Origin of the sequence: Kocuria nitroreducens (assembly GCF_042879195.1) — a bacterium.
GTDB lineage: Bacteria > Actinomycetota > Actinomycetes > Actinomycetales > Micrococcaceae > Kocuria > Kocuria nitroreducens.
In genome coordinates, this window is sequence record NZ_JBHZTC010000002.1 from 115,344 (window position 1) to 171,658 (window position 56,315).

The following is a 56,315-nucleotide window of genomic DNA, read 5'->3' on the forward strand; positions in this document are numbered from 1 at the left end:
GACCAGGCGCTGCGCCGGATCCTGCCCGAGCAGACGATCACGGCCGACTTCCGCGAGGCCTCGGGACGGCTGCAGCTGGGCGAGCTGTCCCTGGACGACTCCTGGTCCGGTCTGCACCTGGACGCGATCCAGGAGGCCACGGGGGTGCGGATCGCGTTCGTGACGCGCTTCGGGGAGGGTGTGCTGCCGGGCCCCGACATGAGCTACCAGCAGGGGGACGTCGTGCACGCCATGATGCGCACCGACGACATCGAGGCCGTGTCCCGCGTCCTGTCCCGCCGGCCCGACCCGGACGTGCTCGACTTCGCCAACTCCCTGCGCCGGGAGTCCGACGACGCGCCCGGCTCCGACGGCACCTCACGGGGAGGATCCTGATGCGCGTGGTCATCGTCGGAGCGGGCGCCGTGGGCGCCTCGATCGCCCGGGAGCTGCTCGCCCACCAGCACGAGGTGGTGATCTTCGACGAGAAGCCCGAGGTCATCGGTCGTTCGGACCTGCGCGGCGCCCAGTGGATCATCGGGGACGCCTGCGAGCTCTCCACGCTGCGGGAGGGCGGTCTGGAGGAGACCGACGTCGTCGTCGCCGCCACGGGCGACGACAAGGCGAACCTCGTGGTCTCCCTCCTGGCGCGCAGCGAGTTCGGCGTGCCCCGCACGGTCGGCCGGGTCAACAACCCCAAGAACGAGTGGCTCTTCGACGACGCGTGGGGCGTGGACGTGGCCGTGTCCACGCCGCGGCTGATGACGGCGCTCGTGGAGGAGGCCGTCGAGGTGGGCGACGTGGTGCGGCTGCTGACCCTGCAGACGGGCGGTGCGACCCTGTCGGCCTACACGGTGCCGCACGAGCACCCGATCATCGCCACGATGGTCTCCCAGGTGCCGTGGCCGCCGGACGTGGCGCTCGTGGCCATCCTGCGCGACGGGGTGCCCATCACCCCGTCGGGCGACGACGTGGTCGAGGGGGCCGACCAGCTCTTCTTCGTCTCCACCACGGAGGGCGAGGCGCAACTGCGCGCGATGTTCACCACCGCCGGCCGGCACGAGCCGCACCGGGCCTGAGCCCGGCGGCGGGCCTCAGGGCGTGTCCTGCTCCTGGGCGGCGATCTGCTCGGAAGGCCGGGAGACGAGCCACGCGAGCCACAGGGTCAGCGCGTACAGGGGCACTCCCATGACCAGGCGCGCCACGCCCAGGCCGGTGAGGTTCTCCGCGAGGTACAGCGGCACCTGCACGACCAGGCGGGCCGCGAACATCGCCATGAGCATGACCGTGGCCACCTGGTAGGCACGGCGGCGCACCGGGACCTCGCGCCACTGCGCGCCCTCCCCGCGGATGTAGCCGTAGAAGACGCCGAGCAGCGGCCAGCGGGCGAGCAGGGACACGCCGAGTCCCGCGAACCAGGCCGCGTTGATCCAGAACCCGGGGACGTAGTAGTCCAGCGCCTCGCCGGTGGCCCGCGCGAACAGGGCGCAGACGCCCACGCCCACGAAGCCGGACACGGCCTGCACGAGGCTCTGGCGCTGGACGAGGCGCAGCAGGGTGAACAGGGCGGCCGTGCCCAGGGACGCGACGAGCGCCACTCCGAGGGGATTGCCGACGAGCAGCACGGCGAGGAACACGAAGCCCGGCAGGATCGTCTCGGCCAGGCCGCGCCAGCCGCCGACGGCGTGCAGGACGTCGAGCTGTCCGTTGTCCTTGCGGCGCATGCCCGAGCGCGCGGCGTAGGCGGCCATCGAGCGCTCCACGTCGCGGCCGCGCCCGGGCTCGCCCGCGGTGCTCCCGGGCTCCTGGGGGTCCGTCATCTGCTGACCTGCTTCGCGATGATCTCGTAGCGCGGGTTGAACATCGAGGGGCGCCCGTCCCGGAAGCTCACCACGCCCACGCAGCGCAGCCGCGTCCCCGCGGTCACGCCCGGCACGGTGCGCTGGCCGTGCCACACGAGGCGCAGCGGCCGGGGTGCGACCAGGTCCTCGTCCCCCGGCGCCTGCGGGGAGTCCGGCGCGAGCAGGGCCGTGAAGTTCTGCGCGCCGGTCACCGGGGGCACGGTCACCTCCACGACCAGACCCGTCGCCATCACCCGGCGTCGCCCCCGGGCGGCGGTCGAGGGGTCGAGGTCGCCGGCGCACACCGGCGCCTCGGCGACCACGTCGATGGCTCCCGTCGCCGGCGTCGGCCGGGCGTCCCCGTTGCCTGTTCTCGTCATGGCTCAGCCGATCTCCGTGATCTCGGGGCCGCGCCGCGGCGGCCGCACGGGCTCCATCTCCGGCTCCGGCTCCGCGGCGGGGCCGCGGACCGCGCCCTCGGGCACCACCAGCGTGAGCAGCTCCCGGGGGGGCATGGGCCGGTCGCCGCGCACCACGACGAGGTCTCGCACGACCTCGTCGAGGGCCGCGGCCGACTCCGCGGTCACCGCGGCGGTGCCCGTGAACACGGCCCGCACGAACCAGCGCGGGCCGTCGACGCCCACGAACCGGGCGAGGCGGAAGCCCCGGGTCCCGTCGGAGGCCGTGGCCGGGAAGCGGGTGACGACCTGGAGCCCGAAGGGCCCCTCCTCGACCGTCGGCTCGCCGTTGCTCGTGCGCAGCGACTGCACCAGCTCGCGGCGGACCTCGTCCCACAGCCCCTCGGAGCGGGGGGCGGCGAACGCCTGGACCTGGACCGAGCCGCCGTCGAGGTCCAGGGCGACGGCACGGGGGCGCTGCGTGCGCTCGTCCACCTCGAGCCGCACCCCCAGCCCCGGGCGGGGACGCACGAGCACGGCGCCGAGGTCGAGGTAGCCGTCGCGGTCGTCGACCTGGGAGATGTCGAGGGGGCCGTGCGGCTCCCGGCGCCGCGCCGCCGCGGCGTCCTCCGCGCTCGGCGCGGCCTCCGGCTGCTGCGGGGCGGCGTCCTGCGCGGCGGGCTTCTTCTTCTTGCGACCGAACATGGTGTCGTTCTCCTCCGCCGGCACGCGGTGCCGGCTCGTGGCGTGAACTCGTGGCGTGAGCTCTGGGGGGCGGCTCGTGGATTCAGGCGGTGCCGCTGGAGCCGAAGCCCGTGCCGCCGCGCGTCGAGCCGGGCAGCACGTCGACGACTTCGAAGACGGCCCGCTCGACGCGCTGGACGACGAGCTGGGCGATGCGGTCGCCGCGGCGGACCGTGAAGGACTCGGCTCCGTCCGTGTTGAGCAGGGTGACCTTGATCTCGCCCCGGTAGCCGGAGTCCACCGTGCCCGGGGCGTTGACCACCGTGATGCCGTGCCGGGCGGCCAGTCCCGACCGGGGGTGCACGAACCCGGCGAACCCTTCGGGCAGCGCGATCGCCACCCCCGTGGCCACCAGGGCCCGCTCCCCGGGGCCGAGGACCAGGTCCTCGCGCGAGCGCAGGTCCGCGCCAGCGTCTCCGGGCTTCGCGTACACGGGCAGGGGAAGGTCCGGGTCGAGGGCCTGCAGCGCGATGCTGAGCGGGCGCCCGTTGCCCGGTGGCGGCCGGTGGCCTGTCGACTGGTCGTTCACAGTGCCCCACTCTAACGCGCCGGACCCCGGGCGCAGTCGTGAGACGCTAGGGCCATGTCCCATCCTGCGTCCTCCAGTGCGTCCCCTGCCGACGGTCCCCGCGGGCCCCGCCGCTCCTCCTCCGCGCGGCCCGGCGCCGGGATCCTCTACGAGGAGAAGCTCACCGCCGCGTGGTGGATGTGGTTGCTCGTGCTCTTCGCGGGCCTCGTCGCCCTGGTGGCGCTGGCCCCCATCGATCCGTGGGTGGCCGCAGCGGCGGCGGTCGTGGTCGGCGGCGGCGCCGCCGTGGCGCTCGTGGTCTCCAGCACCACCATCGTCGTCACCGACGAGTTCCTGCGGGTCGGCCGGGCCCGCATCGAGCGGCGGTTCGTGGGCGAGGCCGAGGCCTTCCGCGGCGACGACGTCCGCCGGGTCCGCGGTCCCGAGCTGGACGGACGGGCCTTCATGAACTTCCGGGCGTCCGTGGGCCCCGTGGTGCGGATCCGGATCACCGACCCCGTCGACCCCACGCCCTACTGGCTCACCTCCACCCGACACCCGGAGCGGATCGTCGAGGTGCTGTCCGCGCGCCCGTGAGCGCAGCCGGTGCCCGCGTGCGGAAGAACCCCGTCGCGACGACCGTCGCGACGGGGTTCTTCCGGCTCCCGGACGAGCTCGACCCTGCGGGGCTCAGCCCACGCACTCGACGCAGTACTTGGCCCCGGCCCTCTCCTCGGCGATCTGGGAGCGGTGGCGCACCAGGAAGCACGAGCCGCAGGTGAACTCGTCCTCCTGGGCCGGCAGCACGACGACGGACAGCTCCTCGTTGGAGAGGTCCGCGCCCGGCAGCTCGAAGCTCTCGGCCGCGGCCGCCTCGTCCTCGTCGACGCTGCCGGACTGCGAATCGGTGCGGCGCGTCTGCAGCTCCTCGATCGAGTCCTCCTTGAGCTCGTCGTCCTGCTTGCGCGGCGCGTCGTAATCAGTGGCCATGTCCGGTATTCGCTCCAATATGGGTCCGAGGGCGGGCTCCGGCTCGGCTCTCCGCCGCCCTCCGGGCTCTGTGTCGCGTAGATTGTTCACCATCCGAGGGCAAAAATCCAACCGTGCCCGGGCCCGTGAACACGCGGCGGAGGCCGTCCGCGGACGGCCTCCGGCCGGGTCGTGCGACGGCCAGTAGGATTGGGGGCGGGTCCGGGCCGGCACCTCGGCCGCGACCGACGGACCCGCCCCGCAGCGCCCGCTCGACGACCCCGAGCGCACCCGAGAACCACCCCGGAGGAATGACAGCATGGAGCAGTTGCGCCTGGCAGGTGTGCACGACGACGGTGAGCACCTGGTCGTCGAGGACGAGGCAGGCACCCGCCACCTGTTGCGGATCGATCAGGAGCTGCGCCTGGCCGTCCAGCGCGCCCGGCGGCTGTCGGGCGCCCGTCAGCGGGGAACGGGCCAGTTCGGACCCCGCGAGATCCAGGCCCGGTTCCGCTCCGGGGCCACGGTCGAGGAGATCGTGGCCGAGAGCGGCTGGGAGTCCGCCCGGGTCCGCCGCTACGAGTGGCCGATCCTCGCCGAGCGCGCCCACATCGCCACCGAGGCGCAGAAGGTCGAGATCCAGGACCGCTCAGCGCACCGCGGCTACCACTCCGTCTTCGAGGGCGAGCCCCTCACCCTGGGCCGCGCCGTCGCCCACCGGGCCGCCGACCTCGGGGTGGACCCCTCCTCCCTGGAGTGGGACTCGTGGCAGCGGGAGGACCACCTGTGGGCGGTCGTCGCCCGGTTCTCCGTGGTCGACCGCTCCGCCGCCCCGGCCCACGACGAGCCGCTCGCCGAGTGGCTCTACAACCCGGCGAACCAGAGCGTCCGGCCGGCGAACTCGTGGGCGGAGGCCCTCACGGAGGCCGGCGCCCCCGACACGCCGCTCGGCACGGGCCTCGGCGTCCTGGACGGGGGCCTCGACCCCGAGCTCACGCAGCTGCGCCGGTCCGCCGTGGAGGCCGACGACCTGCTCGACGTCCTGCAGGCCCGCCGCGGGCAGCGCATCGGCGAGGACGCCGACGGGGACGACGCCCTGGCCGAGCTCCTGGGCCGCGGCATGGGGCACGTCGAACGGCGACCTCGTCCGCTCGCCGCCCCCGAGGACAGCTCCGTCTTCGATCGCCCCTTCCAGCCGGCCACGCAGTTCCCCGAGCCCGGCGCCGCCCCGGAGCCGGGACCGGTCGACGGACCCGCGCCCCGCACGGACGGGGAGGCCGCCGACCAGCCCACCGAGGATCCCTCGGGAGCGCTCAGCGGTGAGCCCGTCGAGGAGCCAGCCGGAGCGCTCAGCGGTGAGCCCGTCGAGGAGCCCTCCGCGCGCAACGAGGTCCCGCACCCCTCCCGGGGGCTCGCGCGAGAGCGGACCGACGGTGCCGCCGCCGATCGTTCCGAGGCACGACCGGACGCGGACGGCTCCGGTGATGCCGCTCCCGGAGCCGAGGACTCGGCGGGCGGGAACTCCCCGGGCGAGGACCGCACCGACGACTCCGCCGGGGACCTCGGGGTCCCGGCCGGCGTCTCCGGCGAGGATCCCGCGGACTCCGCCCCCGCGGAGGAGACCACGCCCGAACGGCCCCGCCCGCGCAACAAGACGGCCAAGGCGCGGCGCTCCGCGCGGTCCTCGGTGCCCAGTTGGGACGAGATCGTCTTCGGCAGCTCCTCCGACTGAGCCCCCGCTACCGGTGCGTGCCGTCCGACGCCGTCAGCCCGGCACGCGTTAGAGTGCACGCAGCAGGGACGGCTCCGCGCCGTTCCCCCGGGCTCGCGCGCTCCCCCATCCCGCGCACGGCCCGGACGGACGACACCACGTCAGGGGCGGCACGACATGGGCAATTCCATCCAGGACGACCTCTTCGGGGACGACGAGCGCGACGCCGCCGGCCCGGCCCCCGGCGATCCCGGCGGCCGCGGTGCCTCCGGCGCCCCGGAGGCGCCGGCCGAGCTCGTCCGGGGCTCCGGGCCGGGACGCTTCGTCGCCGGGCTGGTCCTCAGCGCGGTCGTGCTCGTGGTGCTGGCCGGCGTCGGGGCGCTCTACCTGGGCGGAGTGGGACGCGACCTCTTCGGTGCCGGCCGGGAGGCCGAGTTCATCCCTGCCCCCGCGGTGACCAGGTCGCCCACCGCCACGCCAACCGCCTCGCCCACACCGTCCCGGTCGCGCACTCCCTCCCCTGCGCCGAGCCCCTCGGCGGAGGAGCCCGCCCCGCCCCCACCGGCCCCGGAGCCGGTGGCGCCGCCGGCACCGTACGTCCCCCCGGCGCCCGTGGTCCCCGAACCGGTCGTGCCCCAACCCGTCGTGCCCGAACCCGTCGTGCCGGCCCCCGTCCCGGCCCCAGCCCCCGTCCCCGCCCCGTTCCCGCCGCAGCCCGTGCTTCCCCCGTCGTCACCGTCCTCGCCGGCCCCGGCGGAGCCCGAGCAGGGCGAGGGGCAGGGCACGGGCGAAGGGGGCACGGACGAAGAGGACGCGAACGGGGAGAGCCCTGGCGGAGAGGGCCCGGGCGAGGACGGCGATCGTGCCGCTCCGGCCGCCGCAGAGTCGGGGACCGAGGAGGACGCCGACCAAACAGCCGACGAGGACTCCCCGCCGGCTCCCTGAGCCCGGCCCCTCGGCCGCGGTTCCCTCAGCGCAGGCGTTCCGTCGCGGCTCCCGTCACTGCAGCTGCTCAGGGGCGGGTGCTCAGGCCAGGCGCAGCAGCGGGACCTCCCGCTCGGCGCGGGTGAGCGAGCCGTGCTGGCCGACCATGGACAGGACGCTCGGGCGGAGCCGGCCCAGGTCGAACAGCGCCAAAGGCTCCCTCGCCAGCACGAGCAGGTCGCCGATGCGCCCGCGCACGGCGTCTCGCACGAGCGCCGGCGGGCCGAAGTAGCCGGCGTCGAGGGCGGCCTCCCGGGAGAGGATCCACACCCGGGGACCGAACTGCTCCCGCCAGGCGGCCACGAGCGCCCGGACGTCCTGCGCCGTCACGTCCGGCTCCAGGTGCAGCTGCACCGTCCGGGGCTCTCCGGCCGTGTGCCGGACCCCGTCCAGCAGCCCCGGCAGCTCGGACAAGTCGACGCGCGCGTCCCGGGGGACGTCCACCATGCCGTGGTCACCGGTCACCAGCACCGTGGTGCCGGACGGCACTCGTGCGACCAGCCGGCGCAGGGACGCGTCGAGCTCCTCGAACTGGGCCGTCCACTCCCAGGACTCCCAGCCCCGGGCGTGACCGGTGCGGTCGAGCTCGTCCCAGTAGAAGTACATGAGGGCGTCGCGGCCCGCGGCGAGCTGGTCGAGCGCGGTGCTGACCCGCGCCGCCGGTCCCTCCGCGGCCACGAACCGGCCCCCGCGCAGGGCGGCCTCGGTGAGCCCGGAGCCGGCGAACTTGTGCCGGCTGACCGTGACCACGTCGAGGTGCTCGGCGGCGCACTCGAGCACCGTGGGCAGCGGCTGCCACGTCCGGGGGTCCACGGCGGCGTCCCAGCCGCCGAGCTGGTTCACGACCCGGTCCCGGTCCGGGTCCAGCACGTCGTAGCCCACGAGTCCGTGCACCCCGGGGGCGGCGCCCGTGCCGAGGGACGCCAGCGAGGCCGCCGTCGTCGTGGGGAACGCCGCGTCCAGGGTGGCGAGGCTTCGCGCGCCGGCCAGACCGGGGGCGTGCCCGGCGCGGGCCCGCAGCTGGGCCCGTCCCAGTCCGTCCACCATGACGACGACGACCCGCCGGGCGGAGGGCAGCCCCAGCGGGTTCCGGAAGCCGGGCACGCCCAGGGACGCCGCGGCCGAGGACATGACCTCGGCGACCGAACGGCTGCCGTAGCGTGGCGGCCCCGGCAGGTCGGCGGGCGGCGCGGGCAGGACCTCCTGGACCGCCCTCACCGGGCGGCGCCGCTGTCCCGGCCGGTGAACCGGTCGGTGAACCGGGTGCGCGGGGTGGCGAGGGTCGCCCGGCGCGGGGCCGGCGTGCGCCCGTGGGCCGGCTGCGCTATCTGCGCGCCGTCGGTCAGCGGGGACAGGTTGGCCCGGCGCAGCGTGCGCGCGAACTCCCGGGCGCCCTCCACGGCCGTCGGGCCGTCGGCCTCCGCGCTGATCCGCAGCACGATGTCCTCCCGGGCGGCCGTGCCGGTGTAGCCGTGGTCGGCCTGGCACTGGGGGTCCTCGCACAGCGCCGGTGCCAGGTCCACGTGCAGGGTGCCCGTCCACGCGATGGCGAGCGTCACCTCGGAGATCGGGCTGTCCGGACGGTAGTTGGCCGGCTGGTAGTACGAGTAGCTCAGCGTCACCGAGCGGATCTGGGAGATCCCGACCGTCTCCGTCGAGACCCGTGCCACCACGTCGCGGCCGCTCTCGTCGAACTCCTCGTCGTCCACGTGCGTCACGTGCAGCACGTCCTCGGCGAGCACCAGCACGGTGGTGTGGCGGTGCACCTCCGTGCGGTCGATGTGGGTCTCCAGCTGCACGAGGTGGGAGACCGGGGACCGGCCGTCCAGCGAGTCCTGAACCACGTCGATCACCAGCTGCGGGTAGAAGCCGGCCTTGTTGATGTCCTCGACCAGCCGCTGGCCGCGCTCACCTGAATACGTCATGGGGGTCATTTTCCCCCACAGCCGCGTCCGCGCCCAACACGGGCCTTCAGGGCACGCGGAAGTAGCAGCGCCTCTCCCCGCCGCCCACGTCCTCACAGACCCGTTCCAGCACCACGGGGCTCTCCTCCGGCGCCGGGCTCGGAGTGCCGTCCGCGCTGCGCGAGACGGTGGGCGAGGCCCCGGGGTCGGGCACCCGGTTCGCGGAGCCGAGGGGGTCGAGCAGCAGATAGCCGCTGAGCAGCGCTGTCATCCCCACCAGTACCACGAACACCCCCCTCACCACGGTGCCGCGGCGACGCCGCCCCGCCCGGGCCGGCCGCGAGTGTGCCTCCGTGGACTTTCCCGCGGCGAGCCGGCGGCGCGCCGGGTCCCGGCCGGGCTCCGTCCCGGGCCCTGCGGCGCCGGAGGACCCGGCCGCCCCCCTCCCGGGGTTCCCGTGCCCGGACGCCGTGCGGTCCGGCACCTCGTGGTCGGTCTCCCCGGTGCCGGTCCCCCCGGTGCCGGTCCCGGCCGCCCTGACACCGGAGCGTCCTGCTCCGGTGTCCAGCGTGTCGGGTCCGTCCGGGAAAGGACCGCCGGTCTCCGCGCCGACCGCTGCCACGGCACCGCCGCCCGGACCGGAGCCGGTGGCCCCGTCCGTGCCGTCCCATCCGGTCCGCACCCGGCTCGCCCACGGCTCCGGCAGCGGATCGAGGACGTCGAAGACCTCGAACGGCTCCCCGTCCCGCGTGCGAGCCGGGTCGAAGCGCCGCCGCGCCGCACCCGCGGTGAGCTCGTGGAGCACGGCCACGGCCGCGTCGCGGCGCTGGGCGGGGTCCGGGGTGAGCAGCGCCGCGAGGTGCTCCGCGAGGTCGCCCTGCTCCCCCACCACCGCGCGCGCGTCGTTGGGGCCCAGGCTCTCCTGCGGCTCCAGCGAGGGGTCGAGCATCCGCAGCGCCGTGATGCCTGCCGCGTAGAGATCCTGCGCGGAGTTCGGGTCGGTGAGCTCGTACGCCTCGGGGGGAAGGTAGCCGGGGGTGCCCACCACCGTCCCCGTCCGGGTCAGCCGGGCGTCCTGGACGCGCACGGCGATGCCGAAGTCGGAGAGGAGGGTGTGGGGCCGGCCCGTCCCGGTGCTGTCCAGCATGAGGTTGCCCGGCTTCACGTCCCGGTGCACCCAGCCCTGGGCGTGCACGAACTGCAGCGCCTGGAGCAGCTGGGCCAGGACCTCCTCGGTCAGCTCCACCGAGGCGGCACCGTTGTCGAGCAGCGCGGACTCCAGGGTGCCGCCGTGGACGAGGGGCATCGCGATGACCACGTGCGCGTCCTCCGCGGCCCACCCGTACGGGGCGAGCACGTGCGGGTGGTCCAGCTTCACCGACTGCTCGCGCGCGAAGCGCAGCAGGTCCGCGGAGTCGCGCTGGCGCAGCACCTTGGCCGCGCACAGCTGCTGGAGTCGGCCGTCCCAGGCCCGCCACACGGACCCGCTGCCGCCGCGCGCGATGGGGTCGATCAGGGTGTATCGACCGGCTATGGTGTCCGCCACGAAATCCGGGCCCGCCTAGCTGCGCATGGCCCGGCGCGCGCTGTCCGTCCGCTGCCGGGCGTTGCCGATGCCGACCGAGGCTCCGAGCACGGTCAGGGAGCCGCTGGCGACGAGCACGGGGTTCAGCTCCACGCGGGCGATCTCGGGGTGCCGGTCCTTGAGCAGCGCCACCCGGGAGACGAGGTCCTCGAGCCGGCCGACGTCCGAGGCCGGGATTCCCTGGTGGCCGAAGAGCTTGCGGGAGGCCTTGGGCTCGCGCACCATCCGCCGCACGTCCTGGTCGGTGAGCGGCGGGACCCGGTGCGCCCAGTCCTCGAGGAGGTTCACCGCGTCCCCGGCCATCCCGAACGAGACCACGGGTCCGATGAGGGGGTCCTCGATGGCCCGGACCAGCACGGACTGACCGGTCGGGGCCATGGTCTGCACCTCGAGGTCGAAGGTGCCGAAGGGGGCGAGCGCCCGGTGCATGTTCTCGATGGCCGCGCGCAGCTGTCCGTCGTCCTGGATGTTGAGCTGCACCCCGCCCAGGTCGAGGCGGTGCCGGAGGTTGGGGTCGGTGGTCTTCAGGGCCACGGGGTAGCCGAGCCGCGCGGCGGCGGCAGGGGCGTCCTCGGGGTCCGTGAACCGTTCGCTGGGCAGCAGGCCGATGCCGTAGGTCTCCAGCAGGGCCCGCGTCTGGTGCCCGTCCAGCTCGAGCAGCTCGTCGCCGGAGACCCGGGGCAGGATCGTCTCCACGAAGGTCTCGGCCGCCTCCGCGTCGATGCCCTTCGGCTCGGCCGGCCGGCCCTGGTCCTGGGCGCGCCACCGGGTGTAGTCCACCACCTTGGCGAGCGCGCGCAGGGCCGCCCCCGGCGAGTCGAAGCAGGGCACGTCCAGGCCGTCGTCGGCGTGGTGGAGGGCAGAGGCGGCCCCGGGCTCGGTGCTGCCCGTGAACACGACCACCACGGTCTTGCCGTGCTCCCGGCCCACGCGGCCCACGAACTCGGCCACGGCCGCCGGCTGAGTGCCCGGGATCGGCATCAGCGTGACCACGGCGGAGTCGACGGCCTCGGCGCCGAGGCAGCTGTCGACGGCCGCCCGCAGCGCTTCGAGGGCGTCCTGGCCGCCGTCCGCGGTCCTGACCCCCGCCTGGATCGCCGCGACGTCCAGGCCCAGCTGCATGCACCGGTCCTCCATGAGCTGGCCCAGGGCCAGCGCGTTGGACACGAGGGCCGTGCGGGCGCCAGCGGGCAGGGGCTGGCCGGCGAGGATCCCGGCCACGTCCATCAGGTGCTCGCTCGTGTCCGCGCGGATCACCCCGGCCTGCCGGAACATCGCGTCCAAGGCCCCCGGCGGCGCCTGGGTGGTGCGCCCGGTGTGGCCGGGAGGCAGCCGCAGCCCGGTGACCTCGCTCTTCGCCACGATCACGGGCTTGGTCAGCGACAGCCGGCGCGCGATGCGGGAGAACTTGCGCGGGTTGCCCACCGACTGCAGGTAGAGCCCGCACGCGCGGGTCGCGGCGTCGTCCTCCCAGTACTGCATCATGTCGTTGCCGGAGACGTCCGCCCGGTTGCCGGCGGAGAGGTACGTGGACACGCCCACGTCGTGGCGCAGCGCGGCGGCGTTGAGCATCATGCCGATGGCGCCGGACTGGCTGAACAGCCCCAGCGGGCCCTCCCGCGGCACGGCGGGCAGGATCGAGGCGTTGAAGCAGGACTCGGGGGCCGTGCTGTAGAGACCGAGGCTCGCCGGGCCGACCACGCGCATCCCGTGGGAACGCGCGCGGCGCACGAGCTCGGTCTGCATGGCCTGCCCGGCCGCGCCGGCCTCGGCGTATCCGCCCGTGACCACCACGACGGCGCGCACGCCGGCCGCGCCGCACTGGTCCACGACGTCGGCCACCTGGTCGACGGGGACGGCGACCACGGCGAGGTCGACGCGCTCCGGGACCTCCCCGATCGAGGTGGCGTGGGTCATGCCCTCCCGCTCGAACGGTGTGGGGCTCACGCCGCTGAGCCGGCCGGCGAACCCGGAGGCGACGAGGTGCTCGACCAACGCGTGCCCGGCGTGGCCGGGGTCCCGTGAGGCGCCGATCACGGCGATCGAGGACGGGGAGAGTAGGTCGGCCATGGAGAGGGCCTCGGCCCGGTGCTCCCGCGCGGCCATCACGGCCAGCGACTTCTCGGTCGGGTCGATGTCGAAGCCCACCACCACCACGCCGTCGTCGAACTTGCGGGTGAGCTCGTAGCCTGCCTCCGCGAACACGCGGAGCATCTTCCGGTTCTCGGGCAGGACCTCCGCGGAGAAGTGGTCGATCCCGTTCTCGCGCGCGGCCGCGGCGAGGTGCTCGAGCAGGATCGAGCCGATGCCCCGTCCCTGGTGGGCGTCCGAGATCATGAAGGCGACCTCGGCGTCGTCGGGCCGGTCCGTGCGGTCGTAGCGGCCCACGCCGATGATCCGGTCCCCCAGCAGCAGGACGAAGCAGACGCGGTCCCGGTGGTCCACGCGGGTGAACCGCTCCAGCTCCCGGGCGGACAGGGTGGGCTTGTAGGAGAAGAACCGCAGGTAGATGGAGTTCTCGGACTGCGACTGGTGGAAGGCCAGGAGCGCGTCCTTGTCCTCCGGGGAGATCGGGCGCAGCTGGGCAGTCGCGCCGTCGCGGAGGATCACGTCGGCCTCCCAGTACTCGGGGTACTCTCCGGCGTCGTCCGTGTCCGCGGTCTCTGGAACCATAGACTTCAGGCTAGTAGACAAACCTGCACCGTCAACGGTGCGTCCCGGTGCGTCCCCGGCCGATCTCGAACGCCGAGCCGCCGGGTCCGCCCCGGACCGACCCACGACCGAAGGACCCCCCGCTGTGATGGCACGCCGCCGTGCGCCCTCCCGCCCGTCCGCCGAGGACGAGCTGCCCGCCGACTTCCGGGAGAACATCGTCGACATCGACGTGACCTCCGAGATGGAGACGAGCTTCCTCGAGTACTCGTACTCCGTCATCTACTCCCGCGCCCTGCCAGATGCCCGGGACGGGCTCAAGCCCGTGCAGCGCCGCATCCTGTTCATGATGAACCAGATGGGTCTGCGCCCCGACCGCGGCCACGTCAAGAGCGCGCGCGTCGTGGGGGAGGTGATGGGCAAGCTGCACCCGCACGGCGACTCCGCCATCTACGACGCGATGGTCCGCCTCGCCCAGTCCTTCGCGATGCGTCTGCCCCTCGTGGACGGGCACGGCAACTTCGGCTCCCTCGACGACGGCCCCGCCGCCTCCCGCTACACCGAGGCCCGGATGGCCCCGGCCGCCCTGGCGCTGACGGCCGACCTCGACGAGGACGTCGTCGACTTCGTGCCCAACTACGACAACCAGTTCACCCAGCCGGGCGTGCTGCCCGCGGCGTTCCCCAATCTGCTGGTCAACGGCTCGTCCGGCATCGCGGTGGGCATGGCCACGAACATGGCCCCGCACAACCTGCGGGAGGTCGTCGCGGGAGCCCGCCACCTCGTGGAGCATCCCGAGGCGACGCTCGAGGAGCTCATGCGTTTCGTCCCGGGCCCGGACCTGCCCTCGGGCGGGCGGATCGTGGGCCTCGACGGGATCCGGGACGCCTACCGGACGGGGCGGGGCTCCTTCAAGACCCGCGCGAAGGTGTCGATCGAGCAGGTCTCCCCCCGCAAGCAGGGCATCGTCGTCACCCAGCTGCCCTACATGGTGGGGCCCGAGAAGGTCACCGAGAAGATCAAGGAGGCGGCGCAGGCCAAGAAGATCCAGGGCGTCTCCGACGTCGTGGACCTCACCGACCGCAAGAACGGCCTGCGGCTCGTCATCGAGATCAAGAACGGCTTCAATCCGCAGGCCGTCCTCCAGCAGCTCTACAAGTACACGCCCATGGAGGACTCCTTCGGGATCAACAACGTGGCGCTCGTGGACGGACGGCCCCGCACCATGGGCCTCCTCGAGCTGCTGCGGGTCTACGTGGAGCACCGGCTGTCGGTGGTCCGGCGGCGCACCGGCTTCCGGCTGGGCAAGCGGCGCGACCGCCTGCACCTGGTCGAGGGCCTGCTCGTGGCCATCGTCGACATCGACGAGATCATCCAGATCATCCGCTCCTCCGACGAGACCGCCGTGGCCCGGGAACGGCTCATGGCCGTGTACGACCTCAGCCGCGTGCAGGCCGACCACATCCTCGAGCTGCGCCTGCGGCAGCTGACCAAGTACTCGCGGATCGAGCTCGAGAAGGAGCAGGAGGAGCTGCGCCGGGAGATCACCGAGCTCGAGGAGACGCTCGCGTCCGACTCCCGGCTGCGGGCCCTGGTCTCCGCGGAGCTCGCGGAGACCGCGGAGGTCCACGGCGACGACCGGCGCACCGAGCTCCTCGAGTCGGAGGCCCTGCCGGCGCCCGCGGCCGCGGCGGCGGCCCCCGCCCCGGGGAGGACGTCGGCGGGCGGGCTCGCGCTCGAGATCGCCGACGACCCGTGCTGGGTCTTCCTGTCCACGTCGGGCCAGCTCGCCCGCACCCCCTCCCAGGTGCCGCTGGTGGACCCGCCGCGGCGGATCAAGCACGACGCCCTGGTCTCCTCGGTGCGGGCCACCGCCCGCGGGGAGATCGGGGCGGTCACGTCGACCGGGCGCATGCTGCGCGTCCAGGTGATGGACGTGCCCGTGCTGACCGCCTTCGAGGGCACCCCGAAGCTGGGCGACGGCGTCCCGGTCAAGGACTTCCTCACCCTCGGCCGCGGGGAGCGTCTCGTGGGGCTCGCGCCGCTCAACGCCGTGCTGGCCCTGGGCACCCGCAACGGCGTGGTCAAGCGGATCAGCCCCGAGCATCCCCTCAACCGCGACGACTGGGAGGTCATCACGCTCAAGGACGGTGACGAGGTGGTCGGCCTGGCCGAGTCGGCCGCCACGGAGGACGAGCTGGTGTTCGTGACCCGGGACGGCAAGCTGCTGCACTTCGACGCCGGTGCCGTGCGCGCCCAGGGCCGCACCGCCGGCGGCGTCGCCGGGGTCAAGCTGGTCCCGGGGGACGCCGTGGTGTTCTTCGGGGCCGTGCGCGCCGCGGACGAGACGCCCGTGGTCGTGACCCTCGCCCGCGCCGACGAGGTGCTGCCCGGCATGTCGCAGTACTCGGTGAAGGTCACCCCGTTCTCGGAGTACCCCCCGAAGGGCCGTGCCACCGGCGGGGTGCGCGCGCACCGGTTCCTGAAGGGGGAGACGGGACTGGCCCTGGCCTGGGTGGGGCACGGACCGGCCAAGGCGGTCTCGGCCTCGGGCGTGGCCCGGGCCCTGCCCACCGAGCACGGCCGCCGGGACGGATCGGGCGTGCCCACGGACCAGGTGATCGACGCGGTGGGCCCGGCCTACGGCTGAGGCTCAGCGGCGGGGGCCGAGCAGCCCCATCTGCTGCACCGCCGCGCGCTCCTCCTCGAGCTCCCGGACGGAGCGGTCGATGCGGGTGCGGGAGAACTCGTCCAGCTCGAGGTCCGTGACGACCTCGGCCCGGCCGTCCCGGCAGACGACCGGGAACGAGCTGATGAGCCCCTCCGGCACGCCGTAGGAGCCGTCGGAGGCGACCGCCATGGACGTCCACGCGCCGTCGGCGGTGCCCAGGACCCAGTCGTGGACGTGGCACAGGGTCGCGTGCGCCGCCGAGGCCACCGACGAGCCGCCGCGGACGTCGATGATCTCCGCCCCGCGGCGTGCCACCCGGGGGATGAAGGTGTCGTCCACCCAGGCGAGGTCGTGTCCTGCCCCGGCCAGCACCTCGAGCGCCGGCCGGCCCCCGACCGTGGCGTGGGTCAGGTCGGGGTACTGGCTCGCGGAGTGGTTGCCCCACACGACGACGCCCTCGATCTCGCCCACGCGGGCCCCGGTCGCCGCGGCGAGCTGGGCGAGCGCACGGTGGTGGTCGAGACGGGTCAGCGCGGTGAACCGCTCGCACGGGACGTCCGGGGCGTGCGAGGCGGCGATGTAGGCGTTGGTGTTGGCGGGGTTGCCGACCACCACGGCCCGGAAGTCCTCGGCCGCTCCGCGGTTGACGGCCCGCCCCTGGACCGAGAAGATCCCGGCGTTGGCCTCGAGCAGATCGGCGCGCTCCATGCCCTGGGACCGAGGGCGGGCCCCGATGAGCAGGCCCACGGAGGCGCCGTCGAACGCGGCGTCCGCGTCCTCGAAGACCTCCACGCCCTCGAGCAGCGGGAACGCCCCGTCCTGCAGCTCCAGGGCCGTGCCTTCCGCCGCCCGCCGCGCCTGCGGGAGCTCGAGCAGGTGCAGACGGACGGGAGTGCCGGACCCGAGGAGGTCGCCCGCCGCCGCCCGGAAGAGGGTGGCGTAGCCGATCTGTCCCGCGGCACCGGTCACGGTGACGGTGACCGGCCGGGACCGGCCGGGTGGGGGGGGCGGGGTGTGCGGGCCGGTGGCGGTCATGCGGGGTCCTTCCTCGGGGACGGTCGCTCGTCCCTGCCCAGCGTAGCGGCCGGACCGCGGCACCGGCACGGCAGTCCCCGATGCGCTCAGGCGTCGATGCGCTCCTGGTCCAGCTGCGTGGCGCCCTCGATGATGAAGTCCTTGCGCGGGGCCACCTCGGAGCCCATGAGCAGGGAGAAGGCGTGCTCGGCGGCTTCGGCGTCCTCGACCCGGATCCGGCGCAGCATCCGGTGCCGGACGTCCATGGTCGTCTCCGCGAGCTGGTCCGCGTCCATCTCGCCGAGGCCCTTGTAGCGCTGGATGGGCTCCTTGAACCGCCGCCCCTCCGCCTCGAGCCGCGCGAGCAGGTCCGCGAGCTCGCGCTCGGAGTACGTGTAGACCATCTCGTTGGCCGTACTGCCCCCATTGACGATCTCCACCCGGTGCAGCGGGGGCACCGCCGCGTAGACCCGGCCGGCCTCCACGAGGGGACGCATGTAGCGGTAGAACAGCGTAAGCAGCAGGGTGCGGATGTGCGCGCCGTCGACGTCGGCGTCGGTCATCATGATGACCTTGCCGTAGCGGGCGGCGGTGAGGTCGAAGGTGCGCCCCGAGCCGGCGCCGATGACCTGGATGAGCGCGGCGCACTCCGTGTTGGCGAGCATGTCCGTGATGGACGCCTTCTGCACGTTGAGGATCTTGCCGCGGATCGGCAGCAGCGCCTGGTAGTTGGAGGAACGGGCCAGCCGCGCCGTGCCGAGGGCGGAGTCGCCCTCCACGATGAACAGCTCGGAACGCTCCACGTCGTTCGAGCGGCACTCGACCAGCTTGGCCGGCATCGACGAGGTCTCCAGGGCGTTCTTGCGCCGCTGGGTCTCCTTGTGCACCCGCGCGGAAATGCGGGACTTCATCTCCGCCACGACCTTCTCGAGCAGCTGACCGGCCTGCTGCTTGTCGTGGCGGCCGGTGGACGTGAGCTTGGCGGTCAGCTCCTGCTCGATCACCCGGCTCACGATCTGGCGCACGGCGGGGGTGCCCAGGACCTCCTTGGTCTGGCCCTCGAACTGCGGCTCGGCCAGCCGCACCGTGAGCACGGCCGTGAGACCGGCGAGGACGTCGTCCTTCTCGATCTTGTCGCTGCCGGCCTTGAGCTTGCGGGCGTTGGACTCGATCTGCTTCCGGAACGTCTTCAGCAGGGCCGCCTCGAAACCGGCCTGGTGGGTGCCGCCCTTGGGGGTGGCGATGATGTTCACGAACGAGCGCAGGGACGTGTCGTAGCCGATGCCCCAGCGCAGGGCGACGTCGACCTCGCACGTGCGGTCCAGCTCCGTGAGCTTGGAGCGGCCGTTCTGGTCCAGGACCGGGACGTTCTCCTTGAACCGGCCCTCGCCCTGGAAGCGCCACACGTCGGTGACCGAGCTGTCAGCGGCGAGGTACTCCACGAACTCGGAGATCCCGCCGTCGTGCTGGAACACCTCCTCGTGGGTCCCGAACTCCCCCGGCGTGCCGGGCAGGCCCCGCTGGTCGCGCACGGTGATGCGCAGTCCCGGGATCAGGAACGAGGTCTGACGGGCACGCTTGGCGAGCTCCTCGTAGCTGAACCTGGCGTCCGTCGTGAAGATCTGCTCGTCCGCCCAGTACCGGATCCGCGTGCCGGTGACCCCGCGCTTGGCCTTGCCGACGACGTCGAGCACCGACCCCTCCACGAACGGCTCGAACCGGGCGTGCGGGGAGGGCCTGCCCTGGTCGACGAACCGCCCCGGTTCGCCGTGCCGGAAGGACATCTGGTAGGTCTTCCCGCCGCGGTCCACCTGCACGTCCAGGCGAGCGGAGAGCGCGTTGACCACGGAGGCGCCCACGCCGTGCAGGCCCCCGGAGGCGCTGTAGGAGCCGCCGCCGAACTTCCCGCCCGCGTGCAGCTTGGTGAAGACGACCTCCACGCCGGTGAGCCCGGTGCGCGGCTCGAGGTCGATGGGAATGCCGCGGCCGTCGTCGTGGACCTCCACGGCGCCGTCGGCGTGCAGGACCACCGTGATCTGGTGGCCGAAGCCGGCGAGGGCCTCGTCCACGGAGTTGTCGATGATCTCCCACAGGCAGTGCATCAGCCCGCGCGAGTCGGTGGAGCCGATGTACATGCCCGGCCGCTTCCGGACGGCTTCGAGGCCCTCGAGGACGGAGAGGTGGCGGGCGTTGTACTCGGAACGGGACGGTGTCACGGGGATACGACTCCTGGGGGACGGCGGGATTCCCCACCACTGTAGTCCGGGGGGCGGACACCGCAGGCCCGGGCGTGGGCCGCGGTGCCCGCCTGCGGACCGGCACCGTGGCCTACGCCCGGGGCGAAAAACGGCGCCGACCGGAATCGATTGTCCGACGGCCGTGGTTGTATATAGCAGTACCCCGATGCGTCCAGGAGACCCCGGGTACCCGCATCCGCGGCCCCGTGCCGCGTGCACCGCGTACGACCCAGGAGGAGGATCCCGTGAACGCAACATTGGAGAGCCGAGAGCTCAATGCGACCGACCGCTGCGACGCGTGCGGCGCCCAGGCCTACGTCCGAGTGGTCCTCGAGTCGACGGGCGGTGAGCTGCTGTTCTGCGCTCACCACGCGCGCAAGAACGAGCAGAAACTGCGGCCGCTGGCCGCCACCTGGCAGGACGAGACCGAGCGCATCGGTTCCTGACCCGGTTACGCCCGCGACGGGCGATCGTCGTGAGGAAGGCCCCGACACCAGGTGTCGGGGCCTTCCTGCATGTCCCGTCCGTGAACCGGTCACCGGAACGGGGCACGCCACCGGAACCGATGACCCCACCGGAGCGGTGCACGGACCCGGTCGCGGACGTCCCGCGCCCGGACGGCGTCCGGACGCGGGACCGGCCGTCCGCTCAGTCGAGGTAGTCGCGCAGCACCTGCGACCGGGAGGGGTGGCGCAGCTTGGACATGGTCTTGGACTCTATCTGCCGGATGCGCTCACGCGTCACGCCGTAGACCTTGCCGATCTCGTCGAGCGTCTTGGGCTGGCCGTCGGTCAGGCCGAAGCGCATCGCCACGACCCCCGCCTCCCGCTCGGAGAGGGTGTCCAGGACCGAGTGCAGCTGCTCCTGCAGGAGCGTGAAGCTCACGGCGTCCGCGGGAACCACGGCCTCCGAGTCCTCGATCAGGTCGCCGAACTCCGAGTCGCCGTCCTCACCCAGCGGGGTGTGCAGGGAGATCGGCTCACGGCCGTACTTCTGCACCTCGACGACCTTCTCGGGCGTCATGTCGAGCTCGTTGGCCAGCTCCTCGGGGGTGGGCTCCCGGCCGAGGTCCTGCAGCATCTGGCGCTGGACCCGGGCAAGCTTGTTGATGACCTCGACCATGTGCACCGGGATGCGGATGGTGCGGGCCTGATCGGCCATGGCCCGGGTGATGGCCTGGCGGATCCACCACGTCGCGTACGTCGAGAACTTGAAGCCCTTGGTGTAGTCGAACTTCTCGACGGCGCGGATGAGACCGAGGTTGCCCTCCTGGATGAGATCCAGGAACAGCATGCCGCGACCGGTGTAGCGCTTCGCGAGCGAGACGACCAGGCGCAGGTTGGCCTCGAGCAGGTGGTTCTTGGCGCGCTTGCCGTCGTGGATGACCCAGCGCAGCTCCTTGCGGGTCTGCGGGTCCAGGGAGTCCTTCCCGTCCGTGAGCTTGTGCTCCGCGTACAGGCCCGCCTCGATCCGCAGCGCCAGGTCCACCTCCTGCTCGGCGTTCAGCAGCGCCACCTTGCCGATCTGCTTGAGGTAGTCCTTGACCGGGTCGGCCGTGGCCCCGGCGGAGACGACCTGCTGGGCCGGGGCGTCATCGTCGTCGTTGTTGGTGATGACGAAGCCGGAGGTCTTCTCGTCCTTGGGCGCGGGTGCGGCGGGCGCATCCCCGGGAGCGGCCTCCTCCTCCGCCTCGGCGTCCTCGTCCGCCTCGGGGTCGATCACCACGGCCTCGTCGGTCAGGGCGGTCTCGATGTCGGCGTCGTCGGTGACGACGACGTCCTCCTCGGGCTCCCCGACGACGTCCTGGGCCTCCTGGTCCGTCGGGGCCGCCGCCTTCGTGCGGCCCGTGGACTTCGGCGCGGCCGGAGCCTTGCTCGCGGCGGTCCTGGTCGCGGTCGACCGGCCGGACGTGGACTTCGTGGAAGCGACAGCGGTGGCGCTCTTGGGTGCGGTCGACTTCGCGGCGGTGGACTTCGCGGCCGTGGTCTTCTTCGCGGCCACGGTCTTCTTGGCGGCGGTCGACTTCGCAGCGGCGGTCTTCGCCCGCGGCGACGTGCCCGTGGTCCCGGTACCGGACGGCGACCGAGCGTCCCCGGTGCCCGGGGTCTCGGCGGCGGTGTCCGTCGTCTTGTTGCTGGCGGCAGGTGACACTGAGAGCCTTTCGTTGAGCGGTCACGGCGTCCGCCCTCGGGGCAACACGCCTATGACCCTGTCAAGTCCGTGCGCCGGGCACTGTCCGGCGCGGCGGGCTTGAAGGGTCCTGACAGCCGGAACCACCCGTGGCCGGGTTTTGTTCCCGCTCGGCCGGACCGACTCGAAAAAGCTCGGGAACCGTGGCTCACGAGTGCCAGGCGGTGGCACGGTCCCGGGCCCAGAACGGCACGGGCCGGGCGTCGGCGAGGCGGAGCACGCGCAGCGCGGACGGGTGACCGGGGACCAGGGCCGTGGCCCGGCGCACGAAGTGCGCGGTGTGGGAACCGCGCGCACGGAACCGGTTGAGCTGCGCGAGTTCGACGAGCACTCCCGCGAGCACGACCCGCCCCCGCTCCTCGTCGTCCGCACCGGCCCGCCCTGAGTTTCCGGCCGCTCCCGCGCCAGGACCCGCACCGAGTCCCGCGGGCTCCAGGAGCCAGCTGAGCACCTGCAGCACCCGGTAGAGGGCGTCGAGCAGCGACCAGTGCGGGGTCTCCGCCCACTCGCCGGCGAGCACGCGGGAGAGCCGGACCAGCTCCCCCGCGTCGGGCACGGGCGCCGTGGCGGCAGCCGGGCCGGGCGTCGCGACGCCGTGGCAGGCCGGCGGTCGCCGGGGCACCGGCGGGACGCCCGCGGGGACCGGCGCGCAGGTGGGTCCGACCGGGACGCCGTCGGCACCCGGTCCGTCCGCCGGGTCGTCGACGTCGTCGCACAGCTCGGCCCACGTCGCGGCGGCCGCGAGGACGCCGTCGAGGTCGTCCGTGGCGCAGGCCACCAGGAGCAGGTCGGCGAGCACCGGGTCCGTCAGGCTCGCGGCCAGGAAGCCGAGCAGCTCGTCGTCGTGGCCCAGCACGGCGGGCACCGGGTCCCCGGGCGAGCCCGGGACCGTCGCGAGGACGTCGGCCCAGACGGACAGTGCCGGCCCGAGCCGGTCGAGGTGGTGCCACGCGACCTCCCCCGCCCGCGCCCAGCGGACCGCGGCCCGCCCGGTGCCACGGGTGGTGCCCGCGGGCAGAGCCCCGTACTCGTGGTCCATGGCGAGCCGTGGGGCGGCCGCGTAGGAGCTGCCCGAGGCCACGAGCGCGGCGTTGACGGCGCTGTCCTCGATGCCCGCGACGTCCTGGACGTCTGCCGGTTCCTCGGCGGGCCACCAGCGGTCGCCGGCCACGATCCAGCGTGCCGCCACGGCCCGCCCCGCGCGCCGGGCGGCCTCGTCCACGTCGGCGAGCACACCGTCCACCCCGGTGGGCGGAACCGGCACGCCGGGCGGGTCCCCGGGGGAGGACGACGTGTACACGATCACGAAGACCCGGTCGCTCAGGGCGTCGTGGCGCACGAGGTCGGCGAGTTCGGCCACGAAGGCCTCCTCGAGACGCTGGTGGGACGGGCCGTGCGGGAGGTCCACGCGCACGCACGCCCCTGCCGTCCCGCCACCGGCGGCGAACAGGACGAGGGAGTCGGCGGGCCAGTAGCCGAGCGTGTGCGGCACGACGGCGAGCAGGTCTGCCGCGCACCGGACGACGGGGACGAAGGGGTCTCGGAAGGGATGCTGTCTCATGTGGCCAGCCTGGGTGGTGCCGGTGCCGGGGGCCCCGCCCCGGGCCCGGGCTGTGGACGGCCGGCGGGGCGGGGACGCGGTGCCCGGCAGGGTGCAGTGCTGATGGGACCGCGCGGCCGGTCAGGCGGCGTCGTCCCCGTGACGCCGGCGCACCCGCCGGGCGGTGGCCAGCACGCCCGCGGCGCCCGCCGCCGCGACCAGGAACTGCGCGGCGATGGCGATCCGGAACGCGTCGGGGGCGTACAGCTCGTCGCGGAAGCCCGCTGCGTGCACCACGTCGAGGACGAAGCCGGTGACGAAGATGGCCAGCACCGAGGCGGTGAAGCCGCCCACGTTGACGATGCCCGTGGCGGTGCCCGAGCGGCGGGCCGGGTTGAAGCTGCGGGTGATGTCGAAGGCGATCATGGAGGCCGGCATGCTGATCGCGATGACGCACACTGCGGCCAGCACGACCGGGACGGGAGCCGTGCCCGGCCAGACCAGCAGGACGGTCCACGCCCCGAAGATCCCGGCGGTGACCCCCAGGGACAGCCGCACGCGGCGGTGCGGGTGGCGGGCGGACAGCCCGCCGAGGCCGAGGGCCACGGCCAGGTTGGTCAGCACGAAGGAGGTCATCACCAGGGAGATCATGGTGTCCGACAGGTCCTGGGCGTACTCGAGATAGGGGTAGCCCCACATGAGTACGAACGTGTTGCCGGCGAACTGGGTGGTGAAGTGCACCCAGAAGCCGAGCCGTGTCCCGGGCTCGGCCACGCTCTCCCGGAGCACCCGGCCGGTCCGCCGCAGGCCCAGCTCCCGGTTCAGGACCTCCACCCCGGGGGGCGCGTTGCGCAGCAGGGTCGCGGCGAGCACGGCGGCGAGCAGCGCGAGGGAGGCCAGCGCCGCGAAGGACGGGAACCACCCGGTCAGCTCGAGCAGCCAGGCGAACGGGATGACGGAGACGAGCTGGCCGAGATTGCCGACCACGCCCAGGAACTGGGTCAGCGGCGGCACGCGCAGCGCGGAGAACCAGGCGGGGATCAGGCGCATCACGCACACGAACGTGGTCGCGTCCCCCGCGCCCACGAGCACGCGGCCCGCCACGCCCTCGCCGACCGTGCCGGCCAGGGCGAGCTGGACCTGACCGACCGCCATGAGCAGCGCACCGCCGGCGACCATGACGCGGGAGCCGAAGCGGTCCACGAGCACGCCCACAGGGATCTGCAGCCCCGCGTAGACGAGGACCTGCATGAGCGAGAACATCGACAGCGCGGAGGCCGCGGTGCCGAAGCGCTCGGCCGCGTCGACCGACGCGACGCCGAAGCTGGTGCGCTGGGCCACCGCGCTGAAGTAGGCGAAGGTGCCGATCGCGAAGACCAGGTAGGCGCGGCGGGAGTCCTTGCCGGGCTCGTGGGCCTGGTACCGGTCGGACGGCATGCACTTCGCTCTCGGGGGGACGGAGCCGGGCCGGGACCCGGGACGGCGGGGCCGCCCGGGGCGACGGACGGACCGCCCCGGGCGCCGGCCGGGCTCAGTCCTGCTCGTCCTCCTGGGCGGCGAGGAAGGCCTCGGCCGCGGCGCCGATCTCGTCGGCGTCGGGGAGCTCGGACTCGTCCCCCACCAGCAGGGAGCGCGGGGCCGAGGCGTCGACGACGTCATCGTAGCGCTGTTCCAGTCCTGCCACGACCGCCTGCACCTCGGGCGAGGCGCCGACCTGCTGGTCGATCTGGCGCTCGATCTCGCGGGCCGCCTCGCGCAGCTCGTCCGTGGGCAGCGTCAGGGAGGTCACGGCGCTGATGTGCTCGAGGGCGGCCACGGCGGCGTGCGGCAGGTGCGCCTCGGCCAGGTACTGCGGGACGTGGACGGTGAAGCCGATGTTGTCGATCCCCGCCTCGCCCAGCCGGATCTCGAGGAGCTGCGCGGCCGACGAGCTCATCTCCACGACCGGCTTCCACGCGTGCTCGGCGGGCAGCAGGTCGGCCCGGTTGCCGTGCACCGAGACGATGAACGGGCGGGTGTGCGGGACGGGCATGGGAATGCCCGAGACGATGGCGACGAGCGACACGTCCATCCGCCGGGCCAGGCCCACGACCGCCTCCGTGAACCGGTTCCACTGCAGGTCCGGCTCGGGGCCCGTCAACAGCGCGAAGCTGCGCCCCAGGCCGTCGGTGACCAGCCGGAGGGACAGCTCGGGGGTCTGGAAGCCCTCGAAGTGGTCCTCCACGAAGCTCACGTGCGGGCGGCGGGCTCGATAGTCGTAGAGCTGGTCCAGGTCGAAACGGGCCACGACCTCGTGCGGGAGGGCCTCCGTGATGGTGTGCTCGATCTGCACGGCCACGTGCCCCGCCTCCGCGTAGCCGGACAGGGCGACGATCAGCGGCAGGCCGCGAACCCGGGCGTCCTCGAGCAGAGCGGGATTGCTCAGATACAGCGAGGTGGGGTCCAGCACAGCACTTCCTCCTGGGGTGGGTCGGTTCCGGGCGTCCGTGAGGCGACCGGTGCGAGCACACCGCCGACGGCGCGCCCGGACCATGTCAACCGTTCGCGGGCCCCCCGTTATTCCCCGTCGCCTGCCCCGCCGCACCGCCGGGGCCCGCCCGTGCGTCCGGGCCCCGGCGGCACGGCGGCCGAGGATAGGATCGACAGCACGCCTGCCGGCCGGGCCGGGCCGCCGGGAGCGGACCGGCCCGGCCCCGCCGGTCCAGACCTCAGCGAAAGGACGATCCATGCCCGACGTACAGGACCTGCTCGAGCCCCGGGGCATCGAGCTCACCGCCACGCACAAGGCCCTGGGCCGGACGCCGGCTCACGCGCTCGTGCTCGGTGTCGAGAAGGGACGGGAGGGCGACGGCTCGGGTCGTGTCCTGCTCCCCGCCGGGGAGCAGCGCAGGCTCGCCCCCGTGGTGGACGCCGCGGCGGCGCTGCGCGTGAAGGGCGCCGCCGAGGAGGTGACCGTGGTGCCGGCCCCGTCCGGGCTCCCCTTCACCGTGGTGGTCCTCACCGGGGTCGGCGTGCTGCCCGAGGGCACGCCCGAGCGCGCCGAGACGCTGCGCCGGGCCGCCGGCGCGGCCGTGCGGAGGCTCGCCGGGACCGGCTCCGCGGTGCTCGCCCTGCCCGCGGACTCCGAGCAGGACGCCGCGGCGGTCGCCGAGGGCGCCGCACTCGGCGCCTTCGCCTTCGCCCACCAGCGCGCGGCGACCGCCGGTTCCGTGCAGGCCCCACTGGCCTCCGCCGTCGTGCACGCCCCCGGCGTGGCGCGCGCCGCGCTGGGCCGGTGCCTCGACCGCGCCGCCGCCCTCGGCCGGGGCGTCCGCGCGGCCCGCACCCTCGTGGACCTCTCCCCCAACGTCATGTACCCGCAGGCCGTGGCGGACTACGCCCGCCAGGCCGCCAAGGGCACCAAGGTCTCCGTGACCGTGCTCGCCGAGAAGGAGCTCGCCCAGGGCGGCTACGGAGGGCTCCTGGGCGTGGGACAGGGCTCCGTGCACGGTCCGCGCCTCGTCAAGCTGGAATACGCCCCGGCCCGCGCCGCGAAGCACTACGCCTACGTGGGCAAGGGCATCACCTTCGACTCGGGCGGGCTCTCCCTCAAGCCCCCGGCCTCGATGATGACCATGAAGTCGGACATGGCCGGTGCCGCCGCCGTCCTCGCGACCGTCCTCACCGCCGCCGAGCTGGGCCTGCCCGTGAAGGTCACCGGGTGGCTGTGCCTGGCCGAGAACCTGCCCTCGTCCACGGCCACCCGCCCGGGCGACGTCATCACCATCCGCGGCGGCCGCACCGTCGAGGTGCTCAACACCGACGCCGAGGGGCGCCTCGTGCTGGCCGACGGTCTCGTGGCCGCGTGCGAGGAGAGCCCGGACGCCGTCGTCGACATCGCCACGCTGACCGGTGCGCAGATGGTGGCCCTGGGGGCGCGGACGTTCGGGATCATGGGCGACGAGGCGCTGCGGACCGCCGTGGCCGAGGCCGCCCGCGGCGCCGGCGAGGACGGCTGGCCCATGCCGCTGCCCGAGCACCTGCGCCCGTCCCTGGACTCGAAGGTCGCCGACCTCAAGAACATCGGGGACAAGAACGGCGGGATGCTGGTCGCCGCGATCTTCCTGCGCGAGTTCGTCGGCGGCGAGGACGGGGCACGGGTGCCGTGGGCGCACGTGGACATCGCCGGCCCCTCGTTCAACGAGGGACCGCCCCACGGCTACACCCCGGCGGAGGGCACGGGGGCGGGCGTGCGCACGCTCGTGCGGCTGCTCGAGGACGCTGTCGCCGACCGCGGCTGATGTCCCGCGACACCCCTGCGCCGGAGGGAGCGCCCGCCTGGTCGCTCCCTCCGGCGTAGGGCTAAGGTATGTACGAAACGAACCCGTCACGGGACGGGTGCAACGGACCCGGAACGACGTCAACGCGCAAGGGAGCCAAACACGTGGCCGACAACGAATTCGACATCCTCGTCCTCGGCGGAGGGAGTGCCGGCTACGCCGCGGCGCTGCGAGCCGTCCAGCTCGGCTTCTCCGTGGCCCTGGTGGAGAAGAACAAGCTCGGGGGCACGTGTCTCCACTGGGGCTGCATCCCGACCAAGGCCTACCTGCACTCCGCCGAACTGGCCGAGGACGCCCGTGAGAGCTCCAAGTACGGCATCCACACCACGCTCGACTCGATCGACATGGCGGCCGTGCGGGACTACAAGGACAAGATCGTCGCCGGCAAGTTCAAGGGCCTCAGCGGCCTGATGAAGATGCGCAAGATCACGGTCCTCGAGGGCGTGGGCAAGCTGACCGGCGAGAACACGGTCGAGGTCGACGGGACCAGCTACACCGGCAAGCACATCGTGCTGGCCTCCGGCTCGATCTCCAAGACCCTCGGCATCGAGATCGGCGGCCGGGTCATGACCTCGACCGAGGCCCTGGAGATCGACTTCGTGCCCAAGAGCGCGATCGTGCTCGGCGGCGGCGTGATCGGCTGCGAGTTCGCCTCCATGTGGAAATCCTTCGGCGTGGACGTCACCGTGATCGAAGGCCTGCCCAACCTCGTCGCCAACGAGGATCCGGCGCTCATCAAGATCCTCGAGCGGGAGTTCAAGAAGCGCGGCATCAAGTCCAACCTCGGCACCTTCTTCGAGAAGGTCGAGCAGGACGACAACGGCGCGAAAGTCACCCTGGCCGACGGCAAGGTCTTCGAGGCGGACATCGTGCTCGTCGCCGTGGGGCGCGGCCCGAACACCGCCGACATGGGCTACGAGGAGCAGGGCATCCCCATGGACCGGGGCTTCGTCACCCCGAACGAGCGCCTGCACACCGGCGTCGGCAACATCTACGCGATCGGTGACATCGTCCCCGGCGTCCAGCTCGCCCACCGCGGCTACCAGCAGGGGCGGTTCGTGGCCGAGGAGATCGCCGGCCAGAACCCGGCCGTCGTCGACGACGTGAATATCCCCAAGGTGACGTTCACCGAGCCGGAGATCGCGTCGGTCGGCTACACCGAGCCGAAGGCCAAGGAGAAGTTCGGCGAGGACAACGTCGAGGTCGCCGAGTACAACCTCGCCGGCAACGGCAAGAGCTCGATCCTGGGCACCGGCGGCATCATCAAGCTGGTGCGCGAGAAGGACGGGCCGATCATCGGCTTCCACGCCATCGGCAAGCGCATCAGTGAGCAGATCGGCGAAGGCCAGCTCATCGTCAACTGGGAGGCCTACCCCGAGGACGTCGCCGCTTTCGTGCACGCCCACCCCACCCAGAACGAGGCCATCGGCGAGGCTGCCATGGCCCTCGCGGGCGCGCCGCTGCACGGCTGACCGCGTCGAGGCCCCGCCCGTCCCGGGCGGGGCCTCCCCGCCACCCCGGAACCGGGCCCGGCGCCCGGACCGCACCATCGAAGGCACCACCGAAGGCACCGAAAGAGAGACGGTCGGACCATGTCAGAAACCGTAAACCTGCCCGCACTGGGCGAATCCGTGACCGAGGGCACCGTGACCCGGTGGCTCAAGCAGGTCGGTGACGAGGTCGCCGTCGACGAGCCCCTGCTGGAGGTCTCCACCGACAAGGTCGACACCGAGGTACCCTCCCCCGTGGCCGGGACCCTGCTGGAGATCCGGGTGCAGGAGGACGAGGACGCCGAGGTCGGCCAGGTCCTGGCGATCATCGGCTCCGGCTCCGCCCCCTCCGGGTCCGACGGCGGGTCCGGCCAGGACGAGGCCGCCGCGGACTCCTCCGCCGAGGAGGCCGTGGACGCCGCGACCGAGGCCGAGACCCCCGAGGCGACCGACGAGGCCGCCGAGCAGGAGTCCTCCGGTCAGGACTCCTCCGGCACGGAGCAGGCCCCGCAGGCCGAGGCCCAGGAGACGGGCGAGGGCAGCGAGATCACCCTGCCCGCACTGGGCGAGTCCGTGACCGAGGGCACCGTGACCCGGTGGCTCAAGCAGGTCGGTGACGAGGTCGCCGTCGACGAGCCCCTGCTGGAGGTCTCCACCGACAAGGTCGACACCGAGGTACCCTCCCCCGTGGCCGGGACCCTGCTGGAGATCCGGGTGCAGGAGGACGAGGACGCCGAGGTCGGCCAGGTCCTGGCGATCATCGGCTCCGGCTCCGCCCCCTCCGGGTCCGACGGCGGGTCCGGCCAGGACGAGGCCGCCGCGGACTCCTCCGCCGAGGAGAAGCCGGAGAAGCCGTCCGCCGCCGGCGGCGAGGGCTACGAGGGGTCCTCCTCCGGGAAGCAGGAGAAGGCGCCGTCCCGGGACGAGGCCATGGTCGAGACCGACGAGCCCGTGCTGGCCGACACGTCCGGGGACGAGCAGCAGGACGCCGCCGAGCGCGACGGCGCCCGTACCGAGAACGCGGAGGCCCCGACCGGTGACAACTCGTCCTACGTGACCCCTCTGGTGCGCAAGCTCGCCAAGAAGGAGGGCGTGGACCTCTCCACGCTCACCGGCACCGGAGTGGGCGGTCGCATCCGCAAGCAGGACGTGCTGGCCGCCGCCGAGCAGCAGAAGAGCTCGGCGGCACCGGCCGCCGAGGCCCCCGCCGAGTCCGCCGCTGCAGCCCCGGCGCAGGAGGCCGCCCCGGCCGCGCCGAAGGCGGACGCCAAGCGTGGGACCACCGAGAAGGCCCCGCGGATCCGGATGACGATCGCCCAGCGCATGCGCGAGTCGCTGCAGGAGGCGGCCCAGCTGACCCAGGTCACCGAGGTCGACATGACCCGTGTGGCCGTGCTGCGCGGCCGGGCCAAGGCGAAGTTCCAGGAGCGGGAGGGCGCCAAGCTCACCTACCTGCCGTTCTTCGCCAAGGCGGTGGCCGAGGCCCTGCAGGCCCACCCCAAGCTCAACGCCACCTTCAAGGAGGCCGAGAAGGAGATCGTCTACAACGGCTCGGAGAACATCGCCATCGCGGTCGACACCCCGAAGGGTCTGCTGGTGCCGGTCATCAAGAACGCCGGCGACCTCAACCTCGGCGGCCTGGCCAAGCAGATCGTGGACCTCGGCTCGCGGGCCAAGGACGGCAACATCACGCCGGACGACCTCACCGGCGGCACGTTCACGATCACGAACCTCGGTTCGTTCGGGGCCCTGTTCGACACTCCGATCATCAACCAGCCGCAGGTCGCGATCCTCGGCACGGGGTCGATCGTGAAGCGCCCGATGGTGGTCGCCGACGCCGACGGCAACGACACCATCGCCATCCGTCAGATGTGCTACCTGTCGCTGACCTACGACCACCGCCTGGTCGACGGCGCCGACGCCGGTCGCTTCCTCCAGGCACTCAAGGCGCGCCTGGAGGAGGGCCGCTTCGAGTCCGAGGTCGGCCTCTGACCGGCCCCGTGCCGGCCGCCGGACCCCGCTGAGCAGGTGCGGCGGGCCTGCGGCACCGAGAGGGCGTGCTCCTGGTCACAGGGGCACGCCCTCTCGGTGTCCGCGGGTACCCCTCCGATAGGCTCGAGAGCATGACCTTCCTGACCGGACTCCTTGTCTTCCTGCACCTCGTGGGCGCCGCGATCATCGTGGGCACCTGGATCTACACCATGAAGCGCCCGACGGTGTCCCCCGGACAGTTCCACGCCTCGCTGCTGAGCCTGGTGACCGGTCTCCTGCTCGTGGCGATCCACGAGATGGGCGACGGTGACGTCAACCACGCCAGGGTCGCCGTGAAGCTGCTCGTCGCCCTCGCCGTGGCGGTGGCCGCCTTCCTGGGTCAGCGGAAGACCAGGCGCGGGGAGACGGTCTCGACCGGTCTCGCCCACGCCGTGGGCGGGCTGGCGCTGATCAACATGGCGGTCGCCACCCTCTGGTGAGCCCCGCCGCCCACCACCGCACCCCCGACGACCGGACCCCCGGCGCTGCCCGTCAGCCCCGGGGGTCCTGCCGTGCCGGACCCTGCTCGCCCGGCCCCGGCGACGCAGTCGCACCCGCCGCGGGCTCCACCGCGGCCAGCCGCCAGCCCCGCTCCCCGTCGACCAGGACCACGAGGACCGTCTGCACCCATCCGTCCCCGGCCGGTACCACCGACGGGATCGTGCCAGGCCCGCCGCGGTAGCCGTCCACCCGCACCTCGGCCACCAGCACGGCGCTGTCCGGCTCCGCGGACCCCGTCGGCGCGTCGCGGACGCCTTCGACCGCGAGCACGAGTTCGGAAAAGTCCCCGCGTGCCCCCTCGATGGTGTCCCGGTCCGCCGCCGCGGCCTCGGCGCCGGGCGCGTACACCTCCTCCAGCAGCCCGGCGTCACCGGTGCGCAGGGCCTTGCCGCGCCGCGCCACGAGTTCCCGCAGCGCCCGCCGGGGATCCGCCTGGTCGGCGGTGTCGGCGGGGTGCTGCGGCGTTCCACCGACGGGCCCCGGCGCCGCGGGGGCCGACCGCCCCGGAGCGGGGGGCCGCACCGGGTGCGTCGTCGCGGAGGGGGTGGTCGCCGGGGGTGCCACGGGGTCCGGGGGCGGGGCGGGCCCTTCCCGCGGCAGCAGCACCGCGCCCCCGGCGGCGAGCACCAGCGCCGCCGCACCGACGAGCACGGCCTGGCGCCCGTGGCCCGTCCGCACCCGCTCCGGGAGGTCGGTGGTGGCCCTCGGTCCGTCGGGGACCGTGTCCCGGGCCCGCCCGAACCGGACGGCCAGGTCCTCCGCTGCGGGCCGGGCCGAGGGATCGGCGTCGAGCGCCGCCTCGACCGTCCGGACGAGTCCGGGCGGGGCCTCCGGGCACAACAGGGAGAGGGGCACCCGCTGCGCCTCCTGCGCCGGCGCCCGTCCGGTGAGCGCCGCCCATCCGACGGCCCCGAGGGCACGGACGTCCTCCTCCGGGCTCCCGGCCGCCGTGCCCGCGCGCACGGCGGCGGAGTGCCCGGCACCGTCCGCGGTCGCCGCCGGGGTCTGCGCGCCGCGGAGCAGGACCTGCCGGGCGGAGAACTCCCCGTGGCACCGGCCGAGGGCGTGCAGGGACGCCAGGCCGGTCGCGGCGTCCCGGAGCACCGAAGCCGCCTCGGAGGGCGCCAGCCGGCCGCGCTCGGCCAGCCGGTCGGCGAGGGAGCCGCCCGGCAGGAAGTCCTCCACCAGGCCCACGGGGGCCGCCGCCGGGCCCAGCAGTCCGCGCACGGCCACGAGACAGGGCTCGTCCCGGCCCGCCAGGGCCACGGCGAGCGACCGGAGCGCGGTCCGCTGCCGGTCGCGCTCCGGCCCGGGCGCCTCCGGGCAGGGCCGCAGGACGAAGTGCTCCCCGGAGCGGGCCTCCCGCACCAGCCACGAGCGCCCGCCCAGACGGCGCACCGGCTCCAGACCGTCCTCCGGCGGTAGTCGCGGGGACGGGTCCACCGTACGGGTGCCAGGGAGAGCACCCGATCGGTCGTCGCGCACGGCCGCCGCGAGCCGTGCCCGGGCGGAGACGGACGGGGTCCGGGAGGGCTCGTGGTGGCCGCCGTGCGCGGCGGGGCGCTGCTCCATGCCCCCAAGCATGCCCGGCCGCAGCCAGGGGCCGTGGGCGCCGTCCACAACCCACGTCCGGCGCGCGCCGGGCCGGCCGCGCGATAGGCTGGGCTCATGTCCCTCTGCTTCGAACGGCTCGGCTTCGACCCGCACCTCGTCGACTACCGCTCGGCGCTGGAGCTGCAGCAGAACGTGCACCGCGAGGTCGTCGCGGGCCAGCGGCCCAACACCGTGCTGCTGCTGGAGCACCCCCCGGTCTACACGGCCGGACGGCGCACCGAACCCCACGAATATCCCTCCGACGGGACCGAGGTCGTGGAGATCGGGCGCGGGGGCAAGCTCACCTACCACGGCCCCGGGATGCTCGTGGGCTATCCCGTCGTCCGGCTCACCACGCCCATCGACGTCGTGCGCTTCGTGCGCCTGCTCGAGGAGATCATCGTGGCCGTGGTCGCGGACTTCGGGGTGGAGGCCACCACCGTGGCGGGCCGGTCGGGGGCATGGGTGCTCGGGGACGAGCACGGGCCGGACCGCAAGATCGCCGCCATCGGCGTTCAGGTCTCCAGGCGGGCCACGATGCACGGCTTCGCCCTGAACTGTTCCAACGACCTGCAGCCGTTCGGCAAGATCATCCCCTGCGGCATCACCGACGCGTCCATCACGAGCCTCTCGCAGGAGACGGGCCGGCTCGTCACCCCGGAGACGGTGGTCGCCCGCATGGAGCAGGAAATATCCTCCCGCCGGTACGAGTTGTGCGAACAGTTCGTCCCGTCAGGGACCCCGGGTCCGCTGCCCTGGCCCACCGCCGTCAGCTGACCCGTGCCGCCCCCGGGACCACCGGGACCGTGAGCGCACCACCGTCGACATCTCGACAAGGAGACCGACCATGACCGTTGCCCCCGAGGGCCGCCGCCTGCTGCGCGTCGAGGCGCGCAACGCCGAGACGCCGATCGAGAAGAAGCCGTCTTGGCTGAAGAACACGGCGCGGATGGGCCCCGAGTTCCAGGAGCTGAAGTCCCTCGCCCGCGGCAAGGGCCTGCACACCGTGTGCGAGGAGGCCGGCTGTCCCAACATCTACGAGTGCTGGGAGGACCGGGAGGCCACGTTCCTGATCGGCGGTTCCAAGTGCACCCGCCGCTGCGACTTCTGCGACATCGCCACCGGCAAGCCCGACCTGCTGGACGTCACCGAGCCCCGCAAGGTGGCGGAGTCCGTCAAGGAGCTGGGTCTGCGCTACGCGACCGTGACGGGCGTGGCCCGTGACGACCTCGACGACGGCGGCGCCTGGCTGTACGCGGAGACTATCCGCGCGATCCACACGCTGAACCCGAACACCGGCGTGGAGATCCTGATCCCCGACTTCCAGGGCAAGCCCGACCGGCTGCAGCAGGTCATCGACGCCCAGCCGGAGGTCTTCGCCCACAACGTCGAGACGGTCCCGCGCATCTTCCGCCAGATCCGGCCCGCGTTCACCTACGAGCGCTCCCTGGACGTCATCACCCAAGGCAAGGACGCCGGGATGATCACCAAGTCCAACCTCATCCTCGGCATGGGCGAGACGAACCAGGAGATCCACGAGGCGCTGTGCGACCTCAACGACGCCGGGTGCGACATCATCACGCTCACCCAGTACCTGCGGCCCTCCCCGCTGTTCCACCCGATCGACCGTTGGGTCAAGCCCGAGGAGTTCGTGGAGCTCTCCGAGATGGCCGAGGAGATCGGCTTCCTCGGCGTCATGGCCGGTCCGATGGTCCGGTCCTCGTACCGCGCGGGCCGGCTGTGGGCCAGGGCCATGGAGAAGTCGGGCCGGGCGATCCCGGACCACCTGGCGCACATCGAGGACACCGGCAGCGCCTCCCAGGAGGCCTCCTCGCTCGTCCAGCGACTCCGCTGAGGCTCGGCGGGGCGCGGCCCCGCCCACCCGCTAAACTGGAGGACGGACCACGGCCGGGCACCCTGACGCCCTGACGCCGCAGGTCCCCCGGAACACCGCCACCGCACCACAGGACGAGGTCTCACCGTGTCACCCTCCCACGCCAAGTCGCGCCCCACGGCGCGATCCACCTCCCCCGGGAAGCCCACGGGGAAGCCCACGGGGAAGCCCACCGGGAAGCCCACACGGGCGCAGAAACGCGAGGCGAAGAAGCAGCGGAAGGCGACCAAGGGGCCCGGCTTCCTCGGCCAGATCAAGCAGGTCTTCAAGATGACCCGCGAGGTCGAGCCCAACATCGGCTGGTGGATGCTGCTGATCGGCCTCGGCGTCCTGCTCGTCTTCCTGCTCATCGGCGTCCTCCTCGGCAACTGGATCACCGGGCTGCTCATAGGCCTGCCGTTCGCCCTGCTCGCGGCCTCCTTCTACCTCTCCCGGCGGGCCGAGCGCGCCGCGTTCGCCCGGATCGAGGACCAGCCCGGGGCCGCCGGCGCCGCGCTGTCAGCGCTGCGCCGCGGCTGGATCGTCGAGGACCAGCCGGCCGCCATGGACCCCCGCACCCGCGACCTCATCTTCCGCGCCATCGGCCGGCCCGGAGTGGTCCTCGTGACCGAGGGCCCCGCCGGACGGGTCGACAAGCTCGTCGCCAAGGAGCGCCGTCGGATCGGCCCCGTGATCCAGAACGTGCCGATCCACGTCATCAAGACCGGCAAGGGCGAGGGGCAGGTGCCGCTGCGGGAGCTGTCCAAGCGGATGAAGAAGCTCGACAAGAAGCTCACCCAGCAGGAGGTGCAGACCGTGCACAAGCGGATCAGCACGCTGGGCAACCGCCTGCCGATCCCCAAGGGCGTGGACCCGATGCGCGCCCGCCCCGACCGCAGGGCCATGCGCGGCCGCTGAGCCGCCGGACCGCCGCCCACAGTGCGGACACGGAGCCCCTCGCCTTCCACGGAAGGCGAGGGGCTCCGTCGTCGTGCCGGGCGCCGTGCCCGGCGGCGCGCTCAGCGTGTCCGGACCAGGACCGTGTCCACCGCGCGGTCGTGCAGGCCGCGCTGGTCCGGGTCGAACACGGCAGCCGGGATCACGAGGCACAGCAGGAGGGAGCGGACCGAGGCACGGGCGAAGCCGGCCGGCCGCCCGGCCAGCGTCTGCACCTGCAGCCCCGTCACGAGGTGGCCGGGCGTGTGTCCGGTCGCGCCGACCGTCAGCACGTTGAGCACGAGCAGGAACGCCAGGGTCATCAGGCCCTGCTCGTTCCACTGGGGCACGAGCCACTCGGCGAGGGCCCAGCACAGGAACCAGTCCAGCACCAGGGCCACGATCCGCCGCCCCACGCGTCCCACGGAGCCCGGCCCCTGTTCCGGTCTCCCGAGGCGCTGTCCCGGGTACTGCTGCCGGCCGGTCCCCGGCCCCTCGAGCCACGAGCCCACGTCACGTCTGTCGATCATCCCCTCAGGGTATCGGGGAGGCACTCCCCTAGACTGGCGGGAGACCGTGGCTCCCCGGGCGTCACCTGCGTAACACCGAGGAAACACCCGGGACACGGAGCCTTAATGCCCGGTCCGTAGCGTTGTCCCCGGAAAAGGACGCCGGTCGAACGTTCCCGGCACGGCGGTCCAGCCCACCTAACAAGGAGAACAGCACATGTTCCAGACACCCGAGGAAGTCCTCACGTTCATCAAGGACGAGGAGATCGTCTTCGTCGACGTCCGGTTCACGGACATGCCCGGCGTGCAACAGCACTTCAACCTCCCCGCCAAGTCGGTGGACGACGACTTCTTCGTGCACGGGCAGCTGTTCGACGGCTCCTCCATCCGAGGCTTCCAGGGCATCGCCGAGTCCGACATGCAGCTCATCCCGGACCCGACGTCGGCGTTCGTGGACCCGTTCCGCGTCGAGAAGACGCTCGTGGTCACCTGCTCCATCGTGAACCCCCGCACCGGTGAGCCCTACCACCGCGACCCCCGCGGCGTCGCCGAGCGCGCCGAGGCCTACATGGCGTCGACCGGCATCGCCGACGTCGCCAACTTCGCCTCCGAGGCCGAGTTCTTCATCTTCGAGGACGTCCGCTACGACATTCAGCCGCAGGGCTCCTTCTACGCCATCGACTCCGACGAGGCGTCCTGGAACACCGGGCGCAAGGAGGAGGGCGGGAACCTGGGCAACAAGACCGCCACCAAGGGCGGCTACTTCCCCGTCTCCCCGGTCGACAAGCAGGCCGACCTGCGCGACGCCATGTGCGTGGCCCTGGACGACGTGGGCCTCGAGGTCGAGCGCTCCCACCACGAGGTGGGCGGTCCCGGTCAGGCCGAGATCAACTACAGGTTCAGCACGCTCACCCGGGCCGCCGACGACCTGCAGAAGTTCAAGTACGTCATCAAGAACACCGCGGACGCCTTCGGCAAGTCGGCCACGTTCATGCCCAAGCCCGTCTACAACGACAACGGCTCCGGCATGCACTGCCACCAGTCCCTGTGGAAGGGCGGCGAGCCGCTGTTCTACGACGAGAAGGGCTACGCGGGCCTGTCCGACCTCGCCCGCTGGTACATCGGCGGCCTCCTGGAGCACTCCTCGGCCGTGCTGGCGTTCACCAACCCGACGGTGAACTCCTACCGGCGCCTGGTCAAGGGCTTCGAGGCGCCGGTCAACATGGTGTACTCGCAGGGCAACCGCTCCGCCGGCATCCGCATCCCGATCACGGGCACCAACCCGAAGGCCAAGCGCCTCGAGTTCCGCGCCCCGGACCCCTCGTGCAACCCGTACCTGGCCTTCGCCGCCCAGCTGATGGCGGGCCTCGACGGCATCCGCAATCGCATCGAGCCTGCCGATCCGATCGACAAGGACCTCTACGAGCTGCCCGCCGAGGAGGCCAAGGACATCAAGAAGGCCCCGGCCTCGCTCGAGGAGGCGCTGCTGGCCCTCGAGCAGGACCACGAGTTCCTGCTCGCCGGTGACGTCTTCACCGAGGACACCGTCCAGTCCTGGATCGAGTACAAGCGGGAGTTCGAGCTCAAGCCGCTGTCCGTGGTCCCGCACCCGCTGGAGTTCTCGATGTACTACGGCGTCTGAGCCGCAGCACCACGACTCAGCACCACGGGGAGGGCCCCGGACCCGCAGGACGGGTCCGGGGCCCTCCCCGCACCACAGGAGGTCCGGGGCCGGCACCAGTGCCTTGCACCAGCGACCGCCGTCGGTGACCGCTGTCAGTGGCCGTAGAAGAGCCGCTCGAACACGGCCCGGGCCTTGCGGGTGGTGCGCAGGTAGTCCTCCTCGAGCCGCCCGGCGCACCCGTGCTCGTACCCGCACCAGCGGGCCACCGCCTCGAGGTCGGCCCGCTTCGAGGGCAGGGCGTCGGAGCGGCGCCCGGTCCGCAGGACGTTGCCGTTGCGCACCGCCGTGGCCAGCCGCCACGCGGCGGACAGGGCCACGGCGTCCTCGGCGCTGACGAGACCCGCCTCCTCCGCGGCGTGCAGGGCCCGCAGGGTGCTCGTGGTCCGCAGCCCCTGGACCCGGTGCCCGTGCTGGAGCTGTAGTGTCTGGACGAGCCACTCGACGTCCGAGAGCCCGCCCCGGCCGAGCTTCACGTGCCGGGACGGGTCCGCGCCCCGCGGCATCCGCTCGTTCTCCACGCGGGCCTTCATCCGCCGGATCTCCAGCAGCTGGCGCTCCGTGAACTCCACGGGGTAGCGGCGCGGGTCGACGACCCGCCGGAACGCGTCGGCCAGGTCGTCGCTGCCGGCCACGGGCAGCGCCCGGGTGAGCGCCTGGAACTCCCAGGTCTGCGCCCACCGGGCGTAGTACTCGGCGTAGGACTCGATGGAGCGCACCATCGGTCCCTGCTTCCCCTCGGGGCGTAGGTCGTTGTCGATCTCCAGCACCCGCTCCGCCACGATCGGCGGCGAGCAGGGCGCCTTGAGCAGCTGCACCATTCGCTGCAGCAGGGTCTCGGCCTGCTCCCGGGCCGCCGCAGGGTCCGCGTCCCCCACCGGTGCGTAGACGTACATGACGTCGGCGTCGGAGCCGTAGCCGATCTCCCGCCCGCCCTGCCGGCCCATCGCGACGACGAGGACGTCGGCGAGCCGGCCGCCCCGGTCGTAGACCTCCCGCTCGGCCACGTGCAGGGCGCCCAGGATGCAGACGCGGTCGATGTCGGACAGCGCCTCCACGACCTGCTCGACGTCGAGCAGACCGGAGGTGTCCGCGAGCGCCACGCGCAGCTCCTCGCGGCGGCGGATGAGCCGGATCATCCGCACGGCCTCCCCCGGGTCGGGGTGACGGGCCATCTGGGCGCGGATCTCGCTCCACAGCGTCTCGAAGGACACGGGGCAGAGCTCGTCGTCCTGGCCGAGCCAGACGGTCGCCTCCGGGGAGTTCTCCAGCAGGTCGGTGACGTACCGGGAACTGGAGAGGATCTGGCACAGCCGTTCGGCGGCGGCGTTCGAGTCGCGGAGCAGGCGCAGGAACCAGGGGGTGGTCCCGAGGGACTCGGAGAGCCGCCGGAAGCCCAGCAGCCCGGCGTCGGCGTCGACGCCGTCGGCCAGCCAGGACAGGAGCACGGGCAGCAGGGTGCGCAGGATCTCGGCCCGCCGGCTGACGCCGCGGGTGAGCGCCTCGATGTGGCGCACGGCGGCCTTCGGATCCCGGTAGCCGAGCGCGGCGAGCCGGTCCCGCACCGACTCGGCAGACAGCTGCGTGCCGGTCTCGGGCAGGTGCGCGAGCGCCGCCAGCAGCGGCCGGTAGAAGATCCGCTCGTGCATCCCCCGGACGCTGCGCTTGACCTTGCGCCACTCCTCGAGCAACGACTCCCCGGAGGGGCGGGCGGTGTCCGCGGCGCCGCCCAGCGACCGGGCGATGACCGTGAGCTCCCGCTCCCCCTGGGGCATGAGGTGGGTGCGGCGCAGCCGGAACAGCTGGATGCGGTGCTCGAGCAGGCGCAGCCAGCGGTAGTGGGCGGAGAACTGCTCGCTGTCCCGGCGGCCGATGTAGCCGCCCTCGGAGAGAGCGGCCAGGGACTCGGTCGTGGCCTGCGTGCGGACCCGCTCGTCCGTGCGCCCGTGCACCAGCTGGAGGAGCTGCACGGTGAACTCGACGTCGCGCAGCCCTCCGGGGCCCAGCTTGATCTGGCGCTCGCCCTCCGCGGACGGGATGTTGTCGGTGACCCGCCGGCGCATGGCCTGCACGGACTCGACGAAGCCCTCGCGTCCGGAGCTGCGCCACACGAACGGCTCGATCGCCGTCCGGTACGCCGCCCCGAGAGCCGGGTCCCCGGCGACGGGCCGGGCCTTGAGCAGGGCCTGGAACTCCCAGGACTCGGCCCACCGCTCGTAGTAGCGCACGTGCGAGTCCAGGGTGCGCACGAGCGGCCCGTCCTTGCCCTCGGGCCGGAGGTTGGCGTCCACCTCCCACAGCGGGGGTTCGGCGCCGCGGGCCATGAGCGCCCGTGCGGTGCCCGCGGCGAGGGCCGTGGCGATGACGGTGGCCTCGGCCGCGTCCAGGGGTTCCGCGCCGTCCGGGTCCTCGACGGCCATGACGTGGACGACGTCGACGTCGGAGATGTAGTTGAGCTCCCGCGCCCCGCACTTGCCCATGCCGATCACGGCGAGCCGCACCCGGTCGACGGTCTCGGGGGCCCAGGTGCCCGCCGCCTCCGCCCGGGCGACCGCGAGCGCCCCCTCGAGGGCCGCGGCGGCGAGGTCGGCCAGCTGGCGGCCCACCGCGGGCATGTGGTCGGCGGGGTAGAGCGCCCCGACGTCCTGGATCGCGATGCGCGTCAGCTCCCGCCGGTAGGCCGCGCGCAGGGCGCTGCAGGCGGCGTCCCCGGTTTCCGCCGCGACCGGGGTCCGTGCGGCGGGATCCGCGCCGACGGCCGTCAGCAGCGCGTCGCGGAACTGCTCCCCGGGGATCTCCCCGGGCTCGGCGGCGGCGGGCTCCGCGAGCAGGTCCAGGTGCTCGGGGCGCCGGAGCAGGAACTCCCCGAGCGCCTCGGAGGCGCCCAGGAGCCGGAACATGGTCTCGGAGGCCTCCGGCCCCGCGTTGATCCGCTCCGCGACTTCCGGGGAGCGCTCGAGGATCCGGACGGTGAGCTGCAGGGCGACGTCGGGCGACGCCGCCAGCGCCAGGCCCTCCAGCAGCCGGTCGAGGTCGACGTCGGCGAGCTCCGGGAAGGCGAGCCAGCGCTGGGCGTTGCCGGTGTTCGCGAAGCCGACCTTGATGAGACGGCCGGAGGCGACGGGGTCCGCGGCCGCCGCCGACTGGGGAGGATGTGTCATGGGGACGGTCCGTCCGGGGTCAGAGGATGCCGAGGTTGTTCTTGAGCTCGAAGTGCGTGACGACCCGGCGGTAGTCGTTCCAGTCGCGGCGCTTGTTGCGCAGGAAGTAGTCGTAGACCTGCTCCCCGAGCAGCTCGGCCATGAACTCCGACTCCTCGGTCTCCCGGATGGCGTCGTACAGGCTCGAGGGCAGCGGGTTGTGGCCGAGGGCGCGGCGCTCCGCGGAGCTCATCGCCGCGACGTCGTCCAGCTCCACGGGCGGGAGCTCGTACTCGTTCTCGATGCCCCGCAGCCCCGCGGCCAGCAGCGCGGCGTAGGACAGGTACGGGTTCGTGGCGGAGTCGATGCCGCGGTACTCGATGCGCGCGGCCTGCACCTTGTCCGGCTTGGACAGCGGGACCCGCACGAGCGCGGAGCGGTTGTTGTGCCCCCATGACTGGTAGGAGGGCGCCTCTCCCCCGCCCCAGAGCCGCTTGTAGGAGTTGACGAACTGGTTGGTCACCGCCGTGAACTCGGGGGCGTGCCGCAGGATGCCGGCGATGAAGTGCCCGGCCGTGCGGGACAGGCGGAACTCGGACCCCGCCTCGAAGAAGGCGTTGGTGTCCCCCTCGAAGAGCGAGAAGTGGGTGTGCATGCCGGAGCCGGGGTGCTCCGTGAACGGCTTGGGCATGAAGGTCGCGTACAGACCCTGCGAGAGCGCGACCTCCTTGATGACCGTGCGGAACGTCATGATGTTGTCGGCCGTCTGCAGGGCGTCGGCGTAGCGCAGGTCGATCTCGTTCTGTCCGGGGCCCGCCTCGTGGTGCGAGAACTCGACGGAGATGCCGACGGCCTCCAGCATGTTGACGGCCTTGCGCCGGAAGTCCTGCACCACGCCGCCCGGCACGTGGTCGAAGTACCCCTCGTGGTCCACGGGCGTCGGCTGGCCCTCGGCGTCGAGGTCCGCGGACTTCAGCAGGTAGAACTCGATCTCCGGCGCCGTGTAGCAGGTGAAGCCCATGTCCGAGGCCTTCTCCAGCACCCGCTTGAGCACCCCGCGCGGGTCCGAGGAGGAGGGCTCGCCGTCCGGGGTGAGGATGTTGCAGAACATCCGCGCGGTGGGCTCCGTCTCGCTGCGCCACGGCAGGATCTGGAACGTGGACGGGTCCGGCTGCAGGAGCATGTCCGCCTCGGAGACCCGCGACAGGCCCTCGATGGAGGAGCCGTCGAAGCCGAGCCCCTCCTCGAAGGCCGCCTCGACCTCGGCGGGGGCCAGGGCCACCGACTTGAGGCTCCCGACGACGTCCGTGAACCACATGCGCACGAAGCGGACGTCGCGCTCCTCGATGGTCCTGAGGACGAACTCCTGCTGACGGTCCATGGTTGTCTTCCTCGTCTTCCTGCCCGGGAGCGCTGTGCCGACCGGGCGCGCCTGCTGTCCCGCCCACTCTAACGCGCTGCCCCGTCGCGCCCCCGGGGACGGGGCGGCGCGGGCGGGCCCGCCCGATAGGGTGGGGCCATGACCCAGGAGACACCCCGCCCGGCACCGGGAGCGCTGGACGTGCGCCGGGTGCGCACGCACCACCTGCGCGAGGCCAAGCGCCGTGGTGAGAAGTTCACGATGCTCACGTGCTACGACGCCCTGACGGCGTCGATCTTCGACGCGGCCGGCGTCGACTCGCTGCTCGTGGGGGACTCCGCGGGCAACAACGTCCTGGGCCACTCCAGCACCCTGCCCGTCACCGTGGACGAGCTGCTGCCGATGTGCCGGGCCGTGTCCGCGTCCGTCGAGCGCGCCTTCGTGGTGGTGGACCTGCCCTTCGGCTCCTACGAGGCCTCCCCCGAGCAGGCCGTGGCCACCGCAGTGCGCTTCCTCAAGGAGGGCGGGGCGCACGCCGTGAAGCTCGAGGGCGGCGCGTGGTTCACCCCCCACGTCCGGGCCATGGTCCAGGCCGGGGTGCCCGTCGTCGCGCACATCGGCTTCACCCCGCAGAGCGAGCACGCCCTGGGCGGGTACCGGGTGCAGGGCCGCGGCGACGCCGCGCGGACGCTCCTCGAGGACGCCCGTGCCCTCGAGGCCGCCGGGGCGTTCTGCCTGGTGATGGAGATGGTCCCGGCGGAGGCCGCCGCGGCGGTGGACACCGCCCTCGACGTCCCGACCGTGGGCATCGGGGCCGGGCCCGCGACCACCGGCCAGGTGCTCGTGTGGCAGGACATGCTGGGAATGCGCCGGGGCCGGATGCCGCGCTTCGTCCGGCAGTACGCGGACCTCCACGGTGTGGTCTCCGACGCCGTGGGCCGCTACGTCGAGGACGTGCGCTCGGGGACGTTCCCGGGCCCCGAGCACGGCTTCTGAGCCACCCGCCCCGGGCGCACCGCTCCGGCCGCACCGGCACAGCCGCACCACCCCTGACCTGCGGTCCCGGACGCGCAGCCCCCCGGGGCGCCGCGCGCGGCCGCTCAGCCCTCCTCGTAGGCGCGGTCCTCCTCGTCCCACCGCCGGGTGCGCTCCGCCGCGAGCTTCAGCGCGTTCTGCGCCTCCTCGTGCGTGGCGTAGGGGCCGAGCAGCTTGCGGTAGTCCGACTGCGGGCCCTCCTCGACCTGGTGGGTGTAGGTGTTGAACCAGAACTCGGCCATGACCTCTCCTCTCGGTGGCCGCCGGGCCCCGGGTGACCGGACCGGTCCGTGCCCGGCGCGCTAGGGTAGATCCTAGGCCCGGACCGGCCCGGACGGGGCCGGCTCACCCGATCCAGGAGGTCCAGACCCCCGTGCCCACGCACAACCTCACCGCTCCCGCCCCCGGTGGCACCGCCCCCGTCGGTGCCCTCGTCCCCGGCTCCGTGACCCCCGGCCGGCCCGTGCCGGCGGCCATCCCCCGCCCTGAGTACGTGGGCCGGGCGGAGCCGGACGAGGGCCGCGGCGGCAACGTCTACACCCCGGACGAGATCGAGCTCATCCGCGAGGCGGGCCGGATCGCGGCGCGCGCCCTGCAAGAGGCCGGGTGGGCGGCCGTGCCCGGCACGACCACGGACGAGCTCGACCGGATCGCCCACGAGTACCTGTGCGACCACGGGGCCTACCCCTCCTGCCTGGGGTACCGGGGCTTCCCCAAGTCCATCTGCACGTCCCTCAACGAGGTGATCTGCCACGGCATCCCCGACTCCACGGTGCTGGAGGAGGGCGACATCATCAACCTGGACGTCACGGCCTACAAGAACGGTTTCCACGGCGACACCAACCGGATGGTCCTGGTGGGCGAGGTCGACGAGGAGTCCCGCCTGCTCGTCGAACGCACCGAGGAGGCTCTGAACCGTGCCGTCAAGGCCGTCCGCCCTGGCCGGGAGATCAACGTCATCGGCCGCGTCATCGAGAAGTACGCCCGGCGCTTCGACTACGGCGTGGTGCGGGACTTCACGGGCCACGGGGTGGGCCGCGAGTTCCACTCCGGACTGATCGTCCCCCACTACGACGCCGCACCGTCCTACTCCACCCTGATGGTCCCGGGCATGGTCTTCACGATCGAGCCCATGCTGACCCTCGGCACGATCCAGTGGGAGCAGTGGGACGACGACTGGACGGTGACCACTCGCGACCGGCGGCGCAGCGCCCAGTTCGAACACACCATGGCCGTCACCGAGAACGGCGCGGACGTCCTCACCCTGACGTAGACTGCCCACACTTGACCGACCGCCATGGCCCGCGAGAGGACCTTCCATGAGCCAGCCACAGACCACCGAGCTTGCCGCGACCGTTCCTGCCACCCACCGCCGAGCGATCGGCGTCGACTTCGGGGGAACCGGCACCAAGGGCGGGATCGTGGACCTCGACACCGGGGAGCTCGTCGGCACGCGTTTCCGCATCCCGACGCCGCAGCCGGCCACCCCCGAGGCGGTGGCCGAGACCGTCGCGCAGATCGTGGAGGAGCTGCAGGCCCGCCCCGACGCTCCGGCCCCGGACTCCCCGGTCGGCATCGCCTTCCCGGCGATCATCAAGAACGGCGTCGCCCTGTCGGCCGCGAACATCGACAAGTCCTGGATCGACACGGACGTGGACTCACTCATGACACGGCGGCTGGGCCGGCCGGTCGAGGCCCTCAACGACGCCGACGCGGCGGGGCTGTCCGAGGCGGTGTACGGCGCCGGCCGGAGCGTGGGCGGTCTCGTCATCGTGCTCACCCTCGGTACCGGCATCGGCTCGGCCCTCGTGCAGGACGGGAGGCTCGTGCCCAACGCGGAGCTCGGCCACCTGGAGATCGACGGCCACGACGCCGAGACCCGGGCCTCGGCGTCGGCGCGGGAGCGCGAAGACCTGCCGTGGAAGAAGTGGGCGACCAAGCGGCTGCAACCCTACTTCAGCCACGTCGAGTTCCTCTTCTCCCCCGACCTGTTCATCGTGGGCGGCGGGGTGTCCAAGAACCCCGACAAGTTCCTTCCCTACTTGAATCTGCGGACGCCCATCAAGGTGGCGGAGCTGCGCAACAACGCGGGCATCGTGGGGGCCGCTCTGCGCGCAGACCTGCCCGTGTCCGCACGCTGACGACCCGCGATCCGGGTGGACCGATCCGTCGCGGTTCGTCCCGGCCCTCGTGGCGCACGACGACGCCCCCTCGACGAAGACCGTGCACCGACCTGTTCCTGCGGTCGGTGCACGGTCTTCGTCGAGGGGGAACAGAAAAACCCGCTGGGGGCCGCGGCTTCCCCTCCGCAGCCCCCAGCGGGAGCTTGTTGCGTAACCCACTCTACGACCCCCGTCCCGGCTGCGGCAAGGGACACGCCGGGTCGGCCGGCCGTCAGAGCAGCCGCGGCTGGGACACTCCCTCGAGGCCCTTGCCCCGCGGCCGCCGGCCGGTGCGCTTCTTGGCGGCGCCGATCGGCTCAACGGTGGCGGGGATGGTCTGCTGCCCGGTCTGCTCGGCCTGCTGCCGGCGCAGCAGGTCGATCGCCTCCTCGAAATCCCCGAGGCCGTCGAAGGCCTGGTAGACGCTGGCGAAGCGCAGGTACGCCACGACGTCCAGCCGGCGCAGCGGGGCCAGGATCGCGAGCCCCACCTCGTGGGCCTCGATCTCCGCCGCGCCCAGCGCCCGGATCGTCTCCTCGACCTCCTGGGCGAGCATCGCGAGGTCGTCCTCGCTGACCGGCCGGCCCTGGCAGGCCTTGCGCACCCCGTTGACGATCTTCTGCCGGTCGAAGGGCTCGGTGACGCCCGAGCGCTTGATGACCGAGATGGTCGTGGTCTCGAGCGTGGTGAACCGCCGGCCGCACTCGGAGCACTGGCGGCGGCGGCGGATCGCCGTCCCGTCGTCCGTGGTGCGGCTGTCGACGACCCGGGAGTCGGTGTGACGGCAGAACGGGCAGTGCACGGCCGGATCAGCTCCCGGTGCGGATCGTGATGGCCCGGCCGTGCGCGGGCAGGTCCTCGGAGCGTGCGACGGCCACGATGTCCTCCCCGATCCGGGCGAGCGCGTCCTGGGTGTACTCGACGATCTGCACCGCCTTCATGAAGGCGGTGGTGGACAGGCCCTGGGCGTGCACCGCCGTCCCGCCCGTGGGCAGCACATGGTTCGAGCCCGCCGCGTAGTCGCCGAGCGGGACGGGGCTGTAGGGGCCCAGGAACATCGCCCCCGCGTTGCGCACGCGGGCGGCGACCTCCTGCGGGTCGTCGGTGTGGATCTCGAGGTGCTCGGCGGCGTAGGCGTCGGCCACGGCGATCGAGGCGTCGAGGTCGTCGGTCAGCACGATCCCGGACTGCGGCCCGGACAGGGCGGTGGCGATCCGCTCCCGGTGCTTCGCCTCGGGCACCTGGACGGCCAGCTCCGCGGCGACCCGCTCGGCGAGCCCCGGCGAGTGGGTGATCAGGACCGCGCCGGCGGCGGGGTCGTGCTCGGCCTGGGAGATCAGGTCGGCGGCCACGTAGGCCGGCACGGCGGTCTCGTCGGCCAGCACGGCGATCTCGGTGGTCCCCGCCTCCGCGTCCACGCCGACCACGGACCGGAGCAGGCGCTTGGCCGTGGCGACGTAGACGTTGCCCGGACCGGTCACGGTGTCGACCGGTTCGAGGACGTCCTCGCCGTCCGTGACCCCGTGGGCCATGGCGGCCAGCGACTGGGCGCCGCCGATGGCCCAGACCTCGTCCACGCCCAGCAGCCCGGCGGCGGCGAGGATCGTGGGGTGCGGCAGACCGCCGAACGCCTTCTGCGGCGGGCTGCACAGCACCACCGAGCCGACCCCGGCCGCCTGGGCCGGGACGACGTTCATGACCACGGACGAAGGGTAGACGGCCAGTCCGCCGGGCACGTACAGGCCCGCCCGGCGCAGGGGCGTCCACCGGTGCACGAGCACAGCACCGGGCGCGACCTCGACGCGGGCGTCGGCCGGCCGCTGCGCCTGCGCGAAGGCCCGGGTCCGCTCGATGGCGGTCTCCAGGCCCCGGCGCACGGCCGGGTCCAGCTCGTCGACGGCCCGCCGGATCTCCGCCGGGTCGACGCGCAGCCGCTCCTGCTCCACGCCGTCGAAGCGCTGCGCGTAGCGGCGCAGGGCGTCGGCGCCCTCGGCGCGGACCGCGGCGATGATCTCCTCCACGGCCCGCTGGGCCGAGGCGAGCGACGTCGAGCTCTGCCGGGGAACTGCCGCCCTCAGCTGGGACCAGGACAACTGCCGGCCGCGCAGGTCGATCGTTCGCAGGACGGGAGTCGTGGTCGTCTCAGCAGTAGTCACGCTCTCCATGGTATTCCACCGCGACGCCCGGCCGGGTGCCGGACCTTGCGCTCCGCCGCCCGGTGGGCTACACCTCCAGGCAGGTCGGGCCGAGCAGGACCTTGAGGTCCCCGAACAGCGCCGGTGACGGGTTCACCCGCAGGTCCGGGCTCAGGCGCAGGACCTGCACCTTCTGGCGCGTCTCGAGGTGGATGCGGACCTCGGAGTCCCCGCGGTGATTGCGCAGCACCGCGCCGATCTCCTTGACCGTTTCCTCCGTGGCGCGGAACTCGGGCAGGGCGATCAGCACGGGACCGCTGTGCCCGTCCGCCGAGAGCTCCGGCACGGTGAGCTCCTGCGCGGAGATCGTCACCGACCCGTCGTCCCGGCGCTGCAGCCGGCCCTTGATCACGCAGATCAGGTCCTCCGCGAGCACGCCCGCGATGGGGGCGTAGGCCTTGCCGAAGAACATGATCTCGATCGAGCCCGTCCGGTCCTCGAGCTCCACCCGGGCGTAGGCGTTGCCCGAGGTCTTGGCGATCCGCCGGGACAGGGACGTGATCATGCCGGCCACGGTCACCACGGCACCGTCGGGCCGGCCGTCCTCGCCGAGCAGCGGCTGGATCGAGGTGTCGGCGTACTGGCCGAGCGCCTCGTCGAGGCCGCGCAGCGGGTGGTCGGAGACGTACAGGCCCAGCATCTCGCGCTCGAAGGCCAGCAGGTCCTTGCGCTCCCACTCGGGCACGTCCGGCACGGCGACGGTCAGCGACGTCGTGGGGTCCTCGTCGTCCAGGCCCATGCCCCCGAAGAGGTCGAACTGACCGGCCGCCTCCTGGCGCTTGACGGCCACCGTGGCGTCCACGGCCTCCTCGTGGCAGAGCACGAGCCCGCGCCGGGTGTGGCCCAGCCGGTCGAAGGCGCCCGCCTTGACCAGGGACTCGATGGTGCGCTTGTTGCAGACCACGGCGGGGACCTTCGCGAGGAAGTCGTTGAAGGAGGTGAAGGCGCCGTGCTCCTCCCGGGCCTCGACCATCGCACTGACCACGTTGGCGCCCACGTTGCGCACCGCGCCCATCCCGAATCGGATGTCGGTGCCCACCGGGGTGAAGTTCAGCGCGGACTCGTTGACGTCCGGGGGCAGCACGGTGATGCCCATCCGGCGGCACTCGGTGAGGTACAGGGCGAGCTTGTCCTTGTCGTCGCCCACCGAGGTCAGCAGCGCGGCCATGTACTCGGCCGGGTAGTGCGCCTTGAGGTACGCCGTCCAGTAGGACACGAGGCCGTACGCCGCGGAGTGGGCCTTGTTGAACGCGTAGTCCGAGAACGGCAGCAGGATGTCCCACAGGGCCTTGATGGCGGCCTCGGAGTAGCCGCGCTCCACCATGCCGCCGTGGAATCCCTCGTACTGCTTGTCCAGCTCCGACTTCTTCTTCTTGCCCATCGCGCGGCGGAGGATGTCCGCCTGGCCGAGGGAGAAGCCCGCGACCTTCTGGGCGATCGCCATGACCTGCTCCTGGTACACGATGAGGCCGTAGGTCGTGTTGAGGACCTCCGCGAGCGGCTCCTCGAGCTCGGGGTGGATCGGGGTGATCTCCTGCTGACCGGTCTTGCGCAGCGCGTAGTTCGTGTGCGAGTTCGCGCCCATGGGACCGGGGCGGTAGAGCGCGATGACCGCGGAGATGTCCTCGAAGTTGTCGGGGCGCATGAGCTTGAGCAGCTGGCGCATGGGTCCGCCGTCGAGCTGGAACACCCCGAGGGTGTCGCCGCGGGCCAGCAGCTCGTAGGACTCGGCGTCCCCGAGACCGAGGTTCTCGAGGTCGAGGACGAAGCCGTCCTGGTTGAGCGTGATGTTCTCCAGGGCGTCGGAGATGATCGTCAGGTTGCGCAGGCCGAGGAAGTCCATCTTGATCAGCCCGAGACCCTCGCACGTGGGGTAGTCGAACTGGGTGATGACCTGGCCGTCCTGCTCGCGGCGCATGATCGGGATGATGTCGATCAGCGGGTGCGAGGACATGATGACGCCGGCCGCGTGCACCCCCCACTGGCGCTTGAGGCCCTCGAGGCCCTCGGCGGTCTCGAAGATCTTCTTCGCCTCGGGATCCTGGGCGAGGACCTCGCGCAGCTCGTCGGCCTCGCCGTGGCGCTTTGCGGAGTCGTCGTAGACGTCCTTGAGGGAGATCCCCTTGCCCATGACGTCCGGCGGCATGGCCTTGGTGAGCTTCTCCCCCATCGAGAAGGGGTAGCCGAGCACGCGCGAGGAGTCCTTGAGCGCCTGCTTGGCCTTGATGGTGCCGTAGGTCACGATCATGGCCACGCGCTCGTCGCCGTACTTCTCGGTGACGTAGTGGATCACCTCGGAGCGGCGGCGGTCGTCGAAGTCGACGTCGAAGTCGGGCATGGAGACGCGGTCCGGGTTGAGGAAGCGCTCGAAGATCAGCCCGTGCGCCAGCGGGTTCAGCTCGGTGATGCGCATGGCGTACGCGACCATCGACCCGGCCCCGGAGCCGCGCCCCGGGCCCACCCGGATCCCGTTGTTCTTCGCCCAGTTGATGAAGTCGGCCACCACCAGGAAGTACCCGGGGAAGCCCATCTGCAGGATGATGCCCTTCTCGTAGTCCGCCTGCCGCTGGACGTCCTCGGGGATCCCGCCGGGGAAGCGGTGGTGCAGGCCCCGCTGCACCTCCTCGACGAACCAGGACTCCTCGTCGTGGCCCTCGGGGGTCGGGAAGCGGGGCATGTAGTTCGCGGAGGTGTCGAACTCGACGTTGCACCGCTCCGCGATCTCCAGGGTGTTGTCGCAGGCCTCGGGGAAGTCCCGGAACAGCTCCCGCATCTCAGCGGGGGACTTCAGGTAGAACTCGTCGGCGTCGAACTTGAACCGCTTCGGGTCCGCCAGCGTCGACCCGGACTGCACGCACAGCAGGGCGGCGTGGGACTTCGCGTCCTCGGCGTGCGTGTAGTGCAGGTCGTTGGTGGCCACGAGCGGCAGCTGCAGGTCCTTGGCGAGCTTCAGCAGGTCGCCGGTGACCCGCTTCTCGATCCCCAGGCCGTGGTCCATGAGCTCGCAGTAGTAGTTCTCGGCGCCGAAGATGTCGCGGAACTCCGCCGCGGCCTGCCGGGCCTCCTGGTACTGGCCCAGGCGCAACCGGGTCTGGACCTCGCCGGAGGGGCAGCCGGTGGTCGCGATCAGGCCCTTGCCGTAGGTGTTGAGGAGTTCGCGGTCCATGCGCGGCTTGTACAGCTGGCCCTCGAGGGACGCCAGGGATGAGGCGCGGAACAGGTTCTGCATGCCCTGGGTGGTCTCGGCGAGCAGCGTCATGTGCGTGTAGGCGCCGCCGCCGGAGACGTCGTCCCGGCCGCCGTCGGCGAACTTCACGCGGGTGCGGTCGGAGCGGGCGGTGCCCGGCGTCAGGTACGCCTCCACACCGATGATGGGCTTGATCCCCGCGTTGCGGGCCTTGTTCCAGAAATCGAAGGCCCCGAAGACGAAGCCGTGGTCGGTCGTCGCCAGGGAGGACATCCCCAGTTCGTGGCAGGCCTCGAAGAGGTCGTCGAGGCGTGCCGCACCGTCGAGCATGGAGTACTCGGTGTGCACGTGCAGGTGGGTGAAGCTGTTCTTGCCGGTCGCCGTCGTCACCCGACCAGTGTAGTGGCCCGCACCGACCGCCCCGCCCCGCCGGGGCCCGCCCGCAGCGGGAGGCTCCGACGGATCAGGTGGGCCCGCCGTCGCGCAGCGTCTCGAGGGCGAAGGAGAGGTCCGGCGGGTACGGGCTCTCGTACTCGACGGGCTCCCCCGTCCCGGGGTGCTCGAAGCCGAGGCGCTTGGCGTGCAGCCACTGCCGCGTGAGCCCGAGGCCGGCCGACAGAGCGGGGTCCGCGCCGTAGGTGAGGTCCCCGCAGCAGGGGTGGCGCAGCGCGGAGAAGTGCACGCGGATCTGGTGGGTGCGGCCGGTCTCCAGGTGCACCTCGACGAGCGCCGCCCGGCCGAAGGCCTCCAGGACCTCGTAGTGGGTGATCGACGTGCGGCCGCCCTCGACCACGGCGAAGCGCCAGTCGTAGCCGGGGTGGCGCCCGATCGGCGCGTCGATCGTCCCGCGCAGGGGGTCCGGGAGGCCCTGCACCACGGTGTGGTAGACCTTCGTGACCGTCCGGTCCTTGAAGGCCCGCTTGAGCGCGGTGTACGCCCGCTCGGTGCGGGCCACGACCATCAGCCCGGACGTGCCGACGTCGAGCCGGTGCACCACGCCGGCCCGCTCGGGGGCGCCGGAGGTGCTCACGGCGACGCCCGCGCCCGCCAGGGCGCCGACCACGGTCGGCCCCTTCCAGCCCGGCGAGGGGTGCGCCGCGACGCCCGGTGGTTTGTCGATCACCACGATGTCGTCGTCCAGGTGCACCACGCGGAAGTCCTCGACCAGCTGGGGCACGATCCGTGCCGGGTCCTCGGGGACGGGCACGTGCACGGTGAGCGTCTGCGAGGCCTCGACCCGGAAGGACTTGGCGACCGGCCGGTCGCGGTGCAGCACGCGCCCCTCGGCGCAGAGGGCCGCGGCCGCGGAGCGGGAGAGACCCGTGAGGGCGGCCACGGCCGCGTCCGCGCGGTGGCCCTCGAGCTCGGCCGGCACGGTGAAGCGCTCCCGCACGTGCTCCTCGGACTCAGCCACGGGTGCCCTCCTCCTCCGGGGAGGCTTCGAGCGGCTGACCGTCCCGGCCGCCCGAACCCGTGCGGGTGCCGTCGAGCTCCCGGCCGAGCAGGGTCAGGAGCACCACGAGGGACACCCCCGTGACCACCCCGCAGTCGGCGATGTTGAAGATCGCGAAGCGCGGCACGGCGATGAAGTCCACCACGTGACCCACTCCGAAGCCCGGATCCCGCAGGAGCCGGTCGGTCAGGTTGCCGAGGGCGCCGCCGAGGACGAGGCCCAGGGCCAGTGCCCACGCGGCCGAGCGGACGCGGCGGAGGGTGAGCACGATGAGGACGGAGACGACCACCATGACCAGGGTGAAGACCCAGGTGATGTCCTTCCCGAGCGAGAACGCGGCGCCGGGGTTGCGGATGAACTGCCACCACAGCAGCCCCTCGACCACCGGCGTCTGCTGGCCGAGCTCCATGGTCGCGACGACCCACCACTTGGTGAGCTGGTCGGCGGCGTAGACCAGCAGCGCGGCCGCCGCGGCGAGGAGCAGGACGCCCCGCGGCACCCCGCGGTCGGGCGCGCCGGCGGGAACTTCGGGGGACTCGCTCATGCTCTCCTCGGGTGGCGGATCGGGGCTCGGGTCCGCCTCGCAGGACGGGGCGGCGGGGACATCGGCCCCGTCCCATGGTGCCACGTCCGCCCGCGAACCCCGTCCGGGAGCGTCCCGTCCGCACCACCCCCACCGGAGCACCCGGGCCAGGGCGACGACGGAGGGACCGGCCCGTGGCCGGTCCCTCCGCGGGGCGCGCGTCGTGGCGCGGTGGCTAGGCCTGCTCGGTCCGGACCGCGCCGGCGGCGCCGTCTGCGGTCCGGGCGGGCTCGAGGGACGGGGTGGTGTCCAGGTCCTGCAGCTGGTCCTGGATGTACGCTTTGAGGCTGGTGCGGTAGTCCTGCTCGAAGTCGCGCAGGCCCGAGACGCGGGCCTGCAGCTCGGCCTGCTCCTCCTGGAGGGCGGTGAGGGTCTCCTCGCGCGTGCGCTGGGCGTCCGTGACGAGCTCCTCGGCCCGGTCGCGGGCCTCGCCGATGATCCGGTCCCGCTCGGCCGTGCCCTCGGCGACGTACTCGTCGTGCAGCTTCTGGGCCATCGCGAGGACGCCGGCCGCGGACTGCGCCGCGCCGGAGACGGGCTCCGTTCCCGCGGGGGCGGTCTCGGCGGCACCGGTCTCCGGCAGGTCGGCCCCGACGGGGACCGTCTGCTCCACCGCGTCCTGCTGCGCACCGCTGGCGACCGGCGCGGAGGGCTCGGCCCCGACGGCGTCCTCCGCGACCGGGAGGCCGGGCTCCGAGACGGGCGACGGCGCGGAGTCCTTGGGGGCGACGGGCTGACCGGCGGCCTCGAGCTGCTGCTTGAGGTCCGTGTTCTCCTGGTTGAGGCGGCGCAGCTCCACGACGATCTCGTCGAGGAAGTCGTCGACCTCGTCCTGGTCGTAGCCCTCCCGGAACTTGGTGGGCTGGAACCGCTTGTTGATGACGTCTTCGGGCGTCAGTGCCATGGGTGCATTCCTTCGTGGGCGGGGCGCGGGCGCGGCCCGCGGCGGGGGATCCGTACGACCGTGGCCGGGGCGGCACGGTGGCCGGCGCCCGGTGGTCGTGCGGTTACAGCGTACAGGCCGGTCCGCCGCGGGCCGGGTCGGACCGGCACCGGGTCAGCCGGCACCGGGTCAGCCGGCACCGGGTCAGCCGGCACCGGGTCAGCCGGCATCGGGTCAGCCGGCATCAGGCCGACCCGGCATCGCAGGGGTCCGGCACCGGGTCAGGCCAGCATCGAGCCGACGATGCCCTGCACGATGCTGACGGCGAAGATGAGGATGAGAAACCCGAGGTCCAGCGACACCCCGCCGAAGCGCAGGGGCGGCACGATCCGCCGCAGCCACCGCATCGGCGGGTCCGTGACGGTGTACACGGCCGAGGCGCCGACGAGGGCCGCCCCGCGGGGCCGCCAGTTGCGGGCGAACATCTGCACCCAGTCGAGGACGAGGCGCGCGAGCAGCGCGACGTACACGAGATGCAGTGCCAGGTACAGCACGGAGAGCAACACGTCCATCGGTCCGCCTCAGTCCTCCTGCTGGTCGTCGGTCTCGTCCTCGCCGCCGGGGGGGTGCCCGACGACCTCCACGTAGGACGGGGTGAGCAGGAAGACCTTGCCGGTCACCCGTTCGATGGAGCCGTGCAGGGCGAAGACCAGGCCGGCGGAGAAGTCGACCAGGCGCTTGGCCTCGGCGTCGCCCATGTCGCTGACGTTCATGATGACGGGCGTGCCCTCGCGGAAGGCCTCGCCGATGGACTTCGCGTCGTTGTAGGAGCGGGGGTGGACCGTGGTGATCGTGCGCAAGGTCGAGCTGTCCTCTCGAGAGCTGGAGGGGGCGCGTTTGATGGGAGTGACCGGCGCCCGGTACTCGGCCGACCGGCGCGGCACGGCCACCGCGGTGGACTCGTGGGCGCGGGTCTCGCGCGGCTCCTCGCGGACCGCGACGGCGGGCTGGTGCTCCTGGCGGGACGGCGTCGGCTCGTCGTAGTCCTCGTCCGTCTCGGCGAGGCCGAGATAGATCATGGTGCGGCGCAACGCTCCGGCCATGGTGCTCTCCTTGACTGTCTGTGCGGATATCGGCGGTGGGGGGACTTCCGGGATCCTCGGACCGCCCGGCGCCCGTCGAGCTGTGCGGGACGCGGTACGGCCCTGGCCCCGCGGGGCCGTCCTCCAAGCTATCCTACGGGCGCCCGGGGGCCGAGGATATCGGAGCCGACGCGCACGTGCGTGGCTCCCCGGGCGACCGCCTCCTCGAGGTCCTGGCTCATGCCCGCGGACACGGCCGTGGCCTCCGGGAGGGAGTCCCGCAGCTGCTGCGAGAGCTGCTGGAGGCGGTCGAAGGCGGGTCCCGGGGGCGCCCCCAGCGGGGCGACGGCCATGAGGCCCCCGGCCCGCAGCCCCTCGGTGCGGGCGATCTGCTCGGCGAGCCCGACGACGTCCTCGGGGCGGGCGCCCCCGCGGCGCTCCTCGGCGTCCAGGGAGACCTGCACGAGGCACGTCAGGTCCTGGTCGGCGCACGGCCCGGGGGCCGCGTGCCCGGCCGCCGCGGCCTCACGGTGCCGCTGCACCGCCTTGCCGAGGGCCGTGACGAGGGAGGCACGGTCCACGGAGTGCACCCACGACGCGTAGCGCACGACGGACTTCGCCTTGTTGGACTGGAGCTGGCCGACGAAGTGCCAGGTGAGGGGTCCGTCCACGAGCCCGGACACCTCCCGCGCCTTGGCGGCGGCCTCCTGGTCCCGGTTCTCCCCCACGTCCCGGACACCCAGTCCGTGCAGGCGGGCCACGTCCGCGGCGGGGAAGAACTTGGTCACGGCGACCAGCACGGGCTCCTCGGCCGCCCCGCTCCGTCGCGACGCGTCCGTGATCCGGGCGCGCACCCGGTCGAGGGACCGGGCGATCTCCCGGGTCCGCGGATCGTCGCCGCCCGGGGCGGCGGTCCGGTCGGCGCTCATGCGGCGTCCTTCCCGCGGGGACCGGCGCGCCAGACGAGGCCGACGATGCGGCCCGAACCCGGGTCCCGCCGGTGCGAGGACAGCCGCTCGTTCTCGAACGTGCAGGAGGAGCCGGCCGCCGACGGCTCGACGACGCGGACCCCGAGGGCGGCCAGCCGCTCCCGTGCCCCGGCACGGAGGTCGAGGGCCGGGGTGCCCCAGGACGTCGTGGCGGCCACCGCGGGGATCCGCTGGGCGGACTCCTCGCGCATGGCGGACGGCACCTCGTAGCAGCTCCCGCAGATCGAGGGCCCGAGCCACGCCGACAGCCCGCGCGTGCCCCGGGCCCGCAGCTGCTCGACCGTGCGCTCGAGCACGCCCTCGAGCAGTCCGCGGCGCCCGGCGTGCGCCACGGCCGTGAGCGGGCCCCGGGGGCCCTCCCCGACCAGGAGCACGGGCACGCAGTC

49 protein-coding genes (2 of these 49 cut by a window edge) are annotated in these 56,315 nt (G+C 73.0%); 18 read left to right on the plus strand and 31 right to left on the minus strand.

Annotation, left to right across the window (positions count from 1 at the left end):
* On the plus strand, window positions 1-375 hold the 3' portion of the coding sequence (locus tag ACFYE1_RS01680; RefSeq protein ID WP_387739257.1) for a potassium channel family protein. It extends 372 nt beyond the left edge of the window; the window shows 375 of its 747 coding nt (coding positions 373-747); the start codon falls outside the window, past its left edge; its stop codon occupies window positions 373-375.
* Window positions 375-1,058, plus strand: a complete 684-nt coding sequence (locus ACFYE1_RS01685; RefSeq protein WP_387739260.1) for a potassium channel family protein — start codon at window positions 375-377, stop codon at window positions 1,056-1,058. Before ACFYE1_RS01680 ends, ACFYE1_RS01685 begins: the two co-directional genes overlap by 1 nt.
* Window positions 1,059-1,073: 15 nt before the next feature.
* Here ACFYE1_RS01685 and ACFYE1_RS01690 read toward each other — a convergent pair whose 3' ends face one another.
* The 4 genes from ACFYE1_RS01690 to dut all read right to left on the minus strand — a co-directional run bounded on the left by ACFYE1_RS01690 (window position 1,074) and on the right by dut (window position 3,434).
* A complete protein-coding gene (locus ACFYE1_RS01690; protein ID WP_387739262.1) occupies window positions 1,074-1,799 on the minus strand; it encodes a DUF3159 domain-containing protein in 726 nt (241 codons plus the stop codon).
* Window positions 1,796-2,200, minus strand: a complete 405-nt coding sequence (locus ACFYE1_RS01695; protein WP_387739264.1) for a hypothetical protein — start codon at window positions 2,198-2,200, stop codon at window positions 1,796-1,798. Before ACFYE1_RS01695 ends, ACFYE1_RS01690 begins: the two co-directional genes overlap by 4 nt.
* A gap of 3 nt (window positions 2,201-2,203) precedes the next feature.
* The gene (locus ACFYE1_RS01700; RefSeq protein WP_387739266.1) at window positions 2,204-2,923 is read right to left on the minus strand and encodes a DUF3710 domain-containing protein; all 720 of its coding nucleotides are present in this window, start codon (window positions 2,921-2,923) and stop codon (window positions 2,204-2,206) included.
* An 82-nt stretch (window positions 2,924-3,005) separates the two neighbouring features.
* The gene (dut, locus tag ACFYE1_RS01705) at window positions 3,006-3,434 is read right to left on the minus strand and encodes a dUTP diphosphatase (protein ID WP_387739495.1); all 429 of its coding nucleotides are present in this window, start codon (window positions 3,432-3,434) and stop codon (window positions 3,006-3,008) included.
* A gap of 111 nt (window positions 3,435-3,545) precedes the next feature.
* On the opposite strand from dut, the gene ACFYE1_RS01710 reads away from it, so the two are divergent.
* Window positions 3,546-4,067, plus strand: coding sequence for a DUF3093 domain-containing protein (locus ACFYE1_RS01710; RefSeq protein WP_387739267.1), 522 nt, complete (start codon window positions 3,546-3,548; stop codon window positions 4,065-4,067).
* A gap of 93 nt (window positions 4,068-4,160) precedes the next feature.
* Here ACFYE1_RS01710 and ACFYE1_RS01715 read toward each other — a convergent pair whose 3' ends face one another.
* Window positions 4,161-4,460, minus strand: a complete 300-nt coding sequence (locus ACFYE1_RS01715; protein ID WP_387739270.1) for a DUF4193 domain-containing protein — start codon at window positions 4,458-4,460, stop codon at window positions 4,161-4,163.
* Window positions 4,461-4,758: 298 nt separating this feature from the next.
* Here ACFYE1_RS01715 and sepH point away from each other — a divergent pair, with 298 nt between their 5' ends.
* Window positions 4,759-6,171, plus strand: coding sequence for a septation protein SepH (gene sepH, locus ACFYE1_RS01720; protein ID WP_387739272.1), 1,413 nt, complete (start codon window positions 4,759-4,761; stop codon window positions 6,169-6,171).
* A 156-nt stretch (window positions 6,172-6,327) separates the two neighbouring features.
* Window positions 6,328-7,095 carry a hypothetical protein gene (locus ACFYE1_RS01725; protein ID WP_387739273.1) on the plus strand — a complete coding sequence of 256 codons (768 nt, stop codon included), beginning with the start codon at window positions 6,328-6,330 and terminating at the stop codon, window positions 7,093-7,095.
* 81 nt (window positions 7,096-7,176) lie between these two features.
* Here the strand turns inward: ACFYE1_RS01725 and ACFYE1_RS01730 are convergent, their stop codons facing one another.
* From ACFYE1_RS01730 to ACFYE1_RS01745, 4 genes are read right to left on the minus strand one after another with little or no spacing between them, the layout of a single operon-like run.
* Entirely contained in the window at window positions 7,177-8,352 is a 1,176-nt protein-coding gene (locus ACFYE1_RS01730; RefSeq protein ID WP_387739276.1) for an alkaline phosphatase family protein, read from the minus strand.
* On the minus strand, window positions 8,349-9,059 hold the full coding sequence (locus ACFYE1_RS01735; RefSeq protein ID WP_387739278.1) for a DUF5998 family protein: 711 nt from the start codon (window positions 9,057-9,059) through the stop codon (window positions 8,349-8,351). The genes ACFYE1_RS01730 and ACFYE1_RS01735 overlap by 4 nt, the downstream gene beginning before the upstream one ends.
* Window positions 9,060-9,105: 46 nt before the next feature.
* Window positions 9,106-10,584, minus strand: a complete 1,479-nt coding sequence (locus ACFYE1_RS01740; protein ID WP_387739281.1) for a serine/threonine-protein kinase — start codon at window positions 10,582-10,584, stop codon at window positions 9,106-9,108.
* A 15-nt stretch (window positions 10,585-10,599) separates the two neighbouring features.
* On the minus strand, window positions 10,600-13,296 hold the full coding sequence (locus tag ACFYE1_RS01745) for a bifunctional acetate--CoA ligase family protein/GNAT family N-acetyltransferase (protein WP_387739284.1): 2,697 nt from the start codon (window positions 13,294-13,296) through the stop codon (window positions 10,600-10,602).
* Between the two features lie 127 nt (window positions 13,297-13,423).
* Here ACFYE1_RS01745 and ACFYE1_RS01750 point away from each other — a divergent pair, with 127 nt between their 5' ends.
* Window positions 13,424-15,925 (plus strand): DNA gyrase/topoisomerase IV subunit A, encoded by a 2,502-nt coding sequence (locus ACFYE1_RS01750; protein WP_387739286.1) that lies wholly within the window; start codon window positions 13,424-13,426, stop codon window positions 15,923-15,925.
* Between the two features lie 3 nt (window positions 15,926-15,928).
* Here the strand turns inward: ACFYE1_RS01750 and ACFYE1_RS01755 are convergent, their stop codons facing one another.
* Together ACFYE1_RS01755 and ACFYE1_RS01760 are read right to left on the minus strand one after the other, a co-directional pair.
* Window positions 15,929-16,981, minus strand: a complete 1,053-nt coding sequence (locus tag ACFYE1_RS01755) for a malate dehydrogenase (RefSeq protein ID WP_387739288.1) — start codon at window positions 16,979-16,981, stop codon at window positions 15,929-15,931.
* A gap of 86 nt (window positions 16,982-17,067) precedes the next feature.
* The gene (locus tag ACFYE1_RS01760; RefSeq protein ID WP_387739290.1) at window positions 17,068-19,176 is read right to left on the minus strand and encodes a DNA gyrase/topoisomerase IV subunit B; all 2,109 of its coding nucleotides are present in this window, start codon (window positions 19,174-19,176) and stop codon (window positions 17,068-17,070) included.
* A 266-nt stretch (window positions 19,177-19,442) separates the two neighbouring features.
* Between ACFYE1_RS01760 and ACFYE1_RS01765 the strand changes: the two genes are divergently transcribed.
* Window positions 19,443-19,643 carry a DUF7455 domain-containing protein gene (locus ACFYE1_RS01765; RefSeq protein WP_344120181.1) on the plus strand — a complete coding sequence of 67 codons (201 nt, stop codon included), beginning with the start codon at window positions 19,443-19,445 and terminating at the stop codon, window positions 19,641-19,643.
* A 202-nt stretch (window positions 19,644-19,845) separates the two neighbouring features.
* Here the strand turns inward: ACFYE1_RS01765 and ACFYE1_RS01770 are convergent, their stop codons facing one another.
* The 4 genes from ACFYE1_RS01770 to ACFYE1_RS01785 form a co-directional block, all read right to left on the minus strand.
* Entirely contained in the window at window positions 19,846-21,348 is a 1,503-nt protein-coding gene (locus tag ACFYE1_RS01770; RefSeq protein ID WP_387739293.1) for an RNA polymerase sigma factor, read from the minus strand.
* Window positions 21,349-21,535: 187 nt separating this feature from the next.
* A complete protein-coding gene (locus ACFYE1_RS01775; RefSeq protein ID WP_387739294.1) occupies window positions 21,536-22,948 on the minus strand; it encodes a DUF4192 family protein in 1,413 nt (470 codons plus the stop codon).
* 120 nt (window positions 22,949-23,068) lie between these two features.
* Window positions 23,069-24,364 (minus strand): MFS transporter, encoded by a 1,296-nt coding sequence (locus tag ACFYE1_RS01780; RefSeq protein ID WP_387739298.1) that lies wholly within the window; start codon window positions 24,362-24,364, stop codon window positions 23,069-23,071.
* Between the two features lie 94 nt (window positions 24,365-24,458).
* The gene (locus ACFYE1_RS01785) at window positions 24,459-25,376 is read right to left on the minus strand and encodes a proteasome assembly chaperone family protein (protein ID WP_387739300.1); all 918 of its coding nucleotides are present in this window, start codon (window positions 25,374-25,376) and stop codon (window positions 24,459-24,461) included.
* A gap of 277 nt (window positions 25,377-25,653) precedes the next feature.
* Between ACFYE1_RS01785 and ACFYE1_RS01790 the strand changes: the two genes are divergently transcribed.
* The 4 genes from ACFYE1_RS01790 to ACFYE1_RS01805 all read left to right on the plus strand — a co-directional run bounded on the left by ACFYE1_RS01790 (window position 25,654) and on the right by ACFYE1_RS01805 (window position 31,207).
* Window positions 25,654-27,207: a leucyl aminopeptidase gene (locus ACFYE1_RS01790; protein ID WP_387739302.1), complete on the plus strand. Its 1,554-nt coding sequence runs from the start codon at window positions 25,654-25,656 to the stop codon at window positions 27,205-27,207.
* A 143-nt stretch (window positions 27,208-27,350) separates the two neighbouring features.
* A complete protein-coding gene (gene lpdA, locus ACFYE1_RS01795; RefSeq protein WP_387739304.1) occupies window positions 27,351-28,718 on the plus strand; it encodes a dihydrolipoyl dehydrogenase in 1,368 nt (455 codons plus the stop codon).
* A gap of 120 nt (window positions 28,719-28,838) precedes the next feature.
* Window positions 28,839-30,728 (plus strand): 2-oxoglutarate dehydrogenase, E2 component, dihydrolipoamide succinyltransferase, encoded by a 1,890-nt coding sequence (gene sucB / locus ACFYE1_RS01800; RefSeq protein ID WP_387739306.1) that lies wholly within the window; start codon window positions 28,839-28,841, stop codon window positions 30,726-30,728.
* 131 nt (window positions 30,729-30,859) lie between these two features.
* Window positions 30,860-31,207 carry a hypothetical protein gene (locus ACFYE1_RS01805; RefSeq protein WP_387739308.1) on the plus strand — a complete coding sequence of 116 codons (348 nt, stop codon included), beginning with the start codon at window positions 30,860-30,862 and terminating at the stop codon, window positions 31,205-31,207.
* A gap of 52 nt (window positions 31,208-31,259) precedes the next feature.
* On the opposite strand, the gene ACFYE1_RS01810 is transcribed toward ACFYE1_RS01805, so the two are convergent.
* Window positions 31,260-32,840 (minus strand): hypothetical protein, encoded by a 1,581-nt coding sequence (locus ACFYE1_RS01810; protein WP_387739310.1) that lies wholly within the window; start codon window positions 32,838-32,840, stop codon window positions 31,260-31,262.
* A gap of 96 nt (window positions 32,841-32,936) precedes the next feature.
* On the opposite strand from ACFYE1_RS01810, the gene lipB reads away from it, so the two are divergent.
* The 3 genes from lipB (at window position 32,937) to ACFYE1_RS01825 (ending at window position 35,652) form a co-directional block, all read left to right on the plus strand.
* On the plus strand, window positions 32,937-33,638 hold the full coding sequence (gene lipB / locus ACFYE1_RS01815) for a lipoyl(octanoyl) transferase LipB (protein WP_387739312.1): 702 nt from the start codon (window positions 32,937-32,939) through the stop codon (window positions 33,636-33,638).
* Between the two features lie 70 nt (window positions 33,639-33,708).
* A complete protein-coding gene (gene lipA / locus ACFYE1_RS01820; RefSeq protein WP_387739314.1) occupies window positions 33,709-34,716 on the plus strand; it encodes a lipoyl synthase in 1,008 nt (335 codons plus the stop codon).
* A 126-nt stretch (window positions 34,717-34,842) separates the two neighbouring features.
* Window positions 34,843-35,652, plus strand: a complete 810-nt coding sequence (locus ACFYE1_RS01825; RefSeq protein WP_387739317.1) for a DUF4191 domain-containing protein — start codon at window positions 34,843-34,845, stop codon at window positions 35,650-35,652.
* Window positions 35,653-35,753: 101 nt separating this feature from the next.
* Here the strand turns inward: ACFYE1_RS01825 and ACFYE1_RS01830 are convergent, their stop codons facing one another.
* On the minus strand, window positions 35,754-36,200 hold the full coding sequence (locus ACFYE1_RS01830) for an RDD family protein (protein WP_387739320.1): 447 nt from the start codon (window positions 36,198-36,200) through the stop codon (window positions 35,754-35,756).
* 196 nt (window positions 36,201-36,396) lie between these two features.
* On the opposite strand from ACFYE1_RS01830, the gene glnA (ACFYE1_RS01835) reads away from it, so the two are divergent.
* Window positions 36,397-37,821 (plus strand): type I glutamate--ammonia ligase, encoded by a 1,425-nt coding sequence (gene glnA, locus ACFYE1_RS01835; protein WP_387739321.1) that lies wholly within the window; start codon window positions 36,397-36,399, stop codon window positions 37,819-37,821.
* Between the two features lie 134 nt (window positions 37,822-37,955).
* Here glnA (ACFYE1_RS01835) and ACFYE1_RS01840 read toward each other — a convergent pair whose 3' ends face one another.
* Both ACFYE1_RS01840 and glnA (ACFYE1_RS01845) read right to left on the minus strand, forming a co-directional pair.
* A complete protein-coding gene (locus ACFYE1_RS01840; protein WP_387739323.1) occupies window positions 37,956-41,021 on the minus strand; it encodes a bifunctional [glutamine synthetase] adenylyltransferase/[glutamine synthetase]-adenylyl-L-tyrosine phosphorylase in 3,066 nt (1,021 codons plus the stop codon).
* Between the two features lie 19 nt (window positions 41,022-41,040).
* Window positions 41,041-42,381, minus strand: a complete 1,341-nt coding sequence (gene glnA / locus ACFYE1_RS01845) for a type I glutamate--ammonia ligase (RefSeq protein ID WP_387739325.1) — start codon at window positions 42,379-42,381, stop codon at window positions 41,041-41,043.
* Between the two features lie 138 nt (window positions 42,382-42,519).
* Here glnA (ACFYE1_RS01845) and panB point away from each other — a divergent pair, with 138 nt between their 5' ends.
* Complete coding sequence (gene panB, locus ACFYE1_RS01850; RefSeq protein WP_387739328.1) at window positions 42,520-43,356, plus strand: 3-methyl-2-oxobutanoate hydroxymethyltransferase; 837 nt, start codon at window positions 42,520-42,522, stop codon at window positions 43,354-43,356.
* Between the two features lie 104 nt (window positions 43,357-43,460).
* Here panB and ACFYE1_RS01855 read toward each other — a convergent pair whose 3' ends face one another.
* On the minus strand, window positions 43,461-43,637 hold the full coding sequence (locus ACFYE1_RS01855; protein WP_387739330.1) for an SPOR domain-containing protein: 177 nt from the start codon (window positions 43,635-43,637) through the stop codon (window positions 43,461-43,463).
* Between the two features lie 131 nt (window positions 43,638-43,768).
* Here ACFYE1_RS01855 and map point away from each other — a divergent pair, with 131 nt between their 5' ends.
* Both map and ppgK read left to right on the plus strand, forming a co-directional pair.
* Window positions 43,769-44,668, plus strand: a complete 900-nt coding sequence (map, locus tag ACFYE1_RS01860) for a type I methionyl aminopeptidase (protein WP_387739332.1) — start codon at window positions 43,769-43,771, stop codon at window positions 44,666-44,668.
* Window positions 44,669-44,714: 46 nt separating this feature from the next.
* On the plus strand, window positions 44,715-45,536 hold the full coding sequence (ppgK, locus tag ACFYE1_RS01865) for a polyphosphate--glucose phosphotransferase (protein ID WP_387739334.1): 822 nt from the start codon (window positions 44,715-44,717) through the stop codon (window positions 45,534-45,536).
* Window positions 45,537-45,789: 253 nt separating this feature from the next.
* On the opposite strand, the gene nrdR is transcribed toward ppgK, so the two are convergent.
* The 11 genes from nrdR to ACFYE1_RS01920 form a co-directional block, all read right to left on the minus strand.
* On the minus strand, window positions 45,790-46,359 hold the full coding sequence (nrdR, locus tag ACFYE1_RS01870) for a transcriptional regulator NrdR (RefSeq protein WP_344120216.1): 570 nt from the start codon (window positions 46,357-46,359) through the stop codon (window positions 45,790-45,792).
* 7 nt (window positions 46,360-46,366) lie between these two features.
* Window positions 46,367-47,722 (minus strand): histidinol dehydrogenase, encoded by a 1,356-nt coding sequence (hisD, locus tag ACFYE1_RS01875; protein ID WP_387739337.1) that lies wholly within the window; start codon window positions 47,720-47,722, stop codon window positions 46,367-46,369.
* 58 nt (window positions 47,723-47,780) lie between these two features.
* Entirely contained in the window at window positions 47,781-51,329 is a 3,549-nt protein-coding gene (dnaE, locus tag ACFYE1_RS01880; protein WP_387739339.1) for a DNA polymerase III subunit alpha, read from the minus strand.
* 73 nt (window positions 51,330-51,402) lie between these two features.
* Complete coding sequence (locus ACFYE1_RS01885) at window positions 51,403-52,353, minus strand: RluA family pseudouridine synthase (RefSeq protein ID WP_387739340.1); 951 nt, start codon at window positions 52,351-52,353, stop codon at window positions 51,403-51,405.
* Entirely contained in the window at window positions 52,346-52,936 is a 591-nt protein-coding gene (gene lspA, locus ACFYE1_RS01890) for a signal peptidase II (protein WP_387739342.1), read from the minus strand. Before lspA ends, ACFYE1_RS01885 begins: the two co-directional genes overlap by 8 nt.
* Window positions 52,937-53,150: 214 nt before the next feature.
* On the minus strand, window positions 53,151-53,879 hold the full coding sequence (locus tag ACFYE1_RS01895) for a DivIVA domain-containing protein (RefSeq protein ID WP_387739343.1): 729 nt from the start codon (window positions 53,877-53,879) through the stop codon (window positions 53,151-53,153).
* Window positions 53,880-53,982: 103 nt separating this feature from the next.
* Window positions 53,983-54,096, minus strand: coding sequence for a pentapeptide repeat-containing protein (locus ACFYE1_RS01900; protein WP_387739498.1), 114 nt, complete (start codon window positions 54,094-54,096; stop codon window positions 53,983-53,985).
* A gap of 43 nt (window positions 54,097-54,139) precedes the next feature.
* Entirely contained in the window at window positions 54,140-54,430 is a 291-nt protein-coding gene (locus tag ACFYE1_RS01905; protein WP_387739346.1) for a YggT family protein, read from the minus strand.
* A gap of 9 nt (window positions 54,431-54,439) precedes the next feature.
* Window positions 54,440-54,961, minus strand: coding sequence for a cell division protein SepF (locus ACFYE1_RS01910; protein WP_387739347.1), 522 nt, complete (start codon window positions 54,959-54,961; stop codon window positions 54,440-54,442).
* 128 nt (window positions 54,962-55,089) lie between these two features.
* Window positions 55,090-55,869 carry a YggS family pyridoxal phosphate-dependent enzyme gene (locus ACFYE1_RS01915; RefSeq protein ID WP_387739349.1) on the minus strand — a complete coding sequence of 260 codons (780 nt, stop codon included), beginning with the start codon at window positions 55,867-55,869 and terminating at the stop codon, window positions 55,090-55,092.
* On the minus strand, window positions 55,866-56,315 hold the 3' portion of the coding sequence (locus ACFYE1_RS01920; RefSeq protein WP_387739351.1) for a polyphenol oxidase family protein. 282 nt of this gene lie beyond the right edge of the window; the window shows 450 of its 732 coding nt (coding positions 283-732); its start codon lies off the right edge, out of view; the stop codon is at window positions 55,866-55,868. Before ACFYE1_RS01920 ends, ACFYE1_RS01915 begins: the two co-directional genes overlap by 4 nt.

Excerpts from the sequence above, each read along its gene's own strand:
- glnA (WP_387739321.1), top strand. The coding sequence starts at position 36,397 with ATGTTCCAGACACCCGAGGAAGTCCTCACGTTCATCAAGGACGAGGAG.
- ACFYE1_RS01690 (WP_387739262.1), bottom strand. The coding sequence starts at position 1,799 with ATGACGGACCCCCAGGAGCCCGGGAGCACCGCGGGCGAGCCCGGGCGC.
- ACFYE1_RS01710 (WP_387739267.1), top strand. The coding sequence starts at position 3,546 with ATGTCCCATCCTGCGTCCTCCAGTGCGTCCCCTGCCGACGGTCCCCGC.
- ACFYE1_RS01790 (WP_387739302.1), top strand. The coding sequence starts at position 25,654 with ATGCCCGACGTACAGGACCTGCTCGAGCCCCGGGGCATCGAGCTCACC.
- ppgK (WP_387739334.1), top strand. The coding sequence starts at position 44,715 with ATGAGCCAGCCACAGACCACCGAGCTTGCCGCGACCGTTCCTGCCACC.
- lipA (WP_387739314.1), top strand. The coding sequence starts at position 33,709 with ATGACCGTTGCCCCCGAGGGCCGCCGCCTGCTGCGCGTCGAGGCGCGC.
- ACFYE1_RS01855 (WP_387739330.1), bottom strand. The coding sequence starts at position 43,637 with ATGGCCGAGTTCTGGTTCAACACCTACACCCACCAGGTCGAGGAGGGC.
- glnA (WP_387739325.1), bottom strand. The coding sequence starts at position 42,381 with ATGGACCGTCAGCAGGAGTTCGTCCTCAGGACCATCGAGGAGCGCGAC.
- ACFYE1_RS01745 (WP_387739284.1), bottom strand. The coding sequence starts at position 13,296 with ATGGTTCCAGAGACCGCGGACACGGACGACGCCGGAGAGTACCCCGAG.
- ACFYE1_RS01810 (WP_387739310.1), bottom strand. The coding sequence starts at position 32,840 with ATGGAGCAGCGCCCCGCCGCGCACGGCGGCCACCACGAGCCCTCCCGG.
- ACFYE1_RS01905 (WP_387739346.1), bottom strand. The coding sequence starts at position 54,430 with ATGGACGTGTTGCTCTCCGTGCTGTACCTGGCACTGCATCTCGTGTAC.
- lipB (WP_387739312.1), top strand. The coding sequence starts at position 32,937 with ATGTCCCTCTGCTTCGAACGGCTCGGCTTCGACCCGCACCTCGTCGAC.
- ACFYE1_RS01840 (WP_387739323.1), bottom strand. The coding sequence starts at position 41,021 with ATGACACATCCTCCCCAGTCGGCGGCGGCCGCGGACCCCGTCGCCTCC.
- hisD (WP_387739337.1), bottom strand. The coding sequence starts at position 47,722 with ATGGAGAGCGTGACTACTGCTGAGACGACCACGACTCCCGTCCTGCGA.
- ACFYE1_RS01695 (WP_387739264.1), bottom strand. The coding sequence starts at position 2,200 with ATGACGAGAACAGGCAACGGGGACGCCCGGCCGACGCCGGCGACGGGA.
- ACFYE1_RS01775 (WP_387739294.1), bottom strand. The coding sequence starts at position 22,948 with ATGAGACAGCATCCCTTCCGAGACCCCTTCGTCCCCGTCGTCCGGTGC.
- ACFYE1_RS01700 (WP_387739266.1), bottom strand. The coding sequence starts at position 2,923 with ATGTTCGGTCGCAAGAAGAAGAAGCCCGCCGCGCAGGACGCCGCCCCG.
- ACFYE1_RS01915 (WP_387739349.1), bottom strand. The coding sequence starts at position 55,869 with ATGAGCGCCGACCGGACCGCCGCCCCGGGCGGCGACGATCCGCGGACC.
- ACFYE1_RS01805 (WP_387739308.1), top strand. The coding sequence starts at position 30,860 with ATGACCTTCCTGACCGGACTCCTTGTCTTCCTGCACCTCGTGGGCGCC.
- ACFYE1_RS01780 (WP_387739298.1), bottom strand. The coding sequence starts at position 24,364 with ATGCCGTCCGACCGGTACCAGGCCCACGAGCCCGGCAAGGACTCCCGC.
- ACFYE1_RS01685 (WP_387739260.1), top strand. The coding sequence starts at position 375 with ATGCGCGTGGTCATCGTCGGAGCGGGCGCCGTGGGCGCCTCGATCGCC.
- ACFYE1_RS01830 (WP_387739320.1), bottom strand. The coding sequence starts at position 36,200 with ATGATCGACAGACGTGACGTGGGCTCGTGGCTCGAGGGGCCGGGGACC.
- sepH (WP_387739272.1), top strand. The coding sequence starts at position 4,759 with ATGGAGCAGTTGCGCCTGGCAGGTGTGCACGACGACGGTGAGCACCTG.
- ACFYE1_RS01910 (WP_387739347.1), bottom strand. The coding sequence starts at position 54,961 with ATGGCCGGAGCGTTGCGCCGCACCATGATCTATCTCGGCCTCGCCGAG.
- lspA (WP_387739342.1), bottom strand. The coding sequence starts at position 52,936 with ATGAGCGAGTCCCCCGAAGTTCCCGCCGGCGCGCCCGACCGCGGGGTG.
- ACFYE1_RS01755 (WP_387739288.1), bottom strand. The coding sequence starts at position 16,981 with ATGACCGCCACCGGCCCGCACACCCCGCCCCCCCCACCCGGCCGGTCC.
- sucB (WP_387739306.1), top strand. The coding sequence starts at position 28,839 with ATGTCAGAAACCGTAAACCTGCCCGCACTGGGCGAATCCGTGACCGAG.
- panB (WP_387739328.1), top strand. The coding sequence starts at position 42,520 with ATGACCCAGGAGACACCCCGCCCGGCACCGGGAGCGCTGGACGTGCGC.
- ACFYE1_RS01725 (WP_387739273.1), top strand. The coding sequence starts at position 6,328 with ATGGGCAATTCCATCCAGGACGACCTCTTCGGGGACGACGAGCGCGAC.
- ACFYE1_RS01750 (WP_387739286.1), top strand. The coding sequence starts at position 13,424 with ATGGCACGCCGCCGTGCGCCCTCCCGCCCGTCCGCCGAGGACGAGCTG.
- ACFYE1_RS01895 (WP_387739343.1), bottom strand. The coding sequence starts at position 53,879 with ATGGCACTGACGCCCGAAGACGTCATCAACAAGCGGTTCCAGCCCACC.
- ACFYE1_RS01735 (WP_387739278.1), bottom strand. The coding sequence starts at position 9,059 with ATGACGTATTCAGGTGAGCGCGGCCAGCGGCTGGTCGAGGACATCAAC.
- ACFYE1_RS01715 (WP_387739270.1), bottom strand. The coding sequence starts at position 4,460 with ATGGCCACTGATTACGACGCGCCGCGCAAGCAGGACGACGAGCTCAAG.